The sequence below is a fragment of the uncultured Haliea sp. genome, assembly GCF_963973825.1.
In the GTDB taxonomy this organism is placed as follows: Bacteria; Pseudomonadota; Gammaproteobacteria; order Pseudomonadales; family Halieaceae; genus Haliea.
Genome location: NZ_CAXBAE010000005.1, coordinates 172865 through 230141 on the forward strand (window position 1 = coordinate 172865; position 57277 = coordinate 230141).

56 protein-coding genes (1 of these 56 only partly in view) are annotated in these 57277 nt (G+C 58.7%); 29 read left to right on the plus strand and 27 right to left on the minus strand.

Features of this window, described 5'->3' with window-relative positions:
* Positions 1-382 carry the 5' end (the start) of a Coq4 family protein gene (locus AACZ17_RS08390; protein WP_290745320.1) on the minus strand. The gene continues 452 nt to the left of window position 1, outside the view, so only the first 382 of its 834 coding nucleotides appear in the window; it begins with the start codon at positions 380-382; the stop codon falls past the left edge of the window.
* Between the two features lie 121 nt (positions 383-503).
* On the minus strand, positions 504-1640 hold the full coding sequence (locus AACZ17_RS08395; protein ID WP_290745318.1) for a helix-turn-helix domain-containing protein: 1137 nt from the start codon (positions 1638-1640) through the stop codon (positions 504-506).
* Between the two features lie 206 nt (positions 1641-1846).
* Here AACZ17_RS08395 and AACZ17_RS08400 point away from each other — a divergent pair, with 206 nt between their 5' ends.
* From AACZ17_RS08400 to AACZ17_RS08420, 5 genes are all read left to right on the plus strand, one after another.
* Positions 1847-3547: an amidohydrolase family protein gene (locus tag AACZ17_RS08400; RefSeq protein ID WP_290745315.1), complete on the plus strand. Its 1701-nt coding sequence runs from the start codon at positions 1847-1849 to the stop codon at positions 3545-3547.
* 20 nt (positions 3548-3567) lie between these two features.
* On the plus strand, positions 3568-3777 hold the full coding sequence (locus tag AACZ17_RS08405; RefSeq protein WP_290745312.1) for a hypothetical protein: 210 nt from the start codon (positions 3568-3570) through the stop codon (positions 3775-3777).
* A 14-nt stretch (positions 3778-3791) separates the two neighbouring features.
* Positions 3792-4001 carry a hypothetical protein gene (locus AACZ17_RS08410; protein ID WP_290745309.1) on the plus strand — a complete coding sequence of 70 codons (210 nt, stop codon included), beginning with the start codon at positions 3792-3794 and terminating at the stop codon, positions 3999-4001.
* 246 nt (positions 4002-4247) lie between these two features.
* Positions 4248-5876, plus strand: coding sequence for an NAD(P)/FAD-dependent oxidoreductase (locus AACZ17_RS08415; RefSeq protein ID WP_290745307.1), 1629 nt, complete (start codon positions 4248-4250; stop codon positions 5874-5876).
* Between the two features lie 200 nt (positions 5877-6076).
* Positions 6077-7123 (plus strand): magnesium transporter, encoded by a 1047-nt coding sequence (locus tag AACZ17_RS08420; protein WP_290745303.1) that lies wholly within the window; start codon positions 6077-6079, stop codon positions 7121-7123.
* Between the two features lie 18 nt (positions 7124-7141).
* Here AACZ17_RS08420 and AACZ17_RS08425 read toward each other — a convergent pair whose 3' ends face one another.
* Positions 7142-7414, minus strand: a complete 273-nt coding sequence (locus AACZ17_RS08425) for a TMEM165/GDT1 family protein (RefSeq protein WP_290745301.1) — start codon at positions 7412-7414, stop codon at positions 7142-7144.
* A 283-nt stretch (positions 7415-7697) separates the two neighbouring features.
* Here AACZ17_RS08425 and AACZ17_RS08430 point away from each other — a divergent pair, with 283 nt between their 5' ends.
* Both AACZ17_RS08430 and AACZ17_RS08435 read left to right on the plus strand, forming a co-directional pair.
* Positions 7698-8930, plus strand: a complete 1233-nt coding sequence (locus tag AACZ17_RS08430) for an HD-GYP domain-containing protein (RefSeq protein WP_290745430.1) — start codon at positions 7698-7700, stop codon at positions 8928-8930.
* Positions 8931-8940: 10 nt separating this feature from the next.
* Positions 8941-10221 carry a GGDEF domain-containing phosphodiesterase gene (locus AACZ17_RS08435; RefSeq protein WP_290745300.1) on the plus strand — a complete coding sequence of 427 codons (1281 nt, stop codon included), beginning with the start codon at positions 8941-8943 and terminating at the stop codon, positions 10219-10221.
* 22 nt (positions 10222-10243) lie between these two features.
* Here AACZ17_RS08435 and AACZ17_RS08440 read toward each other — a convergent pair whose 3' ends face one another.
* Positions 10244-11467 carry an FAD-dependent oxidoreductase gene (locus AACZ17_RS08440; RefSeq protein WP_290745297.1) on the minus strand — a complete coding sequence of 408 codons (1224 nt, stop codon included), beginning with the start codon at positions 11465-11467 and terminating at the stop codon, positions 10244-10246.
* Positions 11468-11610: 143 nt separating this feature from the next.
* Here AACZ17_RS08440 and AACZ17_RS08445 point away from each other — a divergent pair, with 143 nt between their 5' ends.
* Both AACZ17_RS08445 and AACZ17_RS08450 read left to right on the plus strand, forming a co-directional pair.
* Positions 11611-12534: a DUF808 domain-containing protein gene (locus AACZ17_RS08445; RefSeq protein WP_290745294.1), complete on the plus strand. Its 924-nt coding sequence runs from the start codon at positions 11611-11613 to the stop codon at positions 12532-12534.
* Positions 12535-12544: 10 nt separating this feature from the next.
* On the plus strand, positions 12545-13435 hold the full coding sequence (locus tag AACZ17_RS08450) for a DMT family transporter (RefSeq protein ID WP_290745291.1): 891 nt from the start codon (positions 12545-12547) through the stop codon (positions 13433-13435).
* Positions 13436-13437: 2 nt separating this feature from the next.
* Here AACZ17_RS08450 and AACZ17_RS08455 read toward each other — a convergent pair whose 3' ends face one another.
* The 3 genes from AACZ17_RS08455 to AACZ17_RS08465 all read right to left on the minus strand — a co-directional run bounded on the left by AACZ17_RS08455 (position 13438) and on the right by AACZ17_RS08465 (position 16287).
* Entirely contained in the window at positions 13438-14511 is a 1074-nt protein-coding gene (locus AACZ17_RS08455; protein ID WP_290745288.1) for a putative urea ABC transporter substrate-binding protein, read from the minus strand.
* Positions 14512-14561: 50 nt separating this feature from the next.
* Complete coding sequence (locus tag AACZ17_RS08460) at positions 14562-15041, minus strand: hypothetical protein (RefSeq protein ID WP_290745285.1); 480 nt, start codon at positions 15039-15041, stop codon at positions 14562-14564.
* Between the two features lie 193 nt (positions 15042-15234).
* Complete coding sequence (locus tag AACZ17_RS08465; RefSeq protein ID WP_290745282.1) at positions 15235-16287, minus strand: 2-oxoglutarate and iron-dependent oxygenase domain-containing protein; 1053 nt, start codon at positions 16285-16287, stop codon at positions 15235-15237.
* Between the two features lie 441 nt (positions 16288-16728).
* Here AACZ17_RS08465 and AACZ17_RS08470 point away from each other — a divergent pair, with 441 nt between their 5' ends.
* From AACZ17_RS08470 to AACZ17_RS08500, 7 genes are all read left to right on the plus strand, one after another.
* Complete coding sequence (locus AACZ17_RS08470) at positions 16729-17814, plus strand: polyamine ABC transporter substrate-binding protein (RefSeq protein ID WP_290745279.1); 1086 nt, start codon at positions 16729-16731, stop codon at positions 17812-17814.
* 63 nt (positions 17815-17877) lie between these two features.
* Positions 17878-19005 (plus strand): ABC transporter ATP-binding protein, encoded by a 1128-nt coding sequence (locus AACZ17_RS08475; protein WP_290745276.1) that lies wholly within the window; start codon positions 17878-17880, stop codon positions 19003-19005.
* Positions 19005-19886 carry an ABC transporter permease subunit gene (locus tag AACZ17_RS08480; RefSeq protein WP_290745273.1) on the plus strand — a complete coding sequence of 294 codons (882 nt, stop codon included), beginning with the start codon at positions 19005-19007 and terminating at the stop codon, positions 19884-19886. Before AACZ17_RS08475 ends, AACZ17_RS08480 begins: the two co-directional genes overlap by 1 nt.
* The gene (locus tag AACZ17_RS08485) at positions 19886-20692 is read left to right on the plus strand and encodes an ABC transporter permease (RefSeq protein WP_290745270.1); all 807 of its coding nucleotides are present in this window, start codon (positions 19886-19888) and stop codon (positions 20690-20692) included. The genes AACZ17_RS08480 and AACZ17_RS08485 overlap by 1 nt, the downstream gene beginning before the upstream one ends.
* Before the next feature lie 34 nt (positions 20693-20726).
* Complete coding sequence (locus AACZ17_RS08490) at positions 20727-21455, plus strand: ABC transporter ATP-binding protein (protein WP_290745267.1); 729 nt, start codon at positions 20727-20729, stop codon at positions 21453-21455.
* Between the two features lie 7 nt (positions 21456-21462).
* Positions 21463-23826, plus strand: coding sequence for an ABC transporter permease (locus AACZ17_RS08495; RefSeq protein ID WP_290745264.1), 2364 nt, complete (start codon positions 21463-21465; stop codon positions 23824-23826).
* Positions 23827-23830: 4 nt separating this feature from the next.
* Entirely contained in the window at positions 23831-25060 is a 1230-nt protein-coding gene (locus tag AACZ17_RS08500; protein ID WP_290745261.1) for an HlyD family efflux transporter periplasmic adaptor subunit, read from the plus strand.
* A 24-nt stretch (positions 25061-25084) separates the two neighbouring features.
* Here AACZ17_RS08500 and AACZ17_RS08505 read toward each other — a convergent pair whose 3' ends face one another.
* Positions 25085-26104: a BamA/TamA family outer membrane protein gene (locus AACZ17_RS08505; RefSeq protein ID WP_290745257.1), complete on the minus strand. Its 1020-nt coding sequence runs from the start codon at positions 26102-26104 to the stop codon at positions 25085-25087.
* 270 nt (positions 26105-26374) lie between these two features.
* Here AACZ17_RS08505 and AACZ17_RS08510 point away from each other — a divergent pair, with 270 nt between their 5' ends.
* Positions 26375-27958, plus strand: coding sequence for a L,D-transpeptidase family protein (locus tag AACZ17_RS08510; protein ID WP_290745254.1), 1584 nt, complete (start codon positions 26375-26377; stop codon positions 27956-27958).
* 53 nt (positions 27959-28011) lie between these two features.
* Here AACZ17_RS08510 and arsB read toward each other — a convergent pair whose 3' ends face one another.
* From arsB to AACZ17_RS08525, 3 genes are all read right to left on the minus strand, one after another.
* Positions 28012-29028: an ACR3 family arsenite efflux transporter gene (gene arsB / locus AACZ17_RS08515; protein ID WP_290745429.1), complete on the minus strand. Its 1017-nt coding sequence runs from the start codon at positions 29026-29028 to the stop codon at positions 28012-28014.
* 20 nt (positions 29029-29048) lie between these two features.
* Positions 29049-29459: an arsenate reductase ArsC gene (locus tag AACZ17_RS08520; RefSeq protein WP_290745251.1), complete on the minus strand. Its 411-nt coding sequence runs from the start codon at positions 29457-29459 to the stop codon at positions 29049-29051.
* A gap of 79 nt (positions 29460-29538) precedes the next feature.
* Positions 29539-29913 carry a helix-turn-helix transcriptional regulator gene (locus AACZ17_RS08525; protein ID WP_290745248.1) on the minus strand — a complete coding sequence of 125 codons (375 nt, stop codon included), beginning with the start codon at positions 29911-29913 and terminating at the stop codon, positions 29539-29541.
* 174 nt (positions 29914-30087) lie between these two features.
* Here AACZ17_RS08525 and AACZ17_RS08530 point away from each other — a divergent pair, with 174 nt between their 5' ends.
* Both AACZ17_RS08530 and AACZ17_RS08535 read left to right on the plus strand, forming a co-directional pair.
* Positions 30088-31020 (plus strand): HDOD domain-containing protein, encoded by a 933-nt coding sequence (locus AACZ17_RS08530; RefSeq protein WP_290745245.1) that lies wholly within the window; start codon positions 30088-30090, stop codon positions 31018-31020.
* A 123-nt stretch (positions 31021-31143) separates the two neighbouring features.
* Positions 31144-33252, plus strand: a complete 2109-nt coding sequence (locus tag AACZ17_RS08535; RefSeq protein WP_290745242.1) for a TonB-dependent receptor — start codon at positions 31144-31146, stop codon at positions 33250-33252.
* A gap of 36 nt (positions 33253-33288) precedes the next feature.
* On the opposite strand, the gene AACZ17_RS08540 is transcribed toward AACZ17_RS08535, so the two are convergent.
* A complete protein-coding gene (locus AACZ17_RS08540; protein ID WP_290745239.1) occupies positions 33289-34056 on the minus strand; it encodes a glucose 1-dehydrogenase in 768 nt (255 codons plus the stop codon).
* A 248-nt stretch (positions 34057-34304) separates the two neighbouring features.
* Here AACZ17_RS08540 and AACZ17_RS08545 point away from each other — a divergent pair, with 248 nt between their 5' ends.
* The 4 genes from AACZ17_RS08545 to AACZ17_RS08560 all read left to right on the plus strand — a co-directional run bounded on the left by AACZ17_RS08545 (position 34305) and on the right by AACZ17_RS08560 (position 38484).
* Entirely contained in the window at positions 34305-35411 is a 1107-nt protein-coding gene (locus tag AACZ17_RS08545; RefSeq protein WP_290745237.1) for a zinc-binding dehydrogenase, read from the plus strand.
* 191 nt (positions 35412-35602) lie between these two features.
* Positions 35603-36574, plus strand: coding sequence for a sensor domain-containing diguanylate cyclase (locus AACZ17_RS08550; protein WP_290745234.1), 972 nt, complete (start codon positions 35603-35605; stop codon positions 36572-36574).
* Between the two features lie 87 nt (positions 36575-36661).
* Positions 36662-37504 carry a DUF6544 family protein gene (locus tag AACZ17_RS08555; RefSeq protein WP_290745231.1) on the plus strand — a complete coding sequence of 281 codons (843 nt, stop codon included), beginning with the start codon at positions 36662-36664 and terminating at the stop codon, positions 37502-37504.
* Entirely contained in the window at positions 37501-38484 is a 984-nt protein-coding gene (locus AACZ17_RS08560; protein ID WP_290745228.1) for a M23 family metallopeptidase, read from the plus strand. Before AACZ17_RS08555 ends, AACZ17_RS08560 begins: the two co-directional genes overlap by 4 nt.
* Positions 38485-38510: 26 nt before the next feature.
* On the opposite strand, the gene nhaD is transcribed toward AACZ17_RS08560, so the two are convergent.
* Positions 38511-40019, minus strand: a complete 1509-nt coding sequence (gene nhaD, locus AACZ17_RS08565; protein WP_290745225.1) for a sodium:proton antiporter NhaD — start codon at positions 40017-40019, stop codon at positions 38511-38513.
* Between the two features lie 303 nt (positions 40020-40322).
* On the opposite strand from nhaD, the gene AACZ17_RS08570 reads away from it, so the two are divergent.
* Complete coding sequence (locus AACZ17_RS08570) at positions 40323-41135, plus strand: universal stress protein (RefSeq protein WP_290745222.1); 813 nt, start codon at positions 40323-40325, stop codon at positions 41133-41135.
* Positions 41136-41285: 150 nt separating this feature from the next.
* Here the strand turns inward: AACZ17_RS08570 and AACZ17_RS08575 are convergent, their stop codons facing one another.
* The 3 genes from AACZ17_RS08575 to AACZ17_RS08585 form a co-directional block, all read right to left on the minus strand.
* Complete coding sequence (locus AACZ17_RS08575; protein ID WP_290745219.1) at positions 41286-41945, minus strand: carboxylesterase; 660 nt, start codon at positions 41943-41945, stop codon at positions 41286-41288.
* Between the two features lie 512 nt (positions 41946-42457).
* Positions 42458-43891, minus strand: coding sequence for a Cu(+)/Ag(+) sensor histidine kinase (locus AACZ17_RS08580; protein ID WP_190766946.1), 1434 nt, complete (start codon positions 43889-43891; stop codon positions 42458-42460).
* Entirely contained in the window at positions 43878-44570 is a 693-nt protein-coding gene (locus tag AACZ17_RS08585; RefSeq protein ID WP_008250617.1) for a heavy metal response regulator transcription factor, read from the minus strand. Before AACZ17_RS08585 ends, AACZ17_RS08580 begins: the two co-directional genes overlap by 14 nt.
* Positions 44571-44772: 202 nt before the next feature.
* Here AACZ17_RS08585 and AACZ17_RS08590 point away from each other — a divergent pair, with 202 nt between their 5' ends.
* The 5 genes from AACZ17_RS08590 to AACZ17_RS08610 all read left to right on the plus strand — a co-directional run bounded on the left by AACZ17_RS08590 (position 44773) and on the right by AACZ17_RS08610 (position 49409).
* Positions 44773-45525, plus strand: coding sequence for a glutaredoxin (locus tag AACZ17_RS08590; RefSeq protein ID WP_339638110.1), 753 nt, complete (start codon positions 44773-44775; stop codon positions 45523-45525).
* Between the two features lie 198 nt (positions 45526-45723).
* A complete protein-coding gene (locus AACZ17_RS08595) occupies positions 45724-47571 on the plus strand; it encodes a copper resistance system multicopper oxidase (RefSeq protein ID WP_008250621.1) in 1848 nt (615 codons plus the stop codon).
* Positions 47568-48413 (plus strand): copper resistance protein B, encoded by an 846-nt coding sequence (locus tag AACZ17_RS08600; protein WP_339638112.1) that lies wholly within the window; start codon positions 47568-47570, stop codon positions 48411-48413. Before AACZ17_RS08595 ends, AACZ17_RS08600 begins: the two co-directional genes overlap by 4 nt.
* A 52-nt stretch (positions 48414-48465) precedes the next feature.
* Positions 48466-48762, plus strand: coding sequence for a hypothetical protein (locus AACZ17_RS08605; protein WP_022960195.1), 297 nt, complete (start codon positions 48466-48468; stop codon positions 48760-48762).
* Positions 48763-48821: 59 nt separating this feature from the next.
* Positions 48822-49409 carry a cytochrome c gene (locus AACZ17_RS08610; protein WP_290740149.1) on the plus strand — a complete coding sequence of 196 codons (588 nt, stop codon included), beginning with the start codon at positions 48822-48824 and terminating at the stop codon, positions 49407-49409.
* A gap of 24 nt (positions 49410-49433) precedes the next feature.
* Here AACZ17_RS08610 and AACZ17_RS08615 read toward each other — a convergent pair whose 3' ends face one another.
* The 11 genes from AACZ17_RS08615 to AACZ17_RS08665 form a co-directional block, all read right to left on the minus strand.
* Complete coding sequence (locus tag AACZ17_RS08615) at positions 49434-49688, minus strand: DUF5676 family membrane protein (protein ID WP_022960193.1); 255 nt, start codon at positions 49686-49688, stop codon at positions 49434-49436.
* Between the two features lie 47 nt (positions 49689-49735).
* Entirely contained in the window at positions 49736-50194 is a 459-nt protein-coding gene (locus AACZ17_RS08620; protein WP_022960192.1) for a hypothetical protein, read from the minus strand.
* A gap of 208 nt (positions 50195-50402) precedes the next feature.
* The gene (locus AACZ17_RS08625) at positions 50403-51755 is read right to left on the minus strand and encodes an APC family permease (protein ID WP_339638123.1); all 1353 of its coding nucleotides are present in this window, start codon (positions 51753-51755) and stop codon (positions 50403-50405) included.
* 113 nt (positions 51756-51868) lie between these two features.
* Positions 51869-52237 carry a cation transporter gene (locus AACZ17_RS08630; protein ID WP_339638124.1) on the minus strand — a complete coding sequence of 123 codons (369 nt, stop codon included), beginning with the start codon at positions 52235-52237 and terminating at the stop codon, positions 51869-51871.
* Positions 52238-52249: 12 nt separating this feature from the next.
* Entirely contained in the window at positions 52250-52597 is a 348-nt protein-coding gene (locus AACZ17_RS08635; protein WP_339638126.1) for a hypothetical protein, read from the minus strand.
* Positions 52598-52638: 41 nt separating this feature from the next.
* The gene (locus AACZ17_RS08640; RefSeq protein WP_339638128.1) at positions 52639-53082 is read right to left on the minus strand and encodes a hypothetical protein; all 444 of its coding nucleotides are present in this window, start codon (positions 53080-53082) and stop codon (positions 52639-52641) included.
* Positions 53083-53092: 10 nt separating this feature from the next.
* The gene (locus AACZ17_RS08645; protein ID WP_339638130.1) at positions 53093-53743 is read right to left on the minus strand and encodes an isoprenylcysteine carboxylmethyltransferase family protein; all 651 of its coding nucleotides are present in this window, start codon (positions 53741-53743) and stop codon (positions 53093-53095) included.
* A 25-nt stretch (positions 53744-53768) separates the two neighbouring features.
* Complete coding sequence (locus AACZ17_RS08650; protein WP_027948915.1) at positions 53769-54062, minus strand: DUF2933 domain-containing protein; 294 nt, start codon at positions 54060-54062, stop codon at positions 53769-53771.
* A gap of 8 nt (positions 54063-54070) precedes the next feature.
* Complete coding sequence (locus AACZ17_RS08655) at positions 54071-54409, minus strand: P-II family nitrogen regulator (RefSeq protein ID WP_027948916.1); 339 nt, start codon at positions 54407-54409, stop codon at positions 54071-54073.
* Positions 54410-54422: 13 nt separating this feature from the next.
* A complete protein-coding gene (locus tag AACZ17_RS08660; protein ID WP_027948917.1) occupies positions 54423-54776 on the minus strand; it encodes a cupredoxin domain-containing protein in 354 nt (117 codons plus the stop codon).
* Between the two features lie 24 nt (positions 54777-54800).
* Positions 54801-57146 carry a heavy metal translocating P-type ATPase gene (locus tag AACZ17_RS08665; protein ID WP_339638134.1) on the minus strand — a complete coding sequence of 782 codons (2346 nt, stop codon included), beginning with the start codon at positions 57144-57146 and terminating at the stop codon, positions 54801-54803.
* Positions 57147-57277 lie beyond the last annotated feature (131 nt).

The window sequence follows — 57277 nt, forward strand, 5'->3', positions numbered from 1 at the left end:
GCAACCCCTGCTCAGCGAGCATTTTCTGGTATTCCCGACCCAGCGTACCCTCGGGCAGTTCAGCCAGGGCCTGCAGGTCGTGGGGCACGAGGAAGCGGGCTTCAAACCACGCATCGAGTGCGCTGTCACGGGCACGTGCCTCGGCAAACAGCCGGTTGATTTCATCGACATCATCCAGTTCACGGAAGATATCGATGATCTCCAGCGGGCCACCGTAGTGGTCCATGTCCGGACCGTTGCGACGCAGCGATTCCACGGCCACCCAGTGACGCAGTCGCGGGTGATTGAGATACTTCGATGTGCTGCTGAGCATGGTAGTGGTGCCGAGCCGGCGCGGATCCAGCAGGCGTTGATTGGCGGTGTAACCCGGTACGTCAGTCATGCGGCTTCCCTGGTGTGTTGCTGTTGTCGTTATTCCCCGTATTAGAGAACAGCAGGATTCCCTGTGGAATGGAGGATACGCCGGAGGCGTTGCACAATTTCCTGCCCCCGGCTGGAGCCGGCTAGCGGCTGCTGCCGCTGCGCACCTGCGACGGCGACCACCCGGTCAGCTGCTTGAAGCGACGCGAGAAAAACATCGGGTCGTCATAGCCGACCTCCGCTGCAATCACCTTGATGGGCAGCTCGGTACCCTGCAGCAGCTCGCGGGCGCGGCGCATGCGCAGCCGGTCGCGCCAGCGCATGAGGTTGTCTCCCATCTGGATCTTGAACAGGGCGGTGAGCGTCGAGGGCGCTGCACCTGCGGCATTGGCAACCTGCTCAACGGTCGTTTTCTCGTGATAATGCGCCAGCAGAAAATCCCGGGCGGCGAGCACCCGACGATCCAGCCCCGCGTCGTCATTGGCCGGTGCGAGCTCCTCACGCAGCAGGAGAATATGCTCAAGGAGATTCAGGTGCAGCGCCCTGCCCCGCTGCCCCGTGGTGTGCGCGATATCGATGATGCGCCGAAACGATTCCCCAACATAGCCGGCCATGCGCGCGTCCAGTACCGCCAGGGGTTCGGGCAGAGCTGTGCTATCGACGTCCTTTAACCAGGGCATCCAGCGTTGCGGCGGATAAAACGCGCTGCTGAATACGCTACAGGGGCTGCTATCGGGCATCCGGCGCAACACCACGTCAGACTCGGGCGGCAACAGCAACAACGCGGGAGCACGTCCTCCCAGCGTGATATCACCTGCGGGATGTTCTATACGACATGCGCCGCGCTCGGCGAACAACAACAGCCACGAGTCTGGCGGGCTGTGAAGCGGGCGCGGGTAGTCTACGGCGGGCGCGGGCAACAGCTCGATATGACTGCTGACAACCTGATGGGCCGCGAGGAACCGGTGGTACAGATGCGACCAGATACGGTTCTGGAACTCGCGAGCCAGACCCGGATCGGCGCGCCAATCGAGGGTGTCCAGCGACAACCCCAGTTCAGCCAATGTGGCGTCCAGCAGCTCACGGCGTGCCGCTCGATCAAACTGATCAATGCTGATCATCTCGGTGACCGGCAGGGTGAGTGTGTCGCCCAGCTGATCAACAAACTGCCGCGTCTCCTCAACGAAAGCGAGCTCCGCGTCCTCCGAAAGCAACGCGGCGACGAGTGCACGGGCAAGCGATACCAGCGCATCCATGGCGATGTCGTCGTCGTTCGTCACCGGGCGGCTGAGCCTCCTGTTAGTGCGCGCGCTCATCCTACCCTGCCACCGCGCGGCAGGCGAGAGATACCGCCCGGGGCCTGCCCGGGAGGCCGCGCCATGGCGTGCCCGGGCCTGTCGTGCAATCCTCCATGCACTCTGTTCGATTTGATATGGCACACGACGGTCACACTGCCTACAGTTTCCAACCACAAGGAGGCTTGCGCATGTATCAGCTAAAAATAAGCAACGCCCTGGTCTGCGATGGCACCGGCAGCCCGGCGTACAGGGGCGATGTCGCCATTCACGACGGGAAGATTGTCGCGGTGGGCACGCGCCTTGCCGGCGATGCCGCCACGGTGATCGATGCGCAGGGCCTGGTACTGGCACCCGGCTTTATCGACTCCCACACCCATTTCGACGCGCAGATCACCTGGGATGGGCTGGCCACGCCGTCACTGGAACACGGGGTGACCACGGTGATCAACGGCAACTGTTCCCTGACCATGGCGCCGGTGCGCGCGGAACACCGCGCGTTCGTGGGCGCCGTCTTCCGGCAGATCGAGGAAATGCCTGCGGCGGCATTTGATGCGGGCATGCGCTGGAACTGGGAAACCTTCGAAGATTATCTCGCGTCTTTCCGGGATGCGCTGGGGATCAATGTGGCCACACTGGCCGGACACAGCATGCTGCGCCTGTGGGTGATGGGCGATGCCGCCCGCGAGCGCTGCGCGAGTGCCGCAGAGATCGCCGACATGCAGCAGCTGTTGCGGCAGTGCCTGCAGGCTGGCGCCATCGGCATGAGCACCAGCTGGGTTGATATTGACCATGAGCACCGGCCGGTACCCTGTCGCCTGGCGGCGCCGGAAGAGCTCGACGCTCTCTGTGCGGTACTCGGCGAGCACGGCGCGGTGATGCAGGTGGTGCCCGAGTTCTGGGATCCGGACCTCCTGTGCACGCGCATCGATATTCTCGGTGATCTGTCGCGACGCCATGCCATCACGGTGACCTTTTCTCCCCTGTTCGACTCCAACGCAACCCCCGATCTGGTGCCACGGGCACTGGAACGGGTACGCCTGCAGGTCGCACACGGAGCACGAGTCGTGCCGCAGATGCAGACGCGGCCCATTGATGTCACTTTCGAGTTTGACGTGCCCACCTCGGTGTTCAGTTCCCGGCCGACCTGGTGGGCGACCATCCTGAAACCCGCGGCGGAGACCCTGCGCGATTTCCAGGACCCCGATGTGCGCCGGCAGCTGGTCGACGAGGCCTACAGCGGCATGCACCCGATCGCAATGGAGGTGCACTTTCCGGAGTTCGTGGTCAGCCGCTGTCATTTACCGGGAAACAAGCCCCTGGAAGGCAGGCGCCTGAAGGATATCGCTGCGGAACGCGGCTGCGACCCCGTGGAACTGATGCTCGACCTCGCCGTCGAGGAGTCATTGCAAACGCGCTTCAGTGCCGTGTCCGTAGGACACAACAACCTCGAGCGCATTGCGGGCCCGATCAGCGACCCGCTGGTGCAGGTCGGCTCGGGTGACGGCGGCGCTCATGTGACCCGTTTTGCCACCTACGGTGACACGGGGTATCTGTTCAGCCGGTTTGTGCGCGATGCCGCGGCACTGACACTGGAGCAGGCGGTGTTCAAGCTGACCGGGCAGATCGCCGACAACTGGGGGCTGCAGGATCGCGGACGCATTCGGCCCGGTCTGGCTGCCGACCTGGTGATCTTCGACCCGGACCGTATCGACCGAGGCCCTGAAATCGCGGTAGAGGACCTGCCCGGCGAGGGCTACCGCTACCTGCGTCGCGCCCTCGGGGTAGAGCAGGTTTTCGTCAATGGCAGTGCCGTCTATTCTGCGCAGCAGGGCTACACCGACGCACGCAGCGGCCAACTCGTATCCGGCCGGGCGCGGCGCGCCGCCTGAGAAAGCAGAGGAGCGACACCATGCAACCCAACATCGTGCCGGTAAGGCCCTGGACCTACCCCCGCGAAGGCGATGACTGGCAGAGCATCGCGCGCCGCGAACTCCCGGAGCGCCCACTGGACGCGGCCATCGCCGACCTGCAAAGCTGGAACCTCTACCTGGTGTTCCGCCCCGCACCGGCCCGGCTCACCTGTTCCGATATCGTGTTTACCGGCCCGCCGACCGCGTGAATCACGGCCCGGTAGTGAGTGCCATCCAGCTCACGCCGACCCATGACGGTGAGGCCGCCTGCGCGGTCGAGCTGACCTTCCCGGGCGGCGGCCGCTCCATGGTGCAGCTCGACAGTGCCGGTCTGGCGCGGGTCATGGCCCGTGCCGGCGTACACAAGCTGTCAGGCCTGGTGGGCCTGGCCTGGACAGTGCTGCTCTCCGCGCGGGACCCGGCTCAGGAATAACCCCGAACCTCCGTGTTCCGCAACATTCCCGGCGCCGCAGGGTTGCCCCTGTTTAGCGCCGGAAATAAGATGTCGCAGACAACTTGATTGTTTGCATCTAGCAAGTATACTGATCCCGCGCATGCTGGGCACGGCACCGCCCACAGCCCGCGGGGCCCAACACCATCAACCGCACACGGCACTGGCCGAAACACGGTCCCACCGGCTACATTGCGCAGATAATTTTATAAAACGAGGAACACAGCTATGACCACCCAGCAGCAACCTGATTTTGACGCCATTGCGGTTGGTGCCGGCTTTGCCGGTCTCGCATTGATTCACTACCTCCGGGAGGCGGGTCTTTCCATTCGCGTGTTTGATCGCGCATCCGATATCGGCGGTACCTGGACCTGGAATCGCTACCCGGGCGCCATGACCGACAGCGAGAGCTACTACTACTGCCTCACCTTCTCCAAAGAACTGCTGCAGGAATGGTCCTGGACACGCCGCTATCCCGACTGGAAAGAGACACACGACTACATGCGCTTTGTTGCGGACAAATGCGACATGTGGCCACACATTCAGCTCAACACCGAGATTGTTGCAGCCGAGTACCAGAAAGACAGCGGCCTGTGGAAAGTCACCACAGAGAGCGGTGACACATTCACCTGCAAGTACTTTATCAGCGCCATGGGGATGATCTCCGAGCCCGTCATCCCGAAGATCAAGGGCATGGATACGTTCAAGGGGCCCCTGTTCCACTCGTCGCGCTGGCCGGAAGGCATTGACTACGCCAACAAGCGGGTAGGTATCATCGGCGCAGGCGCCACCACGGTGCAAATGCTGCCGGTCATGGCTCAAACGGCGAAGAGCGTTACGGTTTTTCACCGGACACCCAACTTCATTCTGCCCGCCATGCAGGCACCCATGACCCCGGAGTGGGAAAAGGACATCAAGGAACACTACGATGAAATCGTAGCCAAGTGCCGCAACCACATGTTCGGCATGGCCTTCGATACCGCCGAAGGCCGCCTTGCCGTTGAAACGTCGCCGGAAGAACGCGAGCGCATTTTCGAGGAAAAATGGACCGGCAGTTTCCGCTGGGTCTTCGAGACCTTCGAGGACCTGCTCTCCAGCCCGGACGCCAACCTCTGGGCGTCGGAGTTCATTACCCGCAAGATGCGGGAGCGCATTGAGGACCCCGAGATCGCCGACATCCTGGTGCCCAAGCCCGGCGAGTACCCACTGTTTGCCAAGCGCCCGCCGCTGGATCACGGTTACCTCGAAGCCTACAGCCGCGACAATGTGCATCTCGTCGACATCGCCGACCGCGAGCCCATCGTCGAAATCACCGAAACCGGCATCACGACGACCAAGGGCCACCACGAGTTTGACATCATCGTGCTCGCCACGGGGTTCAAAGCCTACACCGGGGCTCTGGAAGCGTTCCCGATCCGCGGCGAGAGCGGGCAGACGCTGCGCGACAAATGGCAAAAAGCGTCCAAATCCATCATGGGTGTCTGCGTCGCGGATTTCCCCAACATGTTCGTCGTGACCGGACCGCAGGCACCGTTCGCCAATCTCCCCACCTCCATCGAGCAGAACGCCATCTGGATCAAGGACTGTATCGAGAAGATGGAACAGGAAGGCTACGACACCTTCACGCCGCGCCCGGAGGCGGAGGATGCCTGGACCGCGCACACCGCGGAAATCCATGGGCAAACGCTGATGGCCCAGGGTGACAAGGTCAATTCCTGGATGATGGGTGCCAACCTGGAAGACAAGGCACCGCGTGTACTGATCTACTTCGGCGGCGCCAATGTCTACTATGACAAGATGCGCGACTCAGTGGATCAGGGCTTCCCGGAGCTGGAGTTCAGCAAGCGCGTTGCCTAAGGCATTCCCGCGGTGGTTGCGAGAGCACCACCGCGGGACACCCCTTTGAGTAACCCCCGCCTGGCGGGGGTTTTTTGTTGTGCGGGCACAAACGCTTTCGGTAACTCCGCGGCACGGCATACAGCGCAGGGGAAAAACGCTTACACTCTGTGTAACGCCAACACCCCGCTTCGGGCCAAGCGCCTGACAGGTTGCCTGACATGCACAACGCCAATGCCGAACACCGCGACGAGCATCCCCCGCTGACGCCGGAATCCCTCACCCTGACAGAAGGCCTGAAGGGGACCGTAGATCTCCTGATGGAACCCGCTACCGGTTATCTCAGCCCCGAGACGACCGTTGCCGGCGCCCTGGATTATCTCGTGCACGCGCTGCCCAAGGGCGGCATCACCTACCTTTACGTCGTGGATCGCGATAATCGCCTGATTGGGGTTGTGGCGATGCGCGACCTGCTGCTGTCACGTCCCGGGCAGACCCTTCAGGAGGTCATGACTGGGTCGCCCTTTGCGTTTCGGCCCGATACCGACATGGGAGAGGCCATGCAGGCAGCGCTGAATCGCCGCCACCGTCTGTACCCGCTGGTCTCCGAGGAGGGAACCCTGCTTGGCCTGGTCATGGGCTGGCGCCTGTTCCAGCATCTGGCCACGGAACTCAGTGCCCAGTCAGGCAGCATGGTGGGTGTGGACAAGGAGGAGCGCAGCCACACGCCCATTCTGCAGGCATTCAAAATGCGCCACCCCTGGCTGCAGGTCAATCTGCTCACGGCGTTTGCCGCCGCCTTCGTGGTCGGCATGTTCGAGGACACCATCACGCGCATTGTCGCCCTCGCCGCGTTTCTGCCGGTGCTCGCCGGGCAGAGCGGCAATACGGGGTCCCAGGCGCTGGCGATTACCCTGCGCGGGCTGACGCTGGGCGAGCTGGCCGACTATCCCGTGCGCAGGCTGCTGCGCAAGGAGATCATTCTCGGCGCGCTGAACGGCTTTGCTGTCGGCCTGGTCGCCGCGGCGGCCATGTGGGTATACGCCATCAGCACGGGGACCGAACACCCCGCCATACTCGCTCTGGTCATTCTCGTCTCGATGGTGGGCGCCTGCGTGGGCAGTGGCATATTCGGCGTTGTTGTGCCGCTGACACTGCGACGTTTCGGCGCGGACCCGGCGATGGCGAGCAGTATCTTCCTGACCACCTTCACCGATGTGCTGGGCATGGGACTGATGCTCCTGCTCGCCACGATGCTGCTGATGTAAGGCAGGCGGCTGCCCCGGTCAGGCCCGGTACAGGGTCACCGCGCCAATGGCAATAAAGCCGACACCCGCAATGTAGTGCAGGTAGCGTTCGTTGATATAGCTGCTCAGCACGCTTCCGGCCAGCACACCGAGCGCAGATGCCACAATCAACGCGGCGGAGGCTGCAATAAACACCGTGTACTTGCTGACCTCGCGGTCAGCGGCAAACAGCATGGTCGCAAGCTGCGTCTTGTCACCCAGTTCCGCCACAAACACGGCGGCGAATATCGTCAAAAATACCTTCCAGTCCACGGTGCTGCGATTATCCTTGAAGCGGTTTTACAACGAAAGCGCACGGCGAGCCTCGCCGACCCGCCTGCATTGTAGCGCGGGGCTCGGCGGCAGACTACGCACCGGCAGAAATACCGGTTGCGAGCACGCCGGGGAGCCGCCATGATCAGTCCATCACACTGCCGGTCACACCACCATGGAGGGATGGCAGGCTGAACCACGGAGAAGCATCTGGCGACGGCGGCGTGGCATTGCAGGCGGTGTCGTACTACGATGAAGTCCCACGGGAAAGCCTGTACACGTGATGATAGAAGTCGTAAAAGTCTATGTTGCCGACCTGAAACCGGGCATGTATGTATCGGGCCTGGACCGCCCCTGGCTGGAAACACCCTTCATTCTGCAGGGCTTCCGCATCACCTCGGAAGAGGATATTCGCAACCTGCGTCGGCACTGCCAGTACGTGTTCGTCGACATCGAGAAAAGCCGCCATATCGACTACGCGCTACAGCGAAAAACACGCGTGCAGCGCCCGAGAATATCCCGCGAAGCCATGTTCCCCAAACGGCGACTGGTCACGTACACAGACACGGCGGACTGGGCAGAGGAATATCCGCGCGCGGAGGAAGCGGTACAGCAGCTGTCAGACGGCCTGGAGGCGGTATTCCAGCATGCCCGGGACGGGGCAGCCGTGGATGTTGTGCGGGTAAAGCGTTCAGTAGAGCCAATGATCGACAGCATCTCGCGCAACCCCGATGCCTGTATCTGGCTGGCCCGGCTGAAAGAGCAGGACAAGTACACCTATCAGCACTCGCTCGGCGCGTCTATCTGGGGTGTGGCGCTCGGTCGGCAGCTCGGCCTGCCCCGCTCCGACCTGCGCTCACTGGCCATCGGCGGCCTGCTCTTCGACATCGGCAAGCTGCGCGTCGACCCGGCGCTGTTGAACAGCGATCACGTGCTGACCAGCGAGGAGCTCGTTGCAGTGCGCGAGCACGTGCGGCACGGCATAGAGATGATGGCGGAGACAGGCCTCATGAACAGCGATGTGCTGGATATGGTCGCGCACCACCACGAGCGTCACAACGGTTCCGGTTACCCGCAGGGATTGAGCGGCGATGCCATTCCCATCTTTGCGCGCATTGCCGGTATCGTGGACTGCTACGATGCCATTACCAGCCACCGCAGCTATGCGCGGGCAACCTCGCCTTCTGCCGCAATCAAGATGCTTTACGACGTCAAGGATATCGACTTCCAGGCCGAGCTGGTTGAGGAGTTTATCCAGGCGGTCGGTATTTACCCGGCGGGCACACTGATTGAGCTGTCCTCCGGCGAGGTCGCGGTGGTCGTGGCCGAGTACCGCACCCGACGCCTGCGGCCGCGCATCATGGTTGTGCTGGATGCCGACAAGCAACCCCTCACCAGCGTGCGCATGGTGGACCTGCTCCACGAAACCGAAGACAGCCAGGGCCGCCCCCTCGACATCGCCAACAGCCTGGAACCGGGAGCCTACGGCATCGACATGAACAGCATTCATCTATAGCCGGCCTGCCGTGAATCCTCCTCCACCCGTCGCCGACCGAAGCCGGTTTATCTCAGCGCTGGAGGCGGCGATCACCCTGTCCAGCGAGCACGGTGAACACACCGGGCTGCTGCTGATAGACCTGTGGAACCTGCGGGTCATCAATCACCGGCACGGCTTTGAAATCGGCGACTACCTGCTGCGGGAGACCCAGCAACAGCTACAGGCCCTGAGCAAGCTGCCGGACAACGTGTACCGGGTGTCCAACAAGACCTACGCTTTTCTGCTGCCAAGGCTTACCCATCCGGCCTTCGTTGCGCTCGCCGTAAACCGCGTGCAGCGCACGCTGGAAGAGTCACTGATCATCGACGACGATATTCTACCCGTTGATCTGCGACTGGGGCTGGCCGTCAGCCGCGGCTCGACCCAAAGCGCACTGGCCATGCTGGTGCGCGCCGAAGGCAGCCTGGCACAAACACGCCAGGGCAAACCCCTGCAAATCGATGAGGCCATTCAGGAGCCCCCCGTTGCGGAGCGCGGACTGCCGCTGGAGCAGCGTTTCGCCGAGGCACTTTACGACAACGCCTTTGAACTGCACTTCCAGCCGAAAATCGACCTGCGCACGGGCAGGGTGTACGGCGCCGAGGCGCTGATTCGCTGGCACCTCACTGACCACGGCTACGTCCCCCCCGAAGAGCTGATCGCCCTGGCCCTCGCCTCCGGGCGCAGCTACGAGCTCACGCGCTGGGTTATCAATCGTGCGCTGCGCTACCAGCGCGAGTGGAAAGAGGACTTTACGCTGCCTCTGGCGATCAACCTGCCCGCGGACCTGGTCAGCAGTCCGGACCTGGCGAACATGCTGCAAAGCGCGCTGGCCATATGGGGTACGGACCCCGCCAGCGTCACGGTCGAGATCACCGAGGGTGCGGTGATAGAGGACAAGGAAGCGGGATTCCACAACCTGGAACAGCTGCGCTCGCTGGGCCTGGGACTATCGATCGACGATTTTGGTACCGGTTTTTCATCCCTGTCCTATTTCAAGGAAATTCCGGCGACGGAAATCAAGATTGATCGCTCTTTCATCATGCGCCTGTTGGACGATGAGCAGGACCAGAACCTGGTGAAAATCATCATTGATATCGGGCATCTGTTCAATCTGGACGTGGTTGCCGAGGGTGTGGAGGACAGCGCAACCCTGGATATGCTGCGCGCACTCGGCTGCGATATCGTTCAGGGCTTCCTTTTTGCGCGTCCCATGCCCGAGGCGGAACTGCGGGCATGGCTGCGGGGACGAGAGATCCTGGCTAACTGAATCCCCAACATGGATTGCCGCGCTAACCGGCGATCACACGCAGCCCCGAGAGGTTATTGCGCAACGCACCCGGCCGCAGAGCCGGTAACGCCAGGCGGTGCAGCCCGCGCCAGTAGCGCTGTCCAAGCGCTGCTGCGGGGGATCTGCCCAGCGGCGGATCCAGCCTCGCCATATTGGCCTGGAACACGAGTTCCTTGGCTGCCGCCAGGGAGGGGCCGGCAAAAATCCGCTGCCCCGCAGTCAGGTAGGTATCGATATCGCCCAGTGCAATCAGGCCAAGCTCAAGACCGCGTTTGAAGGGCTTGAGCGGGGCACCATCGAGGAAGCGCTGCACATTCCCTGCCGCATGCGCCCCCATATCAAGGGCGTGATACGCCTGCTTGCTCAGTGGATCTGGCAGGTCCGCTGCATCACCCACAACAAACACCGCGGGGGCCACGCAGCTCTGCAACGCCGGCGTCACCGCTGCCCAGGCGTTGGCGGTTAGTGCCAGGCCACTGCTGAACAGCAGAGGAGCGGGTTTTGCGCCGGCGGTCCACAGGGTCACGTCGCTGGGCAGGGAACGCCCGGAAACCAGTTTCACGCGGGTCTTGGTCAGCGAGGCGACAGATTCACCCAGATGGAAAGTGACCGGGAGGTCGACACAGTGCTGCTGTATATCGTCACCCAGGCGTGGATCCCTGCCCGGCAGGATCCGCTCGTCGCCCTCAACCACGTGCACGGAAAGTCCCGGGTGGTTTCGGTAGCCACGCAGGATTTCTCCCAGCGCTTCAACACCTTCCAGTCCCGCGCCAATTATCACCACGGCGGTTTTCTTGCCGGCGTTCAATCGATCGCGCAGGCGCTGCGCGATGGCCACACAATCGTCGACCGTCTTGAACGGCAGCGCGAACTGCTCTGCACCACGAACACCGAAGGTATTGTTGACGCCACCCACGGCAACGACGCAGGCGTCAAAGGCCAGGCGACGACCCGATGCCGTATGCACGCAGCGCGCCTGCGTGTCGACCGCGGTGGCCGTTTCACACACAAAGGTATGTCCCAGCGACTCCAGCAGCCGCTTGCGAGGCAGGCGCAACACCCCGGCCGACTTTACGCCCGAGAGCAACTCGTGAATATTCGGCAGAAACTCGAAGCACGCGGAGGCGTCAATCACCGTGACCTCATGATGCTTCGACAGCCTGCGAGCGCAGGCAATCCCCGCAAAATTCGCACCGAGAATGACAATCTTTTTTCTGCTGCGCATATCGCAAAACGCCCGCAAGGCCAATCTGACCGACGACAGGAACCATAACACAGGCGTTTCTGCCACCAAGACACGTTTCTGCCCACGCTGATTTCAGCTAGACTGGCAAGCCCACGCAGCACCCGGCCGAGGAGGCCTGCACGATGGCAGGAAGCAGTCTGCTCGCGCTGATTGACGATATCGCGACGCTTCTCGACGATGTCTCATTGATGACCAAGGCTGCCACCAAGAAAACGGCTGGCGTGCTGGGCGATGACCTCGCCCTGAACGCACAACAGGTCACGGGCGTGAGTGCCGCGCGCGAACTGCCGGTGGTCTGGGCGGTCGCCAAGGGCTCGCTGGTAAACAAGGCCCTTCTGGTCCCGGCTGCCCTGGCGATCAGCTACTTTGTCCCCTGGCTGATCACGCCCCTGCTGATGCTGGGCGGAGCGTTTCTCTGTTTCGAGGGCTTTGAAAAGATCGCGCACCCCTTCCTGCACCCGAGCGAGAAAACCGCGCATGACCAGGCGCTGAGAGAGGCCCTGCAGACACCGCAGAAAGACGTGAGGCTTATCGAAAAACGGAAGATCAAGGGCGCGATTCGCACCGACTTTATACTGTCTGCGGAAATCATCGCCATCACATTGGGTACCGTCGCCGCGCAACCCATCACCCTGCAGTTCCTGGTGCTGACCGCTGTAGCCATCATGATCACTGTGGGCGTTTATGGCCTGGTGGCCGGCATCGTCAAACTCGATGACGCCGGTATCTACCTGAGCCAGCAGCAGAGTGCGCTGGCCAGTCGAGTGGGCCTCGGGCTGCTCTGGCTGGCGCCCCACCTGATGCGCACGCTGTCTGTGCTTGGCACCCTCGCCATGTTCCTGGTGGGTGGCGGCATTCTCACACATGGGCTTGCGCCGGTGCACACCGCCATTGCGGCGTTCACGGCGACATTCACCGGTGTGGTGCCCGTCCTGCTATCGACTCTCGCCGATGGCGTTTTTGGCCTTGCTGCCGGGGCCCTGCTGGTCGCACTCATCACGCCGGCGCAGGCGCTGTGGTCAAGGACGTTCAAATCATCCAAGTAGGACAAGCTGAATGAACACGCGATTCGCCGTACCGGTGCTTTTCTTCAGCTCCGCAGGCTGGGGGCTTACCTGGCTGCCGATCAAGGCCCTCAGCGAGCAGGGGCTGGACGGGCTGCAGCTGGTGTTTATCGCCTTCTTTTCCGGTGCGCTGTTGCTCCTGCCCTGGCTGTTTCGGCAACGCCAGCAGTGGCGACACAAACTTCACCTGATGGCGCTGGTCGCACTGGCCGGTGGTTTTGCGAATGCCTCCTTCCAGACAGCGATTTATCACGGCGACGTGATCCGGGTCATGATACTGTTTTACATGCTGCCGGTGTGGAGCGTCCTGGGAGGACGCCTCTTCCTCGGTGAGCGTGTCGACGGTGTGCGGATTCTGGCGGTCGCGCTGTGCCTGTCCGGTGCCTTCATCATCCTCGATGTCGCGCACACTTCCTGGCGCGGAATATCATGGATCGATGTCCTCGCGCTGGGCTCCGGAATGGGGCTTGCGGCGACGAACATTCTCTTTCGCTTCACCCAGGACATCCCGGTGATGAGCAAGGTGGCAGCCATGTTCATTGGCTGCGCGGCAATGATAGGTCTCTCCTCCCTTTTCGTGGCCTCGGCGGGCGGCCTGCCAACGGTCACCGCTACGCTCTGGGCAGCGGCCTACGGTGGCCTGTGGCTGACGCTGATCACCACAGGCACCCAGTGGGGCGTAACGCAGATGGACGCGGGGCGCTCCGCCATCATCATCGTCGCCGAGCTGGTCGTCGCTGTTGCATCGACCGCCATCATCATGAGCGCTGACCTGCAGTGGTATGAGATCATCGGTGGCATCATGGTGCTGGTCGCGGCCATTCTGGAGGGCTCGCGAAGCGACGAGCCTGCACCGGCAACACGGCCGGCGCAGGCCAGGTAATCCTACAGTGTGCCGTCGGCCGCCATGCGCACAAACTGGTGATCGAAGCGCATCTTGACGTTGTCCTTGTTACCCCACACCGACCCATCCGGCAGCTCAATGCCGATTACGTCCGGGGACTGCGCTCCGGAGCCCAGCAGGCCATGCTTGAAGGTGAAGCGGGTCACGAAATCCATGGTTTCGCGCACCCGCTCAGTAGTCAGGTAATCCAGCTTTTCCTGCGGAGTTTTGAACATGTAGGTGGCGGCCAGTTGCATATCGTATCCGGCGAGGTCGGTGCCGGAGTTTTCGCCCATATAGGTTCTGGCGGCAACGGCCTGCGGGCTGTCACCCAGCATGATGCCCACGGTCTCGAACCAGGCGCCGGTGACGGCTTTACCCAGCTCCGGATATCGCTTCAAGGTCTCTGAATTCACACCCATGACATCGAGGATCTCACCGGGAATCTGACTGGAATCAAATACCTTGACCGCATCAGGCTCCTGCATCGCCATCTGCAGCTGTGGATTCCAGAGTGTTGCGGCCTGGACGTCACTGTTCTTGAACGTGGTGGCAATGTCCGCATCAGAGGTATTCACCAGCGTCACGTCACGCTCGCTCAGACCGGCCATCTCCAGTGCCCGCGCCAACGCATAATGGGACACGGACAGCTCCAGCAGATAGACCTCCATGCCTTTGATGTCCTGGATGCTGTCGCGACCTTTCAAAACCACTGCGTCATTGCCGTTGGAAAAGTCCCCCGTAATCAATGCTGTCGTATCAACCCCGGATGCTGAAGGAATGGTGAGCATATCCATATTGGTCATGGTTGCGCCGTCAAACTCACCCACCGTGTACATGTTGATGGCTTCGATGTAATCATTGATCTGCACGAGATCAACTTCGATGCCGTATTTTTTCGCCCACTTGTCCATGATGCCGGCCTCGTCCATGTAGGCCCAGGGCATGAACCCGACGTAGATTGACCACGCCAGTGAGAAGCTGGTGCGCTTCTCCTCGGCCTGTGCGAGTCCCGCGCACAGGCAAAGCATGAGGCTGAGAACCGGTATTCCAATCGAGCGATATAGACGTTTCATGGTGTATCTCCCAAGGGCTGTGTAACAAAAAAGCAGTGCGGCATCAGGGATTAATCCCCGACTTCCGGTTGTGGCTGCAGCGCCCGCGTACTGGCGTAGTAGTTGGGTAACCCGGCTGCCGCCCAGACAGTGAACGCAATGAAGCGGCCCGGCCAGGCAATCGCTTTGAAGGGCCAGGCGCCCTCGATCCAGGCGATCACCTCATCCTCCATCTGCGCAGCCTGCTCCCGAGGCAGGCTGATGTGTGTCCACAAGTACGCCTCGGCATCGTGGGCGGCGCTCGCCGTCGGGTATAGATAGAGGCAGCCGAGGCAGGACAGCCCCGTAGAATCCAGCAGGTGATAGGCAAAGGAGCGCCGGGTAGAAAACTCCCGCCAGTGCCATGCGAGGTCCGCGATATCCTCTTCCATGCTGAGGTCATCGGGCGGCCAGGTGTCCCCGGGGCCAAACAGGTGTTTTATGTGTTTCCGGCTCGCCATCACCGCGGCATAGTCGAGCTCTCCCCACTCCGGGCTAGCCGGCACGAGCATAAGCTGCCTGCCGCACCAGTGTGTTGGCGGTGAGAAATCCCCCAGTGGCAGTGGTTTGAACCCGGGGGTCCGTGGGGCATGCGGTTTCATATGCACCATCCATCGGAATGAGGTCGCGTGTTGGTCTGGCGCATACACGCAGCGAGGGCCAGCGACCGTGCCCCGGGGTAGCGCGGGCTCATCGCTGACCGTGTCATGAGCCTGCACGCACTTTCGGGCCAAAGCTGGAGAGCGCGAGGCTACCTTTGGGCAAGGTGATCTCACCCGATTCGAGGCGCCTCTTCAGGTAGGCGAAGGTCTGCGCGGTCTGTGCAAACAGGTGCTCACCACAGATCTGCGATGTGTAGCGCGGGGGCGTTCCGTCAACCAGCAATTCCGCCAGTGGCTCGACCACCACGTCATAATCCACATTGCAGAACATCGGGAATGCATAGCGCTCCTCAGCCACCTTGCGCACCCGGTGAGCGGTGGCCACAAATTCCCCATTACTGAGTATTTCCAGCATGTCACCGATGTTGATGACAAAAGCGTCCTGCACCAGCGGGACATCAATCCACTGACCTGCTCCGTTCATGACCTCGAGGCCGGGTGCCGTTGGCAACAGAATGGTGAAGCATTCGTAGTCCGTGTGTGCGCCGATCCCCGCTGCCGCCGGATTGACCCGGTCATCGTGCGGGTAATGAATCAAACGAAGCTGGGTGGGAGGCCGCTGGACGAGTCGCGTGAAACGGTCCTCGGGCAGCCCCAGCGCCAGGGCAAAACCGCGAAACAGTCGATTGCCCAATTCAAAGGCCGCCTGGTAATAGGCCTCTACGTCCTCCCTGAAGCCGGGCAACGCTGGCCACTGATTGGGCCCGAGCATCGGCCGCTGGTAAGCCGGATCGCGCATGTCGAAATTGACGTCGTACGCTTCCTTGCGGTCAGGGACAACCGAGCCATAGAGCTGCTCCTCACCCTCTGGCACGTAGCCGCTGTGATTCTGCGAGAGCCCTATGTAGCTCTGCATCTTTAGCGCAGGACTCTGGGCGAAGAACTCGCAGGCACGCATTCGAAACCGTTCAATGATGGCGGGCGCTATGCCGTGGCCCGTGATGTACAGAAAACCCGCGGAACGCGCTGCATCCCCCAATGCTGCTGCGGCCTGCTTGCGAAGCGCGGGGTCGTCTGAGCCCAGACCGGCCACGTCCACCACGGGCAGCGCCTGAAACGCGGTGTGGGCAGGGGTGGTGGTGGAAGCTTTCGACATGCTGACTGCCCTCCCCGGGGCACATGAGCGGTCTGGTCGTCCAGACACAGTAAGCGGCCGCCAGGCCGTCCGGGTCGTCCCGGATCCCATGGGTGGCCGTGCATCAGCGCAATACCCAGGCCACCGGAGAAAGGAAAGCGAGTTCCGTGCCAACCCCTGGTGTTTTCGCGGAAATGCCCTGCAATACAGGATTCCCACCGCGCATCGGCGCTGCTCTTTGCCCGCCCAGTGCTCTCTCGCACAGCGGAAAATGCATCAATACTGTGCACGAAAGCGGCACTGGTGGGCCGACATGGTGCGCAGAGCAGGCGACTTGCCATGGCGCTGACTGGGCGCTCGCGGAGAACCTGAACAAAACAACCCTGCGCGGAACAGAAACACTTGATCGACTTGCGGCTGCCGGTAGATACTCGACGGAAACCCACTTCCGGAGCACAGGTCATGAAAGGCAAACTACTGGGTACCGCCTTGCTGTTGGTATGCGCGACCGTCGTCACCGCGGCCGATGAAGTTCGCGTGTACAACTGGTCCGACTATATCGACGAAGCACTGCTCACCAAGTTTGAAGAAGAGACCGGGCTGAAACTGATCTACGACGTTTTCGATTCCAACGAGGTACTGGAAACGAAAATGCTGGCGGGTGGCTCCGGTTACGACGTGGTCGTGCCCTCGGGGACCTTCCTGCAGCGGCAGATTGCCGTTGGCGCATTTCAGAAGCTGGATCCGTCAAAGCTGAGCAACCGCGGCAACCTCTGGGACGTTATCGAGAAGCGTACCTCACGCTATGATCCCGGCAACGAATATTCCGTCAATTATATGTGGGGCACCACCGGCCTGGGCGTGAACCTCAATCGCGTGGCCGAAGTGCTGGGTGCGGACGCGCCCATCGACTCACTTGACCTGATCTTCAAGCCCGAGAACATGGAGCGGCTCGCAGCCTGCGGCGTACACGTCCTGGATGCGCCGGCAGAGGTCATTCCCGCCGCGCTCAAGTATATCGGTGAAGATCCGGACAGCCACGACCCTGCCATCATCGCCAAAGTCGAACCGCTGCTGATGGCCATTCGGCCCTATGTGCAGAAGTTCCACAGTTCCGAATACATCAACGCTCTCGCCAATGGCGATATCTGCGTTGCCTTTGGCTGGTCTGGCGACATTCTGCAGGCCCGCGATCGGGCTGCCGAAGCCGATGCCGGCGTCGAGATTGCCTACCACGCCCCCAAGGAAGGCGCCCTGATGTGGTTTGACCAGATGGCGATTCCTGTGGATGCACCCAATCCGGAGGGCGCCCACCGCTTCCTGAATTTCATCATGGATGCGCAAAACATGGCGCAGGCGTCGAACTATGTGTTTTATGCGAACGGCAATCTCGCCAGCCAGGCCTACCTGCTCCCGGAAGTGATCGGAGATACTGCCATCTACCCGGACGCTGCGACACTGGAGAACCTGTACATCACCACGCCCTATCCAGGCAAGGTACAGAGAACCGTCACCCGGCTGTGGACCCGGGTCAAGTCGGGAACTTGAATATCGATACTCCGCGGGGGTGCCCCGGCGCCCCCATGACTCTCTGCATGTGACGAGGGCACAATGCCGGAATGCGCTTTCGCCCCCTGGACCGACCCCGGCGCGGAACCCCTGATCCGCTTCCGCAACGTGACCAAGCGGTTCGGTGACTTCACCGCAGTCCGCGACCTCACACTCGATATCTATGAGCACGAGTTTTTCGCCTTGCTCGGCCCTTCCGGCTGCGGCAAAACCACCATGATGCGCATGCTGGCCGGATTCGAGACACCCAGTTCCGGCCACATAGAACTTGCAGGGCAGAACATCGTACCGGTGCCTCCGAACAAGCGCGCGGTGAACATGATGTTTCAGTCCTACGCCCTGTTCCCGCACCTGAACGTCTGGGACAACATTGCCTTCGGTCTGAAACGCGACGGGATGCCCAAAGACGCTCTGCGCGAACGCGTTGCAGAGATGCTCAAACTCACCCACCTCGAGCGCTTTGCGCGTCGCAAGCCGCACCAGATTTCAGGTGGCCAGCGACAACGCGTGGCACTCGCCAGGAGCCTGGCCAAAGCGCCCAAGCTGCTGCTGCTGGATGAACCCATGGGGGCACTGGACAAGAAACTGCGCCAGGAAACCCAGTTCGAACTGATGGACATTCAGGAAAAAACCGGGACCACCTTTGTCATCGTCACCCACGACCAGGAAGAGGCCATGACCGTCGCCAGCCGGGTTGCGGTCATGGACGAGGGTGAACTGATACAGGTTGCAACACCCTCCGCCATCTACGAGGCACCCAACTGCGTGTATGTCGCCGACTTCATTGGTGACGTGAACATCATCGAAGGCGCTGCGCATCGCGCCGGCGAAGACCGCTACACGGTGCACTGGGCCGACGGCCAGGCGCCGCTGATGGCGGCCTCTGACAAGGCGTTCTCACCCGCGCAGAATGCCTTCCTGGCAATCCGCCCCGAGAAGGTGCTGGTCACCGCAGAACGCCCGGCTGACGCGGTAAACGCCATTCAGGGCCGCATTCATGATATCGCCTACCTGGGCAATATCAGCACCTATCATGTGGAAGTGGCAGGTGGACGCATGCTGAAGGCACAGACCGCCAACACCCGGCGCATTGAAAACAGGGGCTTTACCTGGGAAAACCGGGTCTGGCTGTCGTGGGATTCAACGGCAGGTGTGCTGCTGGAGCGTTAATGCGACGAGTTTTCATCATTGCCGTTCCCTACCTCTGGCTGCTTGCGCTATTTCTCATACCCTTCGCGATCGTCCTGAAAATTTCCCTGTCGGATGTCGCCATGGCACGTCCGCCCTATCTGCCCCAGTTCAGCTGGGAAGCGGGTTGGGGTGCATTCCTGTCACAGCTCGATTTCGAGAATTTCACCTTTCTCACCACTGACGATCTCTACTGGAAGGCCTATCTCTCCAGCCTGCAGATTGCAGCCACCTCGACATTGCTGACGCTGCTGATTGGCTACCCCATAGCCTATGCCATGGCGAGGGCTCCCGACGAATGGCGTGCGACCCTGATGATGCTGGTGATTCTGCCGTTCTGGACCAGTTTTCTGATCAGGGTCTATTCCTGGATGGGTATTCTCAGTCAGGAAGGCTACCTGAATCAGTTGCTGCTGGGCCTCGGCGTGATCAGCGAGCCCCTGATTATTCTCAATACCAAAGTGGCCGTGTATATCGGCATCGTATACACCTACATTCCCTTCATGATTCTGCCGATCTATGCCGCACTGCACCGCCTTGACAGCTCCCTGATTGAAGCCGCGGAGGACCTGGGCTGCTCCCGCGCGAAAGCATTCTGGCTGATTACAGTGCCGCTCTCGCGCAATGGCATTATCGCCGGCTGTTTTCTCGTGTTCATTCCCACCCTGGGTGAATTTGTCATTCCCTCGTTGCTCGGTGGCTCGGGAACGCTGATGATCGGCAAGGTCCTGTGGGAAGAGTTCTTCAACAACCGTGACTGGCCCGTCGCCTCGGCGGTTGCGGTTGTGCTTGTGCTGATACTGATTATTCCCATCGTGCTGTTTCAGCAGAATCAACAGAAGCAGAACGAGGCGCAAAGCTGATGCGCCTGAGCTGGTTCAATATCACATCGCTGACCCTTGGCTTCGCCTTCCTCTACCTGCCCATGATCATTCTGGTCATCTACAGTTTCAATGAGAGTCGGCTGGTGACTGTGTGGACTGGCTTTTCCACCAAGTGGTACGGAGAACTGCTCAGCAACCAGGCCTTCCTGGATGCAGCCTGGGTCACGCTCAAGGTTGCCGTGTTCTCATCCACGCTGGCCACCGTGCTCGGCACGCTGGCCGCCTATGCGCTGGTACGCGGCGCCCGGTTTCCCGGCAGAACCCTGTTTTCAGGCATGATCTACGCCCCGCTGGTTATGCCGGAGGTCATCACCGGCCTTTCGCTCCTGCTGCTGTTTATCGGTATTGGCCTCGATCGTGGCGTGCTGACCATTGTTCTGGCGCACACAACCTTCGCCATGTGCTATGTGTCAGTCGTCGTGTCGTCGCGCCTGGTGAGCTTTGACCAGTCACTGGAAGAAGCCGCGCTCGATCTCGGCTGTTCCCCCTGGGATGCCTTTCGCCTGGTCACCCTGCCCATCATCGCGCCCGCCGTTATTTCGGGCTGGCTGCTGGCGTTTACCCTGTCTCTGGATGACCTTGTGATTGCATCATTCACCACCGGTCCGTCAGCGACCACGCTGCCGATCAAGATATTTTCGGCAGTCCGCCTGGGCGTCAGCCCGGAAATCAATGCCCTCTCGACACTCATGATTGCCGTTGTTACCCTCGGGGTGATCATCGCCTCGCTGATCTCCAAGCGCAATTTCGTCCGCGAGCAACAGGGCGTTGCCGGTCGCCACTAGTGTCCGCAGCGGCGGATCATCGGAAGGTGACACGATGGACAAGCAATCAGGAAACCCATCCCGGAATGCGTTCACAACGCGGGATGTCTGGAAAGTGTACGGCGAGGGCGCGACCGAGGTGCAGGCCCTGCGTGGCGTGGATATCGACATTCCAGCCGGCGAACTGGTGGTACTGCTCGGCCCCTCGGGCAGCGGCAAATCGACGCTACTGAATATCCTCGGCGGACTGGACCGGGCCAGCCGGGGCGACGTGCTGTTCCAGGGCCAGAATCTTGCGGCAATGACGGATGCGCAACTCACCCGCTACCGCAGGGATCACGTGGGCTTCGTCTTCCAGTTCTACAACCTGATGCCGGGACTCACTGCCCAGGAAAACATCGAACTTGTCACAGAAATCGCCAGCGACCCCATGCCCCCTGCCCATGCCCTGGACCTGGTGGGGCTGGGTGATCGCGGCGACAGTTTTCCGAGCCAACTCTCCGGGGGTGAGCAGCAACGCGTCGCCATCGCACGCGCTGTGGCGAAACAGCCCAACGTCCTGTTCTGCGATGAACCCACCGGCGCTCTGGACAGCAATACGGGACGGGCCGTGCTGCGGGTGCTCAAGGAGGTCAACGAACAGCTGGGCGCTACGGTGCTGATTGTGACCCATGCGGCAGCAACGGCGGACATGGCAGACCGGGTCATTCACTTTGCCGACGGCCGCATTCGGGATATCCAGCGCAATCCTGACAAGCGCGACCCCAGCGAGATCGAATGGTGAGCCGGCCGTGACGCCCCTGGATCGCAAGCTGGTCCGGGACCTCTGGCGGATCAAGGGTCAGGCGGCGGCGATTGGCGCGGTCATAGCCGTCGGTGTTCTGCTGCTGGTGATGATGTCTGGCCTGGTGACCTCCCTGGACGAAACCCGGCGAGCCTACTACGAGCGATACCGCCTGGCTGACGTGTTTGCACCGGTGAAGCGCGCGCCTCGACATCTCCTCGCGGAGCTCAGTGCACTGCCCTCCGTCGCCGCGGTAGAGGGACGCATCACCGGGCATGCGCTGATCGACCTGCCGGGGCTGGACATCCCGCTGCGCGCTAGGGTCGTATCCCTGCCCGAATTCCACACACCGCGTTTGAACGGCTTTTATCTGAGCGCCGGTCGCGCCCCGCAAAGTGATCGCCACGACGAAATCCTGCTGCTCAAAGGTTTTGCCGAGGCACACAGCCTGCGACCCGGAGATACGCTGGACATTACCCTGAACGGCGCCCGCCACACGCTGCGCATCGTCGGTCTCGCGCAGGCGCCGGAATTTCTCTACACAACGGCACCCGGAGAGCTGATGTCTGACGATGCACGCTACGGTGTCATGTGGATCAGCATGCAGACCCTGGCAGCGGCCTATGACCTGGAAGGGGCCTTTAACGAAGCGCTGTTGTCCATTGGCCGGGGCGCGGAACCGTCTGCGGTGATCCATGCGGTCGATCGCCTGCTTGAGCCCTATGGCGGCTTCGGCGCCTACACCGTGGCAGACCACGGATCAAACCGGTTCATCAGCGAAGAGATCGCCAGCCTGCGCGCGACCGCGGCAGCGGTACCGCCGATTTTCCTCGCCGTCGCCGCCTTCCTGCTTTACATCGTCATTTTCCGCATGGTGGAGGCTGAGCGTGGGCAGATCGGCCTGCTGAAGGCCTTTGGCTACAGCAATCTCGAAACCGCAGGACATTACTTCAAGCTGATTCTCGCCATCGCCGCCGGCGGAGCAACCGTGGGCTGTGTACTGGGCATTCTCGCCGGACGCGCCCTGATTGACCTGTATCTTCTCTATTTCAAATTCCCCTTCCTGATTTTCCAGCTTGATCCGGTATCCTTCATCGCCGCATTCAGCGTCAGTATCGGTGCCGCATCTGCCGGAGGGGTTACGGTCCTGAGGCGTGTTTTTCGCCTGACCCCGGCGGCAGCGATGCAGCCACCCGCCCCGCCCCGTTACCGCCCTCTCGGCGACCTTGCCCGCTCCCTGCAGTCGGTGCTGGACCAACCCAGCCGGATGGTGGTGCGCCGCCTGACCCGACAGCCCGGACGTATGGCGGGCGCGGCTGGCGGTATCGCGGCTGGCATGGCGCTATCGGTCGCCATGATCGGCATCATGAATGGCTTCAACCAGGCGATCGACCTGACCTTTAATGTCATCGACCAGAGTGACGTCAGCGTCACCTTCAACGAACCGCTGTCCGATACCGCGCTGGATAACCTGCGCCGTATGCCCGGCGTCCTTGACGCACAACCCGCTCGCCATGTGTCTGCAGTGTTGCGACACGGTGTCCAGCGCCACCTGGGCGTCGTCAGCGGTCTGACGACCGACGCACGCCTGTACCGGGCAGTGGACAGCGGCATGGCGGCTGTGCCGCTGCAGGCCGGAGGCATTGTGCTCGCGGAGGCGCTGGCAGATATCCTCCAGGTACGGGTGGGAGATCTGCTGACGCTGGAGGTCCGCGAAGGCAGGCGGCCGACGCTGCGCATACCGGTGACGGGCATCGCACAAACCCTGCTGGGTTCGCCAGCCTATATGGAACTGTCCGCACTCAACCGCGCACTGGGAGAGCCAAACCGCGTATCCGGTGCTTACCTGCGCCTGGACAGTACCCACCAGAACGCTGTCTACCGCGGGCTCAAGGACATGCCGGCAGTGGCGAGCGTGAGCCTGAAACAGGACGCCAGAAATGCCCTGCAAACCCAAATGGATTCGGGTGCGGGAGCCATGCGCTATATCATGATGGCGGTGGCTGGAATCATCACCTTCGGCATCATCTACAATGCAGCACGCATCGCCTACGCCGAGCGCGCCCGGGATCTGGCCAGTCTGCGCGTCATCGGCTTTTCGCACCGTGAGGCTGCGTTTGTGCTGCTCGGTGAACTCGCACTGGTTACACTGGCTGCCTTGCCACTGGGCGCGGTGCTGGGCTATTACCTGTCGTTTGCGGTCGCGGCGGGTTTCAGTACCGATCTCTACCAGATTCCGGCCACGGTCCAACCGGCCGGCTACGGCGCTGCAGCACTTGCCGTCATCGCCGCAGCCACTCTCTCGGGCTGGCTTGTGAAGAGGGACCTGGACCGCACCGATCTGGTATCGGCACTCAAGGCACGGGAATAGCATCATGACCAGAAAGCACTCCAGACCAATCATCAGCCTCACAGCGGGCCTGATCGTCGCGGCCTCGCTGGTCTTCGCCTTCTGGCCGCGGCCACTGCTGGTGGACCTGGCTGTCGTAGAACGTGGGACGATGAGGGTCACCATCGACGAAGAGGGACGCACTCGTGTGCACGATGCCTACGTGCTCGCGACCCCCGTTGCCGGTCGCCTGCAGCGCGTCGAGGTCCTGCCCGGCGATGCGGTTGTGCACAACCAGACCGTTGTGGCGCAAATGCTGCCCAGCAACCCCGATGCACTGAACATACGCACCCGGGAGCAGGCCCTGACCGAAGTTGCCGCCGCCGAGGCCGCCCTGCGGCTGGCGCGCGCTGAGCTGAACAAGGCCGTTGCCGACAGTGATCTGGCAAAGACCGACCTAGAGCGCGTGCGACGTTTGCGCGGAAATGCCATGGTCAGCGAAGCGGACCTGGACCGCGCGGTGCGCGCGGCGCGCAGTGCCGAGGCTGTGCTGGGTACCGCGGAGGCGGCTATCGCAATGCGCGAAGCGCAGCTCGCCAACGCGCGCGCAAGCCTGATCAGCTTTCAGGATGCGGATGCGCCCGCGGGGGCGATACTCACGCAGCGCGAGGCCATCCCCCTGTATGCCCCGGCAACAGGGCGCGTGTTGCGCGTGCTGCAGGAGAGCGAAACAACCTTACCGGCCGGCACCGCCATTCTCGAGATCGGCAATATCGAGAACGACCTCGAAGTGGTGGTGGAACTGCTGTCTACGGACGCCGTCAAGGTGTCCCCGGGGGACCCGGTGATCCTCGAGGATTGGGGCGGACCGGCAACGTTGCACGGCGTTGTGGAGCGCGTAGACCCGCTGGGCTTCACCAAGTTTTCCGCGCTGGGCGTGGAGGAGCAGCGCGTGAATACGATCGTGCAGTTTACAGAGCCCGCAGACGCACGTCGCGCACTGGGCCACGGCTACCGTGTTGAGGCCAGGATTATCATCTGGGAAGCCGACAACGTCCTGAAACTGCCTGCGAGCGCACTGTTCAGGCACGGCAGCGACTGGGCTGTATTCCGCGAGGAGGGCGGCAAAGCCCGCTTGACCCCCGTTACGATTGGACGCAACAACGGTATTGACGCGGAGGTACTGGAGGGCCTGCAAGCGGGGGACACGATTGTGCTGTATCCGGGCTCAAGCCTTGGGGACGGTGTGCGCATCAGGCAACGTGCAGCCGGGTGATCGGTGCGCCCGTAGCGCCTGACCCTAGAAAGCCTGTCCAAAGCTCATGTACACACCGTGGCTGCCCGCCTCTCCCCAGGCAGCATCGAGCCGCACGATCATTTTGTCCTCGGGCCGAATCACGAAATGCACCCCGAAACCGACTGCCGGATACAGGCTTTCCTCCTCCGAGCAATCGCCCGCGTCATCAAACAGACAGGACAGGGAGGCAAACGCCGCCAAGCGCCAACGCGGCGCCACGTAGTGTCGCTCCTCAACCTCGAGGGCCAGGGAATTTGGTGCCCTGAATTCCCCGGGGATATATCCGCGCGTACGAAGCGTTGAATAGCCACTGGGCGGCGCGTCCCCCGTCATCCGCGTGGACAGGTTGGTCGCCAGCACTGAGCCGCGTCCATGCGCCAGATAGCGGCTGAAGCTGGCGAGGAAGATGTCGAACGACACATCGCCGCCCAGCGCCTCCCGATAGGCCAGCTGGCTCAACCGGAGGTAGGAACCGCTGCCGGGGGACTGCGTGTTGTCCCGCGTGTCGTACTGTGCTTTCAAGCCAACCGCATTGGAGTTGAACCCCCCCAGCTCAAGAGCGTCGAGGACGAGACTGGCCATTTCGTTGCCACCAAACATCCCGTAGCGATTGACCACGGCATGGCCACCGACGTACCAGTGCTTACTGACCCGCATCAGGTAGCTGCCGTAAAGGGCATTGATCTGGTCGGTCGTTTCTGCCGTCAGGCCGGAGCCCAGGAAATTTTCATAGCGATTATTGGCCTTGCCACCACCGAGCGCCAGTGCAATACGATGCTTGTCAGGCCCCAGGTAGGCGCGCGCAAAAACGCCGTAGGCATAGGAATCGGTGGTACTGTAGGTCGCCATGCCGCCAAAGGTGGAGGGCGGCGCCTGGGGATGAAACTGCTTGATGTATGCCGCCATGCCGCCAAACGATGTGCCCAGCTTGGGGTTGCTGCTCAGTACCGGCGTCAGCAACCAGGGGCTCTCCGCAGTCTCCGCCGCCGTTTCTGCAACCGATCCATCAACGCTGTCCCGCACGGTGCTTGCTGAGGCCGGTGTCAGCCACACAGCGACAAGACAGCAACACACAGCCGCCCGCGCCCTGTCTAGGACATACCCTTGCCACCGGTGACGGCGGAGCGCTGGCATGAGGAACTCTCCTGGCATGGTGATCTTCTGCCCGAATCCGTGTTGTGCCCGGCAATCACTATACAACAGGCCGGGCCTGTGTAACGGCACTGCCACCGTAAAAAACCGTGCTGACACGTGCCTGCACAGATAAAAGTCGGTTTGTGCTATCGTGATGGCATGAAGTCATTAGGGATAGACCATCTGAAAACGCATCTCTTGCTCTCGCTGTTCCTCAGTTGCGTCACCCAGCTGGGGTTTGCCGCAAACAGTGAGTTCCTGCGCCTGGAAATTGAAAACCTGAACGGTGGCAATCACGCAAGCACTGCATCATTGGTGCGCAACGTGGATGACCTCTCGGCCATTTATGGCGACTACCAGTACCAGCCCCTGTGGTTCGCCGATGGGCCATTGGCCTCGCTGCGCACAGACCTGCAACGCGAGATACTGCGCTCCGCTGACCACGGCCTTGCGCTGCATCGCTACCACTACGATGAACTGCTGGCGGGCACCCTGCCGGAAACACAGCTGGATGTACTGTACACCGATGCCTTGCTGTCGCAGGTGCGAGACCGCTACCGCGGTGCCGTGGCACAGGTGGACGACCAGTGGTACCTGGAACGTGAGTCCATTGATCCCAGAGGCCTGCTGCAGCAATTGGTAGCACAGGGCAAGGGGCTCAGTGACCTGCTGCATGCCCTGTGGCCGCAAACGCCGGAATATTGGGCGTTGGTGGCAAAGCGCGCTGAACTGTCCACCGCAGCAGACGCCACCAGCCGCCCTGTGGATGGCGGCCCCGCCCTGAAACCCGGCGCCAGCGGCCCGCGGGTGGCACAGCTGCAGGAAAGGCTGCTGGGACCTGGCGAGCACTCCGGCACCTTCGATGAACAACTCAGGCAGGCCGTTGTCACGTTTCAGCAGGGGGCGGGGCTTGAGGCAGACGGCATTGTGGGCAACGCCACCCTGGAAGTTCTCAATGCCACGCGATTCTCGTGGATTGATCGTCTGGATGCCAACCTCGAGCGCTGGCGATGGCTGCCGCGAGACACCCCCTCAACCTATATCCGGGTGAATATCGCGGCATTCCAGATGCGGGTCATCGAAAACAACGCGGAGGCGCTGACAATGGACATCATTGTCGGTCGTCCGTACCGCGAAACCCCGATCTTTACCGAAGATATGCAGTATCTGGTGTTTTTTCCCTACTGGAATGTTCCCTACAGCATCGCCGTCAAGGACAAACTGCCGCTGCTGCGGCAGGATCCGGCCCCGCTGGCAGCGGCAGGCTACCAGGCACGACTGGCGGGCAGCCAGGAATTCGTTCCCGTGACGGAAGTAGACTGGCAGACGGTGCGGCCCGGGCAGTTCACCCTGCGCCAGCTACCGGGCGACCACAATGCCCTCGGCAAGGTAAAGTTCATGCTGCCGAATCAACACAGCGTGTACCTGCACGACACGCCCGACAAGGCACTCTTCAGGAAATCCGAGCGCACCTTCTCCTCCGGCTGCATTCGCCTCGCTGAGCCACGCAAGCTCATCGAGTGGGTGTTGAACCACGACAAGAGCAACTACCTGACGCAGGTAGATCGACTGTTTGAATCCGGCGAAACCACAACCGCTTACCTGAAGGATCCGATACCGGTTTACCTTGTCTACTTCACCGCATTCGCGGTCGGTGATGACGTGGTGTTCCGCCGGGATGTCTACGGCCGAGACCAGCGGATTGTCGATCAGCTGAGAGAGGCCGGCAAAAGCCGGGTTTGACAACTACCTGCGTGGGGGTCAGCGCTCACGGCAACGGGACCCCTTTGATCCAACTAGGCGAAATAACCACGCGTACGGTTCGCCAGCGCGACCAGCGACAGCATGACCGGCACTTCCACCAGCACACCCACCACAGTCGCCAACGCAGCACCCGAGTGCAGCCCAAACAGGCTGATAGCCACCGCAACCGCCAGCTCGAAGAAGTTCGACGTGCCAATCAGGGCGGCAGGCGCTGCTGTGCTGAAAGGCACACGCCACAGGTAAGCCCAGCCGTAGGCGATGAAAAAGATCCCGTAGCTTTGAATCAGCAGGGGTACCGCAATCAGCGCAATCACCAGCGGCTTGTCCAGAATCGTCTGTGCCTGAAAGCCGAACAACAGGACGACGGTTGCCAGTAACCCGATAATCGAGAAGGGTTTCAGTCTTGCAGTGAAGGCACTGATACGTTCATCGCTGCCGCCGCCATCAAGCATGCTGCGTGTGAAGTAACCCGCGACCAGCGGCACAACAACATACAGCACCACCGAGAGCAGCAGCGTATCCCAGGGCACAACGATGTCGGTCACGCCCAGCAGCAAGGCGGCCAGTGGTGCAAAGGCGAACACCATGATCAGGTCGTTGATCGACACCTGCACCAGCGTGTAGTTGGCATCGCCTCGCACCAGCTGACTCCAGACAAACACCATCGCCGTACAGGGTGCGACACCGAGCAGTATCATCCCGGCAATATATTCCTGGGCCGTTTGCGGGTCCACAAGACCGGCGAACACAGACTCAAAAAAGAAGATCCCCAGGGCAGCCATCGTGAATGGCTTGACGATCCAGTTGACGACGAGGGTGATGCACAGACCTTTGGGGCGCTTGCCTACATCGCGCAGTGAAGCGAAATCGACATTCACCATCATGGGGAAGATCATCACCCAGATAAAGACGGCCACCGCAAGATTCACGCTCGCATACTCAAAAGCGGCGATAGCAGCAAAAACACCGGGACGGGCGACGCCGGCGGCAATGCCAACCGCGATGCACAGCGCGACCCAGAGTGAGAGGTAGCGCTCGAACAAGCCCATGGACGAAGTGTTGGCACTGCTCATGGTAGTTCCTTCTCTATGCGGTCCCTCAGCAGGGTGAGGGCATTGTCAAATGCTTTAGCCACCTCCTCCTCGCTCCCCTGAACGCTGGCAGGATCCGGTGTGCTCCAGTGTTTCTTTGCCACGTTCCCGATAAACACGGGACAGCTTTCCGTCGCGGCGCGGTCGCAGACCGTGATGACGATATCGAACGCCTGATCGGCGAACTCATCCCAAGACTTGCTGCGGGGTTCACCCACGCCGAAGCCATGGCGCTGGAGGGCCGCGATGGAGCCCGGGTGCACGTAGCCCGCTGGCTCACTGCCGGCGCTGACGGCGGTATATCGCCCCTCCCCCAACTGATTGATCATGGCCTCGGCCATGATGGATCGGCAGGAATTGCCCGTACAGAGAACAAGCACCTTCTTCATACAACTACCCTTCCAGGAATGTCACCAAAGCTCGCATGAACGCCGCCGATCGACACGCTCAGGTATGGCCTGCACGCTGTCATGACGCGTCAGGAGATGGCGGGTCACAGCACTGTGCCAGCTCAATAATGGAACAGGCGGATGTACTGTCCTCGCGAATGGTCGCGAAGTCCGCACTGCAGCAGTCTTTCACCAGGAAGGTGATGAGCTCATGTGTGGCCTGAAAGTCCGCACTGTAGATAATCGAGCGCCCTTCCCGCCGCGAGGAGAGAATGCCCGCCTGTGAGAGATGATTGAGATGGAAGGACAGCGTATTGTGCGGCGTGCCCAGGGCTTCACTCAGCGCGCCAGCGGGAAGACCCGTCGGCCCCGCCTGCACCAACAAGCGGAAAGCGCGCAGCCGCGTTTCCTGTGAGAGTGCGTTGAATACGATTGACGCCTTGTCGATGTTCATATGTCCATATTATTGGACATATGGACACATTTCAAGCGAAAAATCCGCCACTCGCCGAGCGATCCTGACATACGTCCCCTGCCCGCAATGAACCCACTTCCACCGTCACTGAACCGTCGTGTTTTATCTTATACTCTACGAAAACATGGTTAAGCATGACTCAGGGCGCCTGCAATGAAAAACGACATAAAACAAACCTCCTCAAAACACGTCAACCCCTTCAAGGAACCCGAGGACGCCGCAGTGCAACCTGCGGGGCCTTCCCCCATCGACCTCGCTGCGCTGGCGTTCGTCAAGCAGCTTGGCGCCGAACTGCAAAAGGGCGAGTTCGACCTGCCGCCGTTTCCCGATACCGCCGTCAAGGTGCGCGAATGCATTCAGGATCCCGCGGCGGATAACCGGGCGCTCGCCGCCATCATCGCCAAAGAGCCTGCGCTCGCGGCGCGGCTGATGCGCATGGCCAATTCCGCGATGGTGCGGCGCGGGCCCATTGAAGTTACCGACATACCCACGGCCATCTCGCGCGTGGGCATGACCATGGTGCAGAACGCGGCGACCTCGTTTGCGGCACGTGAAGCGTTCAAAGTGCCCCCCGGCAGCGCCTGCTTCGGTGAGTTGAACGAACTGCGCCGCATGAGCGTTCGGGTGGCGTCAATCGCCTACCTGCTTGCCAAAAATGTGCGCAGCGTCAGCAAGCCGGACGAGGCGATGCTGGCCGGGCTGCTGAGTTCGGTGGGCAAGTTCTACATTTTCACCAAGGCCTCTGACCACCCGGACCTGTTCACTGACCGCGCTGCATTGCGCGCCCTGCTGAACCAGTGGCATACCGGCGTGGCGCGCGCGATTGTGGAGGCCTGGGAGTTCCCCGATACCATTGCCATTGCGGTAGATGAGCAGGAGGTAAAGGACAAAAATCGCATTGACGCTGCAGATCTCAGCGACCTGCTGCTGGTCGCCAATATCATTGCCCGCGCGGGTGTGGATGCTGCAAAGCAACTGGGCGACCTGGATTCGCTGGCGCGCATGCGCATGGATGCAGGCAAGCTGCACACGCTGCTCACAGAGCACCAGGAGGAGATTGAGTCCATGGTTTCCGCAATGACCTGAGGCGGAAAATACCGGCGCACCGATAGGCATTACGACTGCAGGGCGCGCATCGCCCCATTGCATTGCACTTCATTTTAAATATAATCATTCTCATTTTCGTTCGCATCAGAGAGTGATATCGCGATGTTCACAGCGCGTTTTGCAGCGGGCCTTCTGCTGGGTACCTGTTCATTCACCGCTTTCTCCGCCGCCACAGACCCGGACACCCTCGAAGTCGTCAACGTATACGGGCTACCGACTGACGCCAGGGTCTCGGGCACCCTCCCTGCCCTGCAGGACGGCAAGATCTTCGAGGGCAAGAAAACAAGCTTTGTCGACCTCGGCGAGCAGCCCGTGTTTGTCGAACCAAACCTGCGGCAAATGTTCTCGCGACTGCCCGGCCTGTTCGTATCCGACCAGAAAATCCCCAGTATCTACAACATCAACTACCGGGGCCTGGGCAACCCACACGAGTCGGAATACGTCGCCTTCTTCCAGAACAACATACCACTCGCGGCTGACCTGTTCGGTTATCCGACGATTTACTATATGCCTGCCGCCCAGCGAGTCGAACGCATTGAATTCGTGCGCGGCGGTGGCGGCCTGCTGTATGGGCCACAGGTCGGACCGGTACTCAATCTGGTGACACGGCGCGCGGATGCCGATGCCGAAACTGCCTTCAGCACGGACCAGGCAATGGGTAGCGACGGGTTGTACAGCACTTATAACGAAGTGAACTGGTCCCAGGGCGACATCGGCGTCCTGGCCTCGTTCGACCATCGCAGCGCCGACGGGCCTCGAACCAATGAGGACTACCGCGTCAATGCCGGCTACCTGGGCATCGCCTGGGAGGGCTTGCAGGACATCCGCCTGGGCTTCGACCTGGATCTCTACCAGTCCGACTCGGGCGAGGCGGGCCGGCTGACCTCCCAGGAATACGCCACCGACCGCGATCTGGTGAAATCGCCCTTCAACCGAGTCGAGATTGACCAGGTCATCGCCACACTGACGTATGGTCAGCAGATCAATGCCTCGTCCACACTGGATGCCAGCGCCTGGTACTCTTCCATGGACCGCCTGAGCCGACGCTCGGCCATGTTCACGGACCCGGCAAATGAACCCGACACCACGGCGATTGACGAGCAGGAGTTTGCCAACTATGGGCTCGACCTGCGCTACGCCCTGTCCTGGGGGGAGAACAACGTACTCACCGCGGGCACAACCGCGTACCTGGGCGACAGCCCGCGCACGCGTCACGTCAGCGATGACATTCGATCCAGTGCGCAGAATCCGGAGGACCTCGCCTTCAGCCAGGACCGTGTGCTCACCTACAACGCGCTGTTTTTCGAGAACCTGTTTCGCTTGGGCAAGCTGAGCGTGGTGCCCACGCTGCGCCTGGAGCGCATCAACTACGACCTGCGTGAACCGGTGAAGAATGCAAGCCTGAATCGTGATGCCATCGACACTGACAGAACCTATCACGAGGCGCTTTTCGGCCTGGGGCTGATGTACCAGTCCGGCGAACACGCCGAGTTGTATGCCAATGTCTCGGAGTCCTACCGCCCACAGCGGTTTGATGACCTGATCAATCCGTCCTCGGAACTGGCGGGAAGCAACAACCCGGATATCTCGCGTGCAGTCAACTATGAGATCGGTTACCGCAGCGAGCCACGCGACGGGCTGCTGTTCGACCTGAGCCTGTTTCGCATCGATTTCGAGGACAAGATCGAACAGATTCAGGTCAACATCAGCGATGTGGAGCGCGTCAACAGTGGCGACTCGCGGCACCAGGGCATTGAGTTCGGTGTGGAATACCACCTGGTTGCCGATGCCGCCTACACTTTAAAGCTGTTCGCCAACGGCTCGCTCCTGGACACCGAAATCACCCGCAGCCTGGAGGCTGACCTGATCGGCAACAGCACCGCGTTTGCACCCGACTACCTGATTCGCACCGGTTTTATCGTTGACCGTGGGCCATGGAACGCGGCGCTCACTGCCAGTCTGGTCGGCGAGCAATACTGGCAGGACTCCAACCTCGCAAGCGGCACGGGTGCCAGCAGAATTGACGGAGAAATACCGGCCTACGAAGTGCTGGACTTCAGCATAGAGTACCGCCACCGTGACCGCTGGACCCTGTACGGCGGCGTCAACAACCTGCTGGATCAGGATTACTACAGCCGGGTGCGCTCAGACGGTATCGAACCGGCGCAGGAGCGAGCGCTCTACGCCGGGTTCCGCTTCGAAATCCGCTAGCACGCCGCAACCCGACGGGCAGCTGGCGCGCGCACCCTACAACTGGGGCAGGGCCGTGAACACGCTACCTGCGTGCCAACCACCGTCGGCCATGAACTCCGAACCGGTGCTGAAGCTGGCCTCATCCCCGGCGAGGAACACAGTGACTGCGGCCACTTCGCTGGGCATCCCGACGCGCGGCAAGGCCTGGTTTGCGTAGGTGGCATCTGCCTGCTCGCGGGTCATGAAGTCCTTGCCATGCATATCGGTGTAGATCCCCCCGGGATGCACGCTGTTGACCCGGATGTTGTACTTGCCCATCTCCAGGGCGGCGGTTTTGGTCATGCCGCGCACCGCCCACTTGCTGGCGGCATAGGCCACCAGGGAGTTCTTTGCCTGGAAGCCGTCGATCGACGAGATATTGATTATGGAGCCACCGCCGCCCGCCTTCATGCTGGGAAACACCGACTGCATGCCGAGAAACACGCCCAACTGGTTGACCCGGGCCACCGCCATGAACTCCTCCTCGGTGGTATCCATGATGGTCTTGTGGATCAGGATCGCCGCGTTGTTGACCAGCACATTGAGCGTGCCGAACTGCTTGCTGGCTTCGACTGCCGCCAGCCACTGCGCCTTGTCGGTGACGTCCAAATGAACATACACCGCCTTCTCGCCAAGTTCTTCGGCCACCTTGCGGCCCGGCTCATCCAGAACATCCCCCAACACCACGCAGGCGCCCTGCTCCACCAACAGCCTTGCGGTCGCCTCCCCCATGCCCCGGGCGGCCCCGGTAACGATGGCGACTTTGCCTTCCAATCTTGCCATGACGCATTTCCCCTGTGTGGATGCAAAAAACAGCCACAAGCTTAACGCCTGCGCGCACCGGACTCCTAGTACAAACGGGTGATTGCGCTACCTGCACACCGCTCAAGGCCGTCGTGACCGGGTTTGCAGCCGCCGTTGCCGGACACCCTGACCATCATCCCGTCAATTCCGTGATAGGCTAGGCGCCCTGGTTTGGCGCGGCCAGCCCCCTCGCCAAACCCATCACGTACACGATCAGGAGAGCAACGATGAGCACAACCGGAAAGCAGGTTTTCACCACCCTGGAGAAGAACGGCACCCTCACGGTGGAAATTGCCACCAGCACCTTCCCGGATCCCAAGGGCGATCAGGTGCTGGTCCGGATGGAAGCCGCGCCGATCAACCCATCGGACCTCGCGCTGCTGTTCAGCGCGGCGGATCTGGAGAACGCCAAATATTCCCCGGGGAAGGTCGTGGCGAAAATGCCGGAACCCTTCCTCAGCGGCTCCAAAGGGCGCCACGGTCAGCGCATGCCGGTAGGCAATGAGGGCGCGGGCACCGTGGTGGCAACCGGAGAGAGCCCGACAGCCAAGGCGCTGCTCGGCCAGCGCGTCGCTTGCGTGCCCGGCAATGCGTTCTCTGAATACGCCATCGCCGATGCCAAGATGTGCCTGCCACTGGGGGAGAACTCATGCGAGCATGGCGCATCGGCGTTCGTCAATCCAATGACCGCCCTCGGTTTTGTCGAGACGGCAAAAATGGAGGGGCACACGGCGATGGTTCACCTGGCAGCCGCCTCCAACCTGGGCCAGATGCTGCAGCGGATATGCCTTGAGGACGACCTGGAGCTGGTCAACATCGTGCGGAAACAGGAGCAGGTGGACCTGCTCAAGGGGCAGGGGGCGAAATACGTGGTCAACTCGTCGGATGCTGACTACATGGCGCAACTGCGCGCGGCGATCGAGCAAACCGGCGCCTACCTCGGTTTCGACCCGATTGGTGGCGGCAACAACTCCGACAACGTCTTCAAGGCGATGGAGCAAGTCGCCGTGGCTAAAATGACGGAGTTCAGCCGCTACGGTTCCAACCAGGAAAAGAAGATGTACATCTACGGACGTCTCGACCTCGGCGCCACCATACTGACTCCTTCCTACGGCTTCGGGTTCACCCTCTCGGGCTGGTTGCTGTTCCCCTTCCTGCAAAAGGCCGGGATGGAAACGGTGCAGCGTATGCGCAAACGCGTCCTCGACAATCTGACCACCACCTTCGCCAGCCACTACAAGGAACGGGTCACGCTGGAACAGATGCTGGAAAAAGACGCGGCAATGGATTACCGCGCCATGCGCACGGGCGAGAAATACCTCGTAACGCCGTAATGCGCTGCGGATGCGTGCCGTGTCGGCAACGGGGCTGCCAGCAGCGGCCCTATTGATTCCGCGCAACGCTGTTTCGCAACCGCGTGCAGCCGACGCACCTGTTCTATACTGCTGAACAGGGGTCGGGCGCCGCGGCTCGCGCGCCCCGGCGTTAGGGCGGGTGCATTCATGAGACAACAGGGAAGCGTGGCATGGATTTGATACAGCGTTTACTGGACGGCAGCCTCATGCCCCACGGTCACTGTCTGCTATGGCGGGGGGACCTGCTGTTCATGCATGTCGGAGGTGACATACTCACAACGCTTGCCTACTTCACGATCCCGGTACTACTGATCCGGCTGGTCAAGAAGCGCGACGACCTTGCGTTTGATCGCATATTTCTCATGTTCGCCGCGTTCATTTTTCTGTGCGGCGTCACGCACCTGATCTCTCTGATCAACGTCTGGCACGGCTATTACTTTATCGAAGGTATCGCAAAGATCTCCACTGGCGTGGTGTCGGCACTCACTGCCATAGTCGCGTGGCGCTTGCTACCCATTGCCATCAGCATTCCCAGCCGAGCCAGGCTGGTCAGCGCGAATGAACAACTGCGCCGCGCGCGCGAGGAAATCCTTGAGGCCAATTCAAGGCTTGAGCAGAAAGTACAGGAGCGCACGGCGCAGCTCGAAGCGCTCGCCGTGGCAGACCCGCTGACCGGCACGTACCGCCGCACCTACGCGCTGGACACTCTGGGTAATGAGCTCAAGCGCGCCCAGCGCTACAATACACCGCTGGCGGTGGCGATGATCGATATCGACGATTTCAAGCGCATCAACGACACCCACGGTCATCTCGCGGGCGATGATGTTCTGCGCGGCATTGGTTCGCTGCTGAATACCTTGAGCCGCGAGTCGGACACGATCGGTCGTTTCGGGGGTGAAGAGTTTTTGATCGTGATGCCGGAGTGCGATCAGACACAGGCTGTACTCGCACTTGAACGCTTCAACAAAGCCCTGCGCGAGCATCGCTTTACGCTGACATCTGGCGAGACGCTCAGGGTTACCTGCAGCATAGGCACAACCCAGGCAACCGGCGAGACCTCTCAAACCGAGCTCCTGGCGAATGCGGACAAGGCACTCTATCAGGCAAAACATGAAGGCAAGGATCGCGTTGTGAGCTGTTGAACCAGGCCCACGCTGTCCCAGCTGCAGCGCGAAGCCGCCTATTGGAATGTCCTGTCGATTCTGAGACCCGTGTGCGTGGAGGACGCAATGCTATCCCCCGGTTTTTTCCTCACAGCGCTGGCCGTATTGCTCGCAACGCTGGCCGCTTGGAGACAATGGGACCGGCGCCGCGAGGAGGCAGTGTGGCGACGCCTGATTGCGCTGCACGCCGGTACCCGCCAAGTCTTTCAGGCCGCTATGGTTGACGGCCTGCCGGAACCTGCACAACGCTACTTCCACTACACCATCAAAGTCGGCACACCGTTAGCCCCCGTGGTCGACGTCGACATGGCGGGTGACATCGGCCTGGGTGCGCAGGAAGCGCCCAAGTACCGTCCCCTGCAGGCGCGCCAGATTCTGGCCTCTCCGCATGGCTTCCTGTGGTCGATGACGTCCGGCGCCATCAGCGGCTCCGACGGCGCGCTACCCGGGAAATCGTGGACACGCTTCTGGCTCTGGAACCTGATACCCGTGGCCCGCGCAACGGGGCCTGACCATCTTCGCTCATCCTTTGGCCGACTGGTGGCTGACGCTGTCCTGTGGGCGCCTGCCAGCCTGCTTCCCGGCAACGGCGTTTCCTGGGAGGCGCTGGGTGAAGACTGCGCGCGGGTAACCGTGCGCCATGGCCTGCTGGAACAAGCTGTCGATGTGCACGTGAATGCGGAAGGTGCGCCAGTGCGCGTCCTGTTCCAGCGCTGGAGCGATGCAAACCCGCAGCGTCACTATCAACTACAGCCGTTCGGCGGCGAGCTGTCCGAGTTTCGGGAGTTTGCAGGCTACCGTCTGCCGACCTGCGTGATCGCGGGCAATCACTACGGTACGGCCGCCTATTTTCCTTTTTTCAAGGTCCGGGTCAGCGCCATACGCTTTCCCGACGCCCCACCGACATGAGTGCCCTGGACCTTGTCGCAATAGGCACCCAGATCGTACTGCCGGTCACCTTGATCGCGTGGCTCGCCTTCCGGCCGCTGTCGGGCGGAGTGGGCTTTCTGGTACAGGCCCTGGCGACGGGGTTGGTGTTAACGACACTGCTGCTGATTGGCGTGTGGATGATATCGCCCTGGTGGACGCCCTACCTCTACCTCACCGTCTGGTTCGGCATCGTTCTTGGCGGGTCGCGGCTCAGGTTGCGCTCGCGCAAACACCGGGACCGCTCAATCTCCAGCGCCCTGGGGACGCTGCTTTTCGCTGTTATCGGCCTGCTGTGCCTGACCCTGACCACGCAGGCCATAACAGGCCGCTGGATTCCAAGCGGCGGCACCGCGACCGCGATGCGCTTCCCCCTGGGCCCCGGCACCTACCTGGTCGCCAATGGCGGCGCGAATTCACGGGTGAACGGCCATGTCATGACCCTGAAACCGACGACAACACGCCAGGCGGACTATCGAGGCCAGTCCTATGGGGTCGACCTGATCAAGATCGATCGCCTCGGGCTCCGGGCCGCAGGCTGGCGGCCAGAGCGGCCAGCTGCCTATGCCATTTTCGGCGAACCCGTGTTTGCGCCCTGCTCCGGCGCCGTCATTCGGGTTTTCGATGGGCAGCAGGACATGCCGGTGCCGACCACAGACACCTCCCGACTCGAAGGCAATCACGTGGCCATCCAGTGCGATGGCGTGATCGTACTGCTGGCCCACCTCAGGCAAGGCAGTGTGCGCGTTGCGCCCGGCGACCGTGTGGCGTCAGGGGCGTGGATTGGCAACGTGGGTAATTCAGGACAAACCACCGAACCCCATCTGCATATACATGTGCAGCGCCTACCCGAATCCGGAGCGCTTCTGTCGGGTGACCCCCTGTTCCTGACCTTCGACGGTCACTTCCCGGTAAGAAACGAGCGGATTACTATCGAAGGTGCAGAGGTCTCCGGCGGATAAAGCACAGGTTCCTTCCCCGCTTCGACTCAGAACAGGGCCGCATTCAGCCACATGTGCGTGGCGATTGATGCCAGGTAGCCAACCATGATGACCGGCGTCCACCGCAGGTGCGACACAAGCGTGTAATAGCCACGAGCCTGCCCCATCAGCGCAACACCCGCTGCAGATCCAATCGATAACATGGAACCACCAACACCGGCCGTCAATGTGACCAGCAGCCACTGGCCCTGTGACATCTCGGGCTCCATGGACAGCACGGCGAACATGACCGGAATGTTATCGACCACTGCGGACATGAAGCCCACGGCAATATTCGCGCCGGTCGCACTCCAGTCCGTATACAGCATTTCGGACACTTCCGAGAGGTAGCCGATATAGCCCAACCCGCCCACACACAGCACCACGCCGTAGAAGAACAGCAGGGTGTCCCACTCGGTTCGCGCCATCGGGTTGAACACATCAAAGGGCACCGCCTTGTCCAGCCGTTCCAGCAAACGCGTGTTCTGTGTCGCTTCAGCCCAGGACCGCTCCCTGGCAACGCCGCGCGCAAAACTGCGACGCAGGTAATAGCCCAGCAGTTGCAAGTAAGCGAGCCCCATCATCATCCCGACCACGGCGGGCAGGTGCAGGAAATTGTGCCCCAGAACCGCGGTAGTGATCGTCAACAGGAACAGCACTACCGTACGCCGGGCACCGCGCTTCATGATCACAGGCTCCGTGGCGTCTCGCGGCGGCTGGCGCGGTACCGCAAAGCTCATAACCAGGGCCGGCACCAGGAAGTTTACCGCGGAGGGTATGAAGAGCCTGAAGAATTCGGTGAACTCCACGGCGCCCTTCTGCCAGACCATGAGCGTGGTGATGTCACCGAAGGGTGAAAACGCTCCTCCCGCGTTGGCGGCAATCACGATGTTGATACAACCCAGACTGATGAAGCGCGGACTGTCCTCACCCACCTTCATCAACACGGCGCACATCAGCAGCGCCGTGGTGAGGTTGTCTGCCACCGGCGAAATGAAGAACGCCAGCAAACCGGTAATACAGAACAGGCTCAGGTAACTGAACCCCTTGCTGACCAGCCAGCCGCGCAAGGCATCGAACAACTGTCGCTCTTCCATCGCATTGATGTAGGTCATCGCCACCAGAAGGAACAACAGCAGCTCCGAATATTCCAGCAGATTGTGCTTCAACGCGGCGTTGGCGCTTTCCGTATCGCCACTCAGTGCGGCAAAACCTGCCACAAGAAACCAGATGAGACCGGCGGCCAGTAGCACAGGCTTGGACTTGCGCAGGTGCAGCTTCTCCTCCAGCATCACGAAGACGTAAGCGATGGCGAAGATGGCCAGCGCCAGGTAGCCCACCGGGTGCTGCGTGAAGCCCGGCACCACAGACTCGGCAGCGCCAGCAAACGTACTCTGGCCGAGGCAAAACAGGCCGAGAACGGTGCCAGGGACGATCCGGAGAGGGTTGTTTAAAGCCGCATCATCAACAGCATGGGAGCTGCGAACCCGGCTGCACAAGTGATTGGTTTTCTTCATGATTTCAGATCCAGATGCGAATAACTCCCGGCATGCGCCGGGCTCGCGCATCTGACCACAGTCAGTGCTTGCCTGAATTGACCTATGTCGTGAAAACATCATTCTTTCAGGAGAAATTGGTGACACCCGTCGCTGGCTGTGGGACAACACAGTATCTCGCAGGCCGAGCCTGGCCTGCGGCTCAGAAGGTCGACGTTGCCACGGGACAGCGCTACCCAGAACAGGGCGCTTATCATGGATTTAGGGCCGTTAAATTGGTCATAGCGTCCGAAATACACCATCTTGCAAAAAGAGAGGCATTGCATGAGCACCACCCATTATCTTGTGGTTTATGATCCTACCCAGGAACAGCAGCCAGCCCTCGCACGAATGCTCACCATCGCAGAGAATACGGATGCCGAAGTGCGAGTGTACTGCTGCATCCACGGTGAGCTGTCGCGTGGTGACAATCAGGACGCCGAAATCGAGAAGCGCATTGCCGGTCAACAGCAGGTACTAACGGAAGCCGCGGCACCCCTGCGCGACAAGGGCATACCCGTCGCCATTGAGGTGGAGTGGGACAATGACTGGTACCGTGCCGTGGTAAGAGCCTCCGAGCGCCACAACGTGGATGGTGTGGTGAAATCCTCCCACCGGCACTCCACGGCGCAACGTCGCCTGAAAAGAACATCCGACTGGACACTCATCCGTGAGTGCAGCTGCCCCGTGCTGCTGGTCAAGGGTGATGGCAGCAATCAGGCCGACATCATTCTGGCCGCGCTGGATACGCGCGGTGATCAGGAGGCCTATCGCACGCTGAACCAGAAGATCCTGGATATGTGCCGTGAGTTTTTCGAGCAGACAGATACGGAAGTACACTACATCAGTGCCTACAAGGACCTCGCCAACCGGCCCGACAGAGGCTCGTTGATACGCGCCTGTGGCGTTCCCGGGGAGCGTGTGCACATCGTCATGGACGAGCCACACGATGCCATCATCAAAACGGCGCGCGAAATCAATGCCGGCATGGTGGTCATGGGCACTTCAGCGCGCTCAGGCCTGTCGGCCATGTTGAACAACAACGCCGCCGAGAAAGTCCTTGACGAGCTGGAGTGTGACTTGCTGGTCATGCCATGATCAATCCGGTACCGCGAGCGGGCTCGGTGCCGACGCACTCTCTCACCGCGACTCAAGCACCTTAATGCTGAGCCGAAGGACGGCTCGGCCCGGAGCCTCATCTTCATTGAGCGAATCAACGACTACGTTCAATGCACGTTGAGATGATGCTCAAGCCAGCTTCAGCCAATCCCTGAGGCTGCGCCCGATATCCTCAATTTCCTCCATGCACACTTCGTGTTGCATGGGGTAGCTGCGGTACCGTGGCGCGAAGCCCATGCTTTGCAGGATCTGGCTCGCGGTGTGGCCCATTGTTTCCGGCACCATGGGGTCTCGGGTGCCATGGAAAATATCAATCGGCAGGGCCTTGTTTGCCGCCGAAAGGCTTACCTCCCTTGCGGTCGCGAAATACGTAGAGAGCGCCAGCAATCCCCCCAGGGGCCGTGGATAGGACAGCGCCGTGTGGTAGGCGACCGCACCGCCCTGACTGAACCCGGCAAGCACGAGGCGCTCACTCGGGATCCCCGCATCCAGTTCACGCTGGATCAACTCCCGAACGGCGGCAGATGACGATTCAATCTGCGCCAGGTCAATCTCGCGCTCTATCGACATCGCGAGTATATCGTACCAGCCCGGCATCACCATGCCGCCGTTGATTGTGATGGGTATTTCAGGTGCATGGGGGAAAACGAACCGCACACCGTGGCCAGCCGGCAAGCCCAGATGAGGTACCACCGGAACGAAATCGTGCCCACTGGCGCCAAGGCCATGCAGCCAAATCACCGCCGCATCGGCGGTTCCGTTGGGTTCCAATACTTCACACTTCAGCAAGAGCCTGCTCTCCTGTACGCCTAATTTCGCACAGGTTATCACGGCTGCCGCTGCCTGAGACTCTATCCAATGCTGTGGGCCCTGTGATCGGCATCCGGCGCGTTCACCACTGGCTTTCCAGGCGTCGTCATATCGGGCTTCGCCTGTCCCAGGTAGCAGTTACGCCCGCATCCGGCATTGGCATTGACTCTGGTGAACCGAAATAAAAAACACTTATTCTCACCCGGTGGGTGTGTCGCCTACTCCCACTCGATTATCAATAAGCCATTTTTATCTTTTGTATTCAACGACTTATTTTCCCGCTAATCGGTAATACCATGAAAAATACCATGCTCAGAAATTTCTTAAAAATAAATCCTTTTTTTGAAAACGGGTCAATTCAAAGGCCGCGAGCCAACCAGCCTTGACCAAAATCCTACCAGCACTATAGAAATGCTCCATCCCTATTGAATATCAACAGCCTAATACTGACGTTCACAATTTTACAGTTCTCTCGACACGAGCCTTCGATGCTAACCACGCATCGCAATATTCCCTGCATCACCTGTTCTGGGAAATCTGATCGTAAAGCGCGTGACGCCGCGTTCGGAGATCACCGCGATGTTTCCTTCATGGGCCTCGACTATGGACTTGACGATAGCCAGCCCCAAGCCAGCACCTTCGCTTTGGCGTTGCCGGGAAGGATCGACCCGGTAAAACCGGTCGAAAATCCTGAGCAAATGCTCGGCTGGAATTTCTGGCCCCGGATTCTGTACGCTGAGTAACGCCCTACCCTCGCCCGATGAATCCAGACGGATCAGCACACTTCTTCCCACTGGTGTGTGGCGTATTGCATTGGACAGCAGATTGGACAATGCGCGACGCAGCATAGCGCGGTCACCTTGTATAATCGGTGCCTTTCCTTCCAACACCAATTGGATGTGCTTTTCCTCCGCCAGGGCCTCGAAAAAATCGAACAGCTCGCGCACTTCCCGAGCCAGATCCAGCGGTTCCCAGACAGGCTTGAGCAGGCCGTGTTCGCTCTGGGCCAGCCAGAGCATGTCGTTGACCATTTTGGTCAGGCGCTCCTGTTCTTCAAGATTCGAGTAGAGCAGTTCGCGATATTCTTCCAGGCTTCTGGACTTACCCAAACCCACCTGGGTCTGGGTGATCAGGTTGGTCAAAGGCGTGCGCAATTCATGGGCAATATCGGCGGAGAAATAGGATAGTCGAACGAAGCTGTCTTCCAAGCGGCCAATCATATGATTAAAGGAACAGACAAGGTTTTGCAGTTCCCGGGGAACGGTGTTAGGGTCTAGACGCACATGAAGGCGATCCGCCTGAATATCACTCATTGTCGCACTCAGCTCGCGCAAGGGCGCGTGCCCCTGGTGCACGCCATACCAGGCCGCCAAGAGAGTCACCGCGCCTGCCAGCACCATAATCATCCACAAACTGCGCCGAAAATTTTCCAGAAAGTGGATATGGAAATCCATATCGATAGCAGCAACGATGCGATAATTCTGGTCTTCAATGCGGGTATGCGTGATAGTGCCACGGTAGGTTTTGCCATCAGTTTGCCAGGTATAAAGATTGTCTACCTGAATACGGCTCACAGGAGAATAGGTGTTTTCTTGTGGCGAAGGTCCACCCTCCTCAGGACCATAGACCAAACGTCCCGCATCATCCCACACTTGAAAGTAGACACCATGGTGACCAGAAACAGCTCGCGCAAGGGCGCCCTCCGGTGCCGAGTCCTGATCTTTCGCCGATTGTAGAGCGTCTTCAACAGCACGAGTAATCACCACCAACTCGTCGGCATCCTGTTCAGCAAAATGGCGCTCTACTTCATTCAGCACGAGATAACCGATCATCAGTAAACTGAAACCGATAGCCATCGCGACAAACAGCATCACCCGGCTGTTGAGTGACAGTGGTCGTCTCCGGACGAGGCTAACCTTCGTCATGGTCGTCTTCAACCTCCAGCTTGTAACCCATGCCACGCACGGTGTGAATCAGCTTGGGCTCAAAATCGTCATCGATTTTTGCTCTTAGGCGCCGTATGGCCACATCAATCACATTGGTGTCGGAATCGAAGTTCATGTCCCATACCTGGGAGGCGATCAAGGAGCGCGGTAATACTTCACCCTGCCGCCGGACCAACAGTTCCAGCAGGCAAAACTCCTTGTGGCTGAGATTGATCCTGCGACCGGCGCGCGTGGCCCGGTGCCGCGGCAAATCCAGGGTGAGGTCGGCGACCCTGATCTGATCCGTCATCACCGGCACCGCACTGCGGCGCAACAGAGTGCGCACCCGGGCCAGCAGTTCGGCAAAAGCGAAGGGCTTGACCAGGTAATCATCAGCCCCCAATTCAAGGCCTTTAACGCGGTCATCCACGCTGTCGCGGGCGGTTAGGAACAGCACTGGCGTCTGACGGCCAGCCTCGCGCAACGACTGCACGATCCGCCAGCCGTCGACGTCCGGCAGCATGACGTCCAGCACCAGTAAATCAAAAGTTTCGGTCATCGCCAAATGATGGCCGTCGAGGCCATTGCGCGCGAGCGTGACCATAAAGCCTGCCTCGGTCAGCCCCTGCTGTAAATAATCGCCAGTTTTGATTTCGTCTTCGACCACCAATAGCCGCATCGCTTCACCGCTCCTACTATCAATATATGCCGGGTTTCCTTCAAGACTATCTGCCTCTTCCCAACAGAAACATGACCATAGGATTACATATATGTAATCCTATGGTCATGTTTAAGACAGGAGCCTACTACTATCATCATCAGAAGGACACCTCAAGCGCTGTTCATTCAGTCATATCAGTCATATAAAGGAGGGAACACCGATGTCAGGCACCAAGACAGCTGAACTGTACCGGATGGTGATGGAGGATCATCTCTGTCCCTATGGCTTAAAATCGAAACATTTATTAGAGACCCAAGGGTTCCAGGTAGAAGATCATCACCTTAAAAATCACGAGGAAACCGAAGCTTTTAAGCACAAGCATAATGTTGAAACCACTCCTCAGACCTTTCTGGGAGGTAACCGAATCGGTGGGTACGACGACCTACTTGTGTATTTTAGGAAAGAACCAAAAGACAAAAATGAACAAACTTACTGGCCCGTTATTGCTCTGTTTTCTATGACCTTTCTGATGGCCACGGGTTCGGCTTCGGTTGTTGAAGGGCAATGGCTGTCTTTACGCACTTTCGAGTGGTTCATCGCTTTTTCAATGTGTGGTCTTGCCTATTTGAAAATACGTGATGTCGAAAGCTTTTCGACCATGTTTCTTAACTATGATCTTCTTGCCCAAAAATGGGTGCCTTACGGGTACGTGTATCCCTATGGTGAAGGCCTGGCAGGCTTGCTAATGATAGCCGGAGTATTGCCTTTTGTATCGATACCAATTGCCTTTTTCATAGGGATTGTCGGTGCCGTCTCGGTATTTAAAGCCGTGTACATTGACAAAAGAGAGCTCAAGTGCGCCTGTGTAGGTGGCGAGAGTAACGTCCCCTTGGGATTTATATCGCTCACTGAAAACCTCATGATGCTTGGCATGGCAATATGGATGCTACTCAAGGCAAGTGTTATGGGGTAGCCGCAAGCTTTTTTCATACCCTGCTCCCCAGAGCCATTCATCAACCCTAAATCGGCAACTCGAATCATCACACCTAGCGACAATTTTGCAGGATTACAAGGTTGTCATCCAGGAGTCATGCGGGTGACAGGCTCGGCTCGCTAGTATGCGGAGTCAGAACGTGGAACAACCATCACTTATCCCAAAAGAGATTGACTCATGACCCATGGTTTCCCCCGACCCAAACAGCCCTGGCAGCTTAGTCGCCGCCGCTTCGTGCAGGGCCTGGCAGCCGGTGGCGTGCTGGCCGCCACACCGTCCTGGTTGCAGGCCGCCGCAAAAGGCGCGACCGCGCTGGACTCAGCGCCAGTGCTCAGCGGCCGTGAAATCGATTTGGTGATTGCCGAAACACCCGTCAACTTCACTGGCGTCACTCGCATGGCGACCACTATCAACGGCTCCATCCCGGCACCGACGCTACGGTTGCGTGAAGGCGATGACGTCACCATCCGCGTCACTAACCGCTTGCCGGTCGCCACCTCCATTCACTGGCACGGCATACTGCTGCCCTATCAAATGGATGGTGTACCGGGAATCAGCTACCCAGGTATTTCACCGGGGGAAACCTTTGTTTACCGCTTTACGCTACGGCAGAGCGGCACCTACTGGTACCACAGCCACTCCGGCTTTCAAGAAATGACGGGCATGTACGGCGCCCTGATCATTGAACCACGGGCAGGCGAAAGACACCGCGCCGATCAGGATTACGTGGTACAGCTTTCCGACTGGACCGACGAAGACCCGATGCGCGCCTTCAGCAAGCTGAAAGTGCAAAGCGATGTCTATAACTTCAATCAGCCCACCTTTTTCGATTTCACAGCCGATGTCTCCAAGCTGGGCTTGCAGGCGGCACTGGAAAAACGCCAGATGTGGAACCAGATGCGGATGAACCCGACCGATCTGGCGGACCTGTCGGCGGCCACCCTCACCTTCCTGATGAATGGCACCACCCCGGCGGGCAATTGGAGCGGCTTGTTCCAGCGCGGTGATCGCGTACGGCTGCGGTTTATCAATGCCGCCAGCAACAGCTTTTATGATGTTCGCATTCCCGGTTTGAAGTTAACGGTGATCCAGGCCGATGGCCAGGATGTCGAGCCGGTCACTGTGGATGAATTCCGCTTTGGCCCCGGCGAAACCTACGATGTCATGGTCGAGCCCCAGGACGACGCTTATACGATCTTCGCCCAGAGCATGGAACGCAGCGGCTATGCCCGCGGCACTCTGGCCGTGCAACAGGGCTTGATCGCACCGGTGCCAGAGCCCGATCCCCCCGAGTGGTTAACCATGAAGGATATGATGGGAGCAATGGGTGGTGGCGCCATGGGCCACGACATGATGAAAATGGACTCCATGGGCCAAACCAAGATGGATCATTCCCAAATGTCCGGCGGTATGGCCATGGACCACAGTATGCACGGCATGCAGCAGGGTTCTGAGAACCCGCTTGCCAAACCTTCATCTACCATACGCCACGCCCGAACCGAATACGGGGCTTCGGTTGACCAACGGGTGGATACGCCAAGTACCAATCTCGACGACCCCGGTATTGGCCTGCGTAACTTAAGCCAGCGTGGGCTGCGCCCACAGGGCCACCGCGTGCTGACGCTGGCCGACCTGAAATCCATCGATGGTGTGCTGGATGACCGCCGCCCGCCCGCAAGAGAGCTGGAACTACACCTTACCGGCAATATGGAACGCTATAGCTGGTCCTTCGACGGGCTTGAATTCGGCAAAAGCACACCAGTCTCCTTGCGTCATAACGAACGCGTTAGAATCATTTTGCAAAATGACACCATGATGACCCACCCCATGCACTTACATGGTATGTGGAGCGAACTGGAAACTGACCAGGGTGAATTGCGAGTGCGCCGCCATACCATTCCCGTGCAACCAGCGCAGCGCATCAGCTACCTGACCACACCCCATGATCTGGGCCGCTGGGCCTGGCATTGTCATTTGCTGTTCCATATGGATGCGGGCATGTTCCGCGAGGTGGTGGTGTCATGAGACTTAATACGGTGAAATATCTCACAACACTGGTTGTTATTGTCGGTGCCCTTCAAGTAAATACGGCCCTGGCGCAAATGGATCACGGCGATATGCAAATGCAGGGTGGTAGTGCGCCAGCCGATGCCCGCGATCCCCACGCTTATTCCGACGGTTACACCTTGACCGAAGGCCCCTATGCACAGCCGGGGCCACGGCAACTGAAACTGGCGGACGAGCACGCCTTCTGGTCCGTTCTGGGCGATCGCCTGGAGTATCAGGAAGACAGCGATAGCACGGTTTACGATATACAGGCCTGGTATGGCACCACCTACAACCGCTTTGTCATCAAAGCGGAGGGTGATATCGCAGACGGCACGCTGGAAGAAAGTTCTACCGAGCTGTTGTGGGGCCATGCGCTCAACGCCTATTTCGACACCCAATTCGGCGTTCGACTTGACCTATATGACGAAGGTAAGGATCGCCAGTGGCTGGCAATTGGTATGCAAGGCCTGGCGCCCTACTGGTTTGAGCTGGATGTGACTGCCTATGTTGGCGACGACGGTCGGACCGCACTCTCTGCCGAGGCCGAGTACGAGTTGCTGCTGACACAGCGGCTCATTTTACAGCCCCGCGCGGAACTGAATCTGTATGGCAAGGATGATCTTGATAATAGATTGGGGTCGGGCCTCTCGGATCTCGCCTTGGGCTTGCGCCTGCGTTACGAATTCAGCCGTCAATTTTCTCCCTACATCGGTGTGGAATGGACAGACACCTATGGCGACACAGCCGATTACCGCCGCGCGGCAGGCCAAGATACGTCAGGCACCCAATTCGTCGCGGGACTGCGATTCTGGTTTTAACAATCACCAAGTTGATATAGAAACTTTTTAAACACCTATGAGGAACACCTTTATGAATATGAAAACACTAGCCACTATCATCGTGTTCTCCACACTGGGCATCGCTTTCTCAGCACAGGCCCATGAACCTAAAGAACATATGAAAGACGCTGAAAAACCGGATTGCACCGCCATGAAAAATATGGATCACAGCAAGATGGACATGAATGATCCGGTGATGCAGGCCATGATGCAGCAGTGTATGAAAGACATGCACCAAGATAATCAAGCTTCAGAAAACGCAAACCAAGAAGACGGCGTACAGAAAGAACACACCGCGAATGATGAATCGATTGAACACAAACACTGACGACCCACGGTCTATCATTTCGAGCGATATTGCTAAGATTCAAACCGGATGGAGATGTCATGGCCGCTTTCAAATTTCTAACCTGTGGTAAATGTCTGCTTATCGCAGCAGCGATATCGATCATTGGCGGTCTGGCGTTTTTGTATTCCGGACTCTATCCAATAGGCGCCGACGTTCCCCACAATCGGCTGACCTACTGGCTGCTGGAAACCTTGCGTGAACGTTCCGTCGCACGCGCCGCCAGTGACATTAAGGTTCCTAGCGACCTAAACGCACCGGAGCGGTTACTGGCAGGTGGCGCCGACTACAATGATATGTGTGCAGGGTGCCATTTGAAGCCGGGTAAAACCGAAAGTGATTTCACCCTGGGGTTATATCCCACACCACCCAACCTAACTCTAGCGGGTGATGAACATGGACACGATCACACCGGTAACACCGAAAATGACGACGAGGCCAGTAAACGACAATTCTGGATTGTTAAACATGGCATCAAGGCCTCGGGCATGCCCGCCTGGGGACCGGGGCATGACGATGAACGTATCTGGAACATGGTGGCGTTCCTGAAGCGGTTGCCGGAACTGTCTCCCGACCAATACCAGATACTCACCGCACGTGGGCAAGACTCGGAAGGGCATGGTCACTGATATGGCACCTCATAATCCATCGGCTTACTGCAAGCGGTTGTAAATAGCCGCCAGCAACCACCCGGCGATACCCGCTGACACTGACCAAGCCACCAGTCCCACAACAACGCCAGTGAATGTCAAATGCCAACCCATCTCATTCAGTTGCATATGCACCATTTCCCCAGACATGGATAACATCATGGCGGGCATTAACATCACCAACAGGCTGCAAGCCAGCCACAGTATCGCCGCGGTAATCGCGCTGGCTATCCCGAATTTGAACGCATTAAGTGTCATGACTATTCCTCCGTTTATGGTGGTGTATCTGTAATAAATTAGTGTCTCTACATATCCCCGAACCGGTTGGCAGACTGCACCATACGCATCATTTCGTGTTCCTCCAGCGACCGGAGTGATTCCATCAACTCCTTGGCAGAGGGGATATCCGCCCTTGAGGCGAGATAGCGATACAGCTCAATCACCTGCTGATGCTGATCGACAATCACCTCCATGATTTGCGCGGCATCAAGCTCGGCAAAAGGCGCGTCGCAATGTGCATGTCGGACGATAGGATGCTTTGCCACATATTCCATACACCAGGTGTTCAGCGCATGTTCATCGCCCGAGGTTTCGAAGCCATTGACAACTTTTGTGAGACTTTTTTCGTGATCGGACAGGTAAGCAAGAATCATCCGGGCCCGTTCATCCGTATTCTTGTCTGCGCAATGGGATAAGCACTGACTGAGATGTTGGTGAAATTCCCGGGTCCAGTGCAGCACATCTTTTAAGGTTTCAATTTGCATAATTTTTTCTCAGTTGTGGATTGACTCATCGATTAGAGTCTCAAAAAGTCACGATAGCTGCGCATACACACCACCAGTTCCTGGTGGGTGTCGATGCCCATATAGATCGCTTTAAGTGTGCTAACTTGATCCATTACCATTCTCCAAAAAACAAAAGTTAACCACTAGAGTCCCGTTCTGTGCCTGGCAGGCTTCCTCCACATGATTTTTAATGATGATGTTCATGCGCCTGACTTTGGGACACAGCTTGCTTTCGTTTTTCAGATCCAAGGAATAGTTGCTCGCCGGCAGCGATTAGGATCATTGTGACAACGGCCACACCCAGCACGAATGGATCTGAATTCACCTTTACCCAGACAAACCCGCTTAGTGCGAGCAAATCCAATATAATTGCGGTAACGGGAACCCAGCTCTTCGCTTTAACATCGTCCAACAAGTAACGCAGAACACCCCAATGAATGGCGATATCCATCACCAGATAGAAAACGATGCCAAGTGCTGCTATACGGGAAAGATCAAAGAACGCAGTGAGCGCAAGACCGAGCACGGCGGTGTATACCAGTGTATGTTTCTGAATGCTGCCCGGCATGCCGAAGTGTCTGTGGGGTACCAACTTCATTTCTGTTAGCATCGCCAGCATTCTGGAGACTGCAAAAATACTGGCAAGAATCCCTCCCGCAGTCGCCAGCATGGCAATCGCAACGGTGAACCACACGCCGTACTCACCGAGTGCGGGTCGAGCGGCTGCAGCCAGGGAATAATCACGGGTTTCAATAATCTCCCTGAGTGATAGGTTACTGGCCACCGAAAAACCAACCAATGTATAGATAACGACACAGGCAGCAATCGAAATAACAATCGCGCGACCAACATTGCGGTGTGGATTGATCACCTCGGAACCGCTATTGGTAATGGTGGTAAAGCCTTTGAATGCCAGAATCCCCAGCGCTGTGGCACCGAGGAAATTACTGGCTGAACCAGTCTCGCTTACATGGTCAAAGTCCACTGCCAGGCTATCCGCTAACCAGATACCTACGAGGCCAAAAATCAGGATGCCACCAATTTTCAGTAGACCGATAAATCCTGCAACCCCTTGAATCAGCCGATTACCCAACAGGTTCACAATGAACGCCGCCAGAATTAGGGAGACGCCGAGTATAGGCGTCATTTGTCCTGATGGGTCACCGCCAAATAATTGCATGGTGTAAGAACCGAACGTACGCGCAAGAAAACTCTGCGCGATGACCATCGAAAAATACATTAGTAGTGCGTTAAACGCAGTGGGCAACCGGTCGCCATAAGCCTTATGCAGATACATGCCAATCCCCCCTGCCGATGGGTAGGCATTGGATATTTTGATGTAAGAGTAAGCGCTAAAACCAACGATGATTGCGGCCGCGAGAAATGCCAGTGGAAATAATGCACCAGTCATCTCTGCCATTTGCCCGGTTAGCGCAAATATTCCTGCGCCGATCATCACCCCAGTGCCGAGCATCACCGTACCCGAAAGAGTGAGGCTACCTTCGTCGTAATGTGTCGAACGGTCGTCTTTTTTCTGCATTCAGGACTCCTTCAAATAATAGTTAGGCCCCTTTCTGGGTATTCGCTGAAAGGTATGCAGGATGCTTAAAACTGCATTCCTCTATTTATCGACATTAATCATGCAGGTATACACTAGCGCTTACGGCTAGCGTCCTGGGGTGTTTGATGACAGCTCCAAGGTTCGTGGCTGGCGTTGTCTTTAACATTCTCATCGATAAATTTGTAATAGCCTTCTTTAAAGTGCGTCAACCAATCATGGCTTACTTCGACGTTATGCTTTTTTAGCACATCTTCGATACCATCCAGACAAATTCTGGATGCGTCATAAGCAAGATTCAGCACATGTCTTTTTTCGTCAAAGCTGATTCCATCAAGACCATAGAGCTGATCGACTTCGGCAATAGCCGCTTCCAAATTGGTCTGATCGACAGGCTCCACTCTCAAATGGCGCACTACCAGATTTACTTCCGATACGCCCAATCGATGCTCTGCATTAGTCATTTTCCTTTTCCTCTAATGGGGCGGGATCTTGTTGCAACAGTGTGCTTCATGCCTGGCGTTATCCTTAATATTTTCGTCAATCTGTCGCTGCCAACCGACCCTTGTGCGGCTCCACCAGTTATCTTTGATTGCCGCGCCATGCTTTTCGACAATGGCGATCATTTCATCGATATTGTGGTGAGAGGCATCGTAGGCAATCTTCAGCGATTGCTTGCGCTCGTTCAGCCAAACACCGTCTACACAAGGAAGCTCATCCAGCTCCTCTGCAATGATTTGCGCGTTGCTTTCATTCACTCCACGTAAACTTAAGCTGTGTTTGGCTAGAAAACCTGGATTGATACCTGACCGATGCTCACTCATAGTGTTTTCCTTCCAACCGACAGATTGAATAAGCGATCCATCTACTTTTTGTGTTTGTGGACAGGTGATTTTTGGGATTCAGACTCATGATCCATCATTTGCCCCATCATCATCTGCATCATGCCCATTCGTTCTTCCATCACATCCATGCGCTTCATCATATCCATGTCGTCCATTTTTGATGACTCACCTTTGGTCATGCCCATTGCCATACCATCACCCATTAGCCGCATGCCTTCCTGCATGACTCGCATATGTTCCTGCATCAGTTTCTGGCGTTTTTCCGAATCGGTTTCGGCTTTGATTTTCGCCATCATGTCGTGCATTTTTTGCATGTGCTCATGCATTGCCATCATTTGCTCATGGCCCATCATCATTCCGCCCATTGGCTGATCTTTACTGTCGCCATGTTCGTGCACTTTTTCCGCGAACGCCGACGAAGAAATCGCGGCGGCTATTACCAAGGTGGAGATTAGTTTTTTCATCGGTTTATCCTCAGACAGTTTCAGTTTCATTGATTTTAAATTTCGGAATCCACGCTGGCGTAGATTCCATATAATGGCGATAAACTTCGCCAAATTCTTCCAGCGCCATCCGCTCCTCACGCTTTGCGAGTCGCACGTAAACCATTACCAGTATCGGAAACATCACCAGCGTTGGAATGGTCGGCCACTGCAACAGGAAGCCGAACATAATCAGGATAAAAGCAACATACTGCGGATGGCGACAACGAGCGTACCAGCCGGTAGTGGCCAGCGACCGGGTCTGCTGTGCCTTGTGCAGTACATTCCACGCTGAGGCAAGCAGGAAGAAACCCAAAATGATCAGGACATTGCTGGCGATATGCAGCGGATCAAAATGAGGGTTACCTTCAAAACCGAAAAGGGTATGCAAAAGATGGCCGTTCTCGTGGGACAAGAAATCAATACCTGGATATTTTTCCGCCAGCCAGCCGGAGAGGAAATAAATGGTTAAGGGAAAGCCATACATCTCGGTAAACAGTGCAATAATAAACGCCGAGAAAGCACCAAAGCTTCGCCAGTCAGTTTTGGTTTTCGGTTTGGTAAAACTGAAGGCAAAGAAAATAAATATTGCTGAATTGAGTATCACCAGCGTCCAGAGGCCGTAAGCGGATTCACCGTGCATACTTCATCTCCTGTTATGTATTGGGTTAATGGTGATGACGATGTTCGTTTTCCCGGCGACCTTCTTCCAAGCCACGTTGATAAGCATCCTGGTCGGATTCATCCTCGTGCTGGCCATGGTCACCGTGGCCGCCGTGCCCCCCATGTCCGCCGTGCATAAACAGATGCATAAACGGGCAGGCCAGGAGAATCAGGAAAGGTAAAAACTGCCAGACGTGTTGCCGGTGCTCGATCAGCAGAAAGTAGCTCGCCGCTGCAATTAAACCCAGGGCGGCCAGGCCTTTGGGGGTCAACCAGAATGATGATTTTTGGGTTGCCATGGAACACCTCACCTGTGAAATTGAAAATCGTTGTCTGTTGCGCTGCGTTTATCATGTATCCAAATCAGATCGTTGACTGGTACGATGCAGACCAGCCCTTCGCTATCGGCATTAACATGCGCCGCATCCACAATCAGCTGCGCAATTTCCCTCGCCTGCTCAGCCTCGGCATAAATCTCCATTTGAATATGCTTGATCAAGTGGTTTTCGTTAAAACTGTCGAAGTAATAACCCCGGCCGCGAACCGGGTGTAAGGTAAAACCCGTCACCCCGTGTCGTATCAAGGCCTCTTCCACGTCTTTCAGGCGAAACTCATCAAAAATGGCCGTGACTTTATTGATGTTCATCAGATCCTTCTACTTATTTCACCGTGATCAGTCCACGGTACATCTGCATCTGGCAATGAAACGCGTATTCACCTGCTGCCAACGCGGGTAACTGAATGGTTTTCAATTTGTTCAGTGGCAGGGTATCGCTGATTTGCAGGTCAGGGATCAGTAAAGTCTCAGAACAGGGTGATTGATCTTTGCGGATAAATTTGATTTCGACAGGTTCTCCGGTCGACACTTTAATCCGAGAAGGGGAATAGGTGCCATTTTCAACAGTAATCACCAGATCGTTTTCCCCCAGCTCAGCTTCTTTCGGCTTGTAAAGCCAGAACCACCACACAATCAGAGCGATTAACGCAAATCCGGCTATATTGATCAGTAACATGTGGTATTTCTCCTGGTGTTGGGCTTAGTGTTCCTGCGCTTTAAACAAACGCAATCGATTGGCGTTGGTCACGACAGTGAGTGATGAAAACGCCATCGCGGCCCCGGCAATCACCGGGTTCAACAACAAGCCCAAGAATGGGTACAGCACGCCAGCCGCAAAAGGCACGCCGGCCACGTTGTAAATAAAGGCGCCGAATAAATTCTGTTTGATATTGCGCAAGGTCGCTTTACTCACTGCAATGGCATCGGCCAAACCATGTAACGAACCCCGCATCAGGGTGATGTCGGCACTTTCAATGGCCACATCGGTACCTGTGCCAATAGCGAAGCCGACATTGGCGATGGCCAGGGCTGGCGCGTCGTTGATGCCGTCACCGGTCATGCCCACCACTTCACCTTCCATCTGCAGTTCCTGCACTTTTTTGGATTTTTCTTCCGGCAGCACTTCGGCGAAAAATTCCTTGATACCGGCTTTTTCCGCTACCGCCCTGGCTGTGGCGCGGTTATCGCCGGTGAGCATCACCACCCGGATGCCGTTATGTTGCAGGCGCTTGATGGCAGCAATGGAGTCTTCCTTAATTGGATCGGCTACTGCGATAATCGCTGCGAGCTTATTATCAACGGCGAAATACATCGGCGTTTTAGCCTCGGCGGCCAGCATCTGGGCCTTTTCAACAAAATCACCCAGTTCGATAGTGCGCTCGCGCATGAGCTTTTCATTGCCGAACAACAGTGTTTTTCCGTCCACCTCCGCCTGCACACCGTGGCCGGCAATGGCGTTAAAATTTGAGACCTTGCCCATTTCGATCCCTCTTTCGTGAGCACTTTCAACAATAGCCATGGCCAACGGATGCTCGGAGCCGGATTCAAGCGTTGCTGCCAATCGCAACACCGCCTGCTCGTCATGTTCACCTGCCACCAACACATCGGTAACCTTCGGCGCGCCCAGGGTGATGGTGCCGGTTTTATCCAGAATCATCGCCGATATCTTCGACGCGGTTTGCAAGGCCTCGCCGTTACGAATCAGCACGCCCGCCTCCGCGGCCTTGCCCACGCCCACCATCACTGACATCGGTGTTGCCAGGCCTAGCGCACAGGGACAGGCGATAATCAATACAGTGGTCGCCGATACAATCGCAAAAGCTACCGCTGGTTCCGGCCCAAAATTCAACCAGGTCAGGGCGCTCGCTACGGCGATAATCATGACCACCGGAACAAAATAGGCTGAGATGACATCAGCCAAACGACCAATGGGCGGCTTAGAGTTTTGTGCGCGCTTGACCATATTGATGATTTGCGCCAGCGCCGTGTCTTTACCAACGCGGGTAGCTTTAAACAGAATTGAGCCTGACTTATTGATGGTGCCCGCCGCCACGGTATCCCCAGTAGCTTTTTCTACCGGCATCGGCTCGCCGGTGAGCATGGATTCGTCAATAGCGGTATGCCCTTCGATTACCTCGCCATCGACGGGAATTTTTTCACCTGGCCGCACACGGACCACATCGTTCAGTAGAACCTGTTCGATAGCAATATCCAGTTCTTTATCATCGCGAATGACCCGTGCTGTTTTTGCCTGTAAACCAATCAGGCGCTTAATGGCCTCCGAGGTACGACCGCGGGCTTTCAGTTCCAGTGCAAGGCCAAGATCAATCAAGCCGATAATGATCGCCGTAGCCTCGAAGTAGACATGGCGCGCCTGATCGGGAACGGCGTCTGGGAAAAACACCACCACCATGGAATACAACCACGCCGTGCCAGTACCCAAAGCAATCAGCGTATCCATATTGGCAGAATGATTGAGAAAGGACTTCCAGGCGCCGACAAAAAAGTGCTTGCCGGAAAAATAGAGAACACCAAAAGTCAGAATACCCACGACCAACCAGGCGATGCGTTCTGTGGTGGTGTTGACGTTGACTTCACCAGTGATCAGCGCATAGGCCATCAAAGGGCCACCCAGTGAGAGAGCAATCCAGGTTTCTTTCATCAAGCGCTTGTAATAAGCCTGATCCGCCTTCTCTTTTTCGGCCAATGCATCATCTTCATTCTCAGCAGCCGCAAGCTTGGCGTTATAGCCCGCCTTCTCCACAGCCTTAAGCAAGTCAGACGCGGCTGCATTGCCAATCACGCTGACGGTGCGCTGAGCGAAATTCATTTCCGCGTTCTCCACACCCGGTACCGCCTTCAGAGCTGATTCGATTTTTCCCACACAGCTGGCACAACCAGCACCCTCGATAATCAGTTCCTGGTGCGCCGCGCTATCAACATGAACATGGGGATCAGAACCGTGTTCATGATTATGATGCTGTGCGTTGTTATCGGTATCTTTATGACAACCCGGTTTGCCGGATTCCGTGTTCACTGAACTCATGGGATCACTCCTGAATTATTTGATGACCGCCGCAGGAAAACCCGCTCGATTCAACGCCTCTATCAGAGCGTTAGATTCGACCATGCCAACGACCGAAGCGACACCCGTCGCCAGATCCATACACGCATCGC

Excerpts from the sequence above, each read along its gene's own strand:
- AACZ17_RS08400 (WP_290745315.1), top strand. The coding sequence starts at position 1,847 with ATGTATCAGCTAAAAATAAGCAACGCCCTGGTCTGCGATGGCACCGGC.
- AACZ17_RS08405 (WP_290745312.1), top strand. The coding sequence starts at position 3,568 with ATGCAACCCAACATCGTGCCGGTAAGGCCCTGGACCTACCCCCGCGAA.
- AACZ17_RS08415 (WP_290745307.1), top strand. The coding sequence starts at position 4,248 with ATGACCACCCAGCAGCAACCTGATTTTGACGCCATTGCGGTTGGTGCC.
- AACZ17_RS08420 (WP_290745303.1), top strand. The coding sequence starts at position 6,077 with ATGCACAACGCCAATGCCGAACACCGCGACGAGCATCCCCCGCTGACG.
- AACZ17_RS08430 (WP_290745430.1), top strand. The coding sequence starts at position 7,698 with ATGATAGAAGTCGTAAAAGTCTATGTTGCCGACCTGAAACCGGGCATG.
- AACZ17_RS08440 (WP_290745297.1), bottom strand. The coding sequence starts at position 11,467 with ATGCGCAGCAGAAAAAAGATTGTCATTCTCGGTGCGAATTTTGCGGGG.
- AACZ17_RS08445 (WP_290745294.1), top strand. The coding sequence starts at position 11,611 with ATGGCAGGAAGCAGTCTGCTCGCGCTGATTGACGATATCGCGACGCTT.
- AACZ17_RS08450 (WP_290745291.1), top strand. The coding sequence starts at position 12,545 with ATGAACACGCGATTCGCCGTACCGGTGCTTTTCTTCAGCTCCGCAGGC.
- AACZ17_RS08455 (WP_290745288.1), bottom strand. The coding sequence starts at position 14,511 with ATGAAACGTCTATATCGCTCGATTGGAATACCGGTTCTCAGCCTCATG.
- AACZ17_RS08460 (WP_290745285.1), bottom strand. The coding sequence starts at position 15,041 with ATGCTCGTGCCGGCTAGCCCGGAGTGGGGAGAGCTCGACTATGCCGCG.
- AACZ17_RS08465 (WP_290745282.1), bottom strand. The coding sequence starts at position 16,287 with ATGTCGAAAGCTTCCACCACCACCCCTGCCCACACCGCGTTTCAGGCG.
- AACZ17_RS08470 (WP_290745279.1), top strand. The coding sequence starts at position 16,729 with ATGAAAGGCAAACTACTGGGTACCGCCTTGCTGTTGGTATGCGCGACC.
- AACZ17_RS08475 (WP_290745276.1), top strand. The coding sequence starts at position 17,878 with ATGCCGGAATGCGCTTTCGCCCCCTGGACCGACCCCGGCGCGGAACCC.
- AACZ17_RS08480 (WP_290745273.1), top strand. The coding sequence starts at position 19,005 with ATGCGACGAGTTTTCATCATTGCCGTTCCCTACCTCTGGCTGCTTGCG.
- AACZ17_RS08485 (WP_290745270.1), top strand. The coding sequence starts at position 19,886 with ATGCGCCTGAGCTGGTTCAATATCACATCGCTGACCCTTGGCTTCGCC.
- AACZ17_RS08490 (WP_290745267.1), top strand. The coding sequence starts at position 20,727 with ATGGACAAGCAATCAGGAAACCCATCCCGGAATGCGTTCACAACGCGG.
- AACZ17_RS08500 (WP_290745261.1), top strand. The coding sequence starts at position 23,831 with ATGACCAGAAAGCACTCCAGACCAATCATCAGCCTCACAGCGGGCCTG.
- AACZ17_RS08510 (WP_290745254.1), top strand. The coding sequence starts at position 26,375 with ATGAAGTCATTAGGGATAGACCATCTGAAAACGCATCTCTTGCTCTCG.
- arsB (WP_290745429.1), bottom strand. The coding sequence starts at position 29,028 with ATGGGCTTGTTCGAGCGCTACCTCTCACTCTGGGTCGCGCTGTGCATC.
- AACZ17_RS08520 (WP_290745251.1), bottom strand. The coding sequence starts at position 29,459 with ATGAAGAAGGTGCTTGTTCTCTGTACGGGCAATTCCTGCCGATCCATC.
- AACZ17_RS08525 (WP_290745248.1), bottom strand. The coding sequence starts at position 29,913 with ATGAACATCGACAAGGCGTCAATCGTATTCAACGCACTCTCACAGGAA.
- AACZ17_RS08530 (WP_290745245.1), top strand. The coding sequence starts at position 30,088 with ATGAAAAACGACATAAAACAAACCTCCTCAAAACACGTCAACCCCTTC.
- AACZ17_RS08535 (WP_290745242.1), top strand. The coding sequence starts at position 31,144 with ATGTTCACAGCGCGTTTTGCAGCGGGCCTTCTGCTGGGTACCTGTTCA.
- AACZ17_RS08540 (WP_290745239.1), bottom strand. The coding sequence starts at position 34,056 with ATGGCAAGATTGGAAGGCAAAGTCGCCATCGTTACCGGGGCCGCCCGG.
- AACZ17_RS08545 (WP_290745237.1), top strand. The coding sequence starts at position 34,305 with ATGAGCACAACCGGAAAGCAGGTTTTCACCACCCTGGAGAAGAACGGC.
- AACZ17_RS08550 (WP_290745234.1), top strand. The coding sequence starts at position 35,603 with ATGGATTTGATACAGCGTTTACTGGACGGCAGCCTCATGCCCCACGGT.
- AACZ17_RS08555 (WP_290745231.1), top strand. The coding sequence starts at position 36,662 with ATGCTATCCCCCGGTTTTTTCCTCACAGCGCTGGCCGTATTGCTCGCA.
- AACZ17_RS08560 (WP_290745228.1), top strand. The coding sequence starts at position 37,501 with ATGAGTGCCCTGGACCTTGTCGCAATAGGCACCCAGATCGTACTGCCG.
- nhaD (WP_290745225.1), bottom strand. The coding sequence starts at position 40,019 with ATGAAGAAAACCAATCACTTGTGCAGCCGGGTTCGCAGCTCCCATGCT.
- AACZ17_RS08570 (WP_290745222.1), top strand. The coding sequence starts at position 40,323 with ATGAGCACCACCCATTATCTTGTGGTTTATGATCCTACCCAGGAACAG.
- AACZ17_RS08580 (WP_190766946.1), bottom strand. The coding sequence starts at position 43,891 with ATGACGAAGGTTAGCCTCGTCCGGAGACGACCACTGTCACTCAACAGC.
- AACZ17_RS08585 (WP_008250617.1), bottom strand. The coding sequence starts at position 44,570 with ATGCGGCTATTGGTGGTCGAAGACGAAATCAAAACTGGCGATTATTTA.
- AACZ17_RS08590 (WP_339638110.1), top strand. The coding sequence starts at position 44,773 with ATGTCAGGCACCAAGACAGCTGAACTGTACCGGATGGTGATGGAGGAT.
- AACZ17_RS08595 (WP_008250621.1), top strand. The coding sequence starts at position 45,724 with ATGACCCATGGTTTCCCCCGACCCAAACAGCCCTGGCAGCTTAGTCGC.
- AACZ17_RS08600 (WP_339638112.1), top strand. The coding sequence starts at position 47,568 with ATGAGACTTAATACGGTGAAATATCTCACAACACTGGTTGTTATTGTC.
- AACZ17_RS08605 (WP_022960195.1), top strand. The coding sequence starts at position 48,466 with ATGAATATGAAAACACTAGCCACTATCATCGTGTTCTCCACACTGGGC.
- AACZ17_RS08610 (WP_290740149.1), top strand. The coding sequence starts at position 48,822 with ATGGCCGCTTTCAAATTTCTAACCTGTGGTAAATGTCTGCTTATCGCA.
- AACZ17_RS08615 (WP_022960193.1), bottom strand. The coding sequence starts at position 49,688 with ATGACACTTAATGCGTTCAAATTCGGGATAGCCAGCGCGATTACCGCG.
- AACZ17_RS08620 (WP_022960192.1), bottom strand. The coding sequence starts at position 50,194 with ATGCAAATTGAAACCTTAAAAGATGTGCTGCACTGGACCCGGGAATTT.
- AACZ17_RS08625 (WP_339638123.1), bottom strand. The coding sequence starts at position 51,755 with ATGCAGAAAAAAGACGACCGTTCGACACATTACGACGAAGGTAGCCTC.
- AACZ17_RS08630 (WP_339638124.1), bottom strand. The coding sequence starts at position 52,237 with ATGACTAATGCAGAGCATCGATTGGGCGTATCGGAAGTAAATCTGGTA.
- AACZ17_RS08635 (WP_339638126.1), bottom strand. The coding sequence starts at position 52,597 with ATGAGTGAGCATCGGTCAGGTATCAATCCAGGTTTTCTAGCCAAACAC.
- AACZ17_RS08640 (WP_339638128.1), bottom strand. The coding sequence starts at position 53,082 with ATGAAAAAACTAATCTCCACCTTGGTAATAGCCGCCGCGATTTCTTCG.
- AACZ17_RS08645 (WP_339638130.1), bottom strand. The coding sequence starts at position 53,743 with ATGCACGGTGAATCCGCTTACGGCCTCTGGACGCTGGTGATACTCAAT.
- AACZ17_RS08650 (WP_027948915.1), bottom strand. The coding sequence starts at position 54,062 with ATGGCAACCCAAAAATCATCATTCTGGTTGACCCCCAAAGGCCTGGCC.
- AACZ17_RS08655 (WP_027948916.1), bottom strand. The coding sequence starts at position 54,409 with ATGAACATCAATAAAGTCACGGCCATTTTTGATGAGTTTCGCCTGAAA.
- AACZ17_RS08660 (WP_027948917.1), bottom strand. The coding sequence starts at position 54,776 with ATGTTACTGATCAATATAGCCGGATTTGCGTTAATCGCTCTGATTGTG.
- AACZ17_RS08665 (WP_339638134.1), bottom strand. The coding sequence starts at position 57,146 with ATGAGTTCAGTGAACACGGAATCCGGCAAACCGGGTTGTCATAAAGAT.